53 protein-coding genes and 1 riboswitch (2 of these 54 running past the window's edge) are annotated in these 55,768 nt (G+C 60.0%); of the genes, 36 read left to right on the top strand and 17 right to left on the bottom strand.

Features of this window, described 5'->3' with window-relative positions; translation table 11 throughout:
* The 4 genes from NQL71_RS10305 to gcl all read right to left on the bottom strand — a co-directional run.
* On the bottom strand, nt 1–913 hold the 5' portion of the coding sequence (locus tag NQL71_RS10305; protein WP_166619204.1) for a glycerate kinase type-2 family protein. The gene continues 368 nt to the left of window position 1, outside the view; only the first 913 of its 1,281 coding nucleotides appear in the window; its start codon is at nt 911–913; the stop codon falls past the left edge of the window.
* A 151-nt stretch (nt 914–1,064) separates the two neighbouring features.
* Complete coding sequence (locus NQL71_RS10300) at nt 1,065–1,955, bottom strand: 2-hydroxy-3-oxopropionate reductase (RefSeq protein ID WP_046819363.1); 891 nt, start codon at nt 1,953–1,955, stop codon at nt 1,065–1,067.
* Between the two features lie 147 nt (nt 1,956–2,102).
* Nucleotides 2,103–2,885: a hydroxypyruvate isomerase gene (gene hyi, locus NQL71_RS10295; RefSeq protein ID WP_046819364.1), complete on the bottom strand. Its 783-nt coding sequence runs from the start codon at nt 2,883–2,885 to the stop codon at nt 2,103–2,105.
* A 65-nt stretch (nt 2,886–2,950) separates the two neighbouring features.
* Nucleotides 2,951–4,726, bottom strand: a complete 1,776-nt coding sequence (gene gcl / locus NQL71_RS10290) for a glyoxylate carboligase (protein ID WP_046819365.1) — start codon at nt 4,724–4,726, stop codon at nt 2,951–2,953.
* Nucleotides 4,727–4,994: 268 nt separating this feature from the next.
* On the opposite strand from gcl, the gene NQL71_RS10285 reads away from it, so the two are divergent.
* Nucleotides 4,995–5,435 (top strand): GlcG/HbpS family heme-binding protein, encoded by a 441-nt coding sequence (locus NQL71_RS10285; RefSeq protein WP_274642604.1) that lies wholly within the window; start codon nt 4,995–4,997, stop codon nt 5,433–5,435.
* 187 nt (nt 5,436–5,622) lie between these two features.
* On the top strand, nt 5,623–6,081 hold the full coding sequence (locus NQL71_RS10280) for an REP-associated tyrosine transposase (RefSeq protein ID WP_274642603.1): 459 nt from the start codon (nt 5,623–5,625) through the stop codon (nt 6,079–6,081).
* 96 nt (nt 6,082–6,177) lie between these two features.
* Here NQL71_RS10280 and NQL71_RS10275 read toward each other — a convergent pair whose 3' ends face one another.
* Nucleotides 6,178–6,783 carry a TetR/AcrR family transcriptional regulator gene (locus NQL71_RS10275; RefSeq protein ID WP_020797014.1) on the bottom strand — a complete coding sequence of 202 codons (606 nt, stop codon included), beginning with the start codon at nt 6,781–6,783 and terminating at the stop codon, nt 6,178–6,180.
* 134 nt (nt 6,784–6,917) lie between these two features.
* On the opposite strand from NQL71_RS10275, the gene NQL71_RS10270 reads away from it, so the two are divergent.
* On the top strand, nt 6,918–7,832 hold the full coding sequence (locus NQL71_RS10270) for a DUF808 domain-containing protein (protein ID WP_077184042.1): 915 nt from the start codon (nt 6,918–6,920) through the stop codon (nt 7,830–7,832).
* Between the two features lie 127 nt (nt 7,833–7,959).
* On the opposite strand, the gene NQL71_RS10265 is transcribed toward NQL71_RS10270, so the two are convergent.
* Nucleotides 7,960–8,748 (bottom strand): MlaA family lipoprotein, encoded by a 789-nt coding sequence (locus tag NQL71_RS10265; RefSeq protein ID WP_046819369.1) that lies wholly within the window; start codon nt 8,746–8,748, stop codon nt 7,960–7,962.
* On the bottom strand, nt 8,741–10,039 hold the full coding sequence (gene mlaY, locus NQL71_RS10260) for a lipid asymmetry maintenance lipase MlaY (RefSeq protein WP_046819370.1): 1,299 nt from the start codon (nt 10,037–10,039) through the stop codon (nt 8,741–8,743). The genes NQL71_RS10265 and mlaY overlap by 8 nt, the downstream gene beginning before the upstream one ends.
* A gap of 224 nt (nt 10,040–10,263) precedes the next feature.
* Between mlaY and NQL71_RS10255 the strand changes: the two genes are divergently transcribed.
* Nucleotides 10,264–10,632, top strand: coding sequence for a hypothetical protein (locus NQL71_RS10255; protein WP_046819371.1), 369 nt, complete (start codon nt 10,264–10,266; stop codon nt 10,630–10,632).
* 105 nt (nt 10,633–10,737) lie between these two features.
* Here the strand turns inward: NQL71_RS10255 and NQL71_RS10250 are convergent, their stop codons facing one another.
* Nucleotides 10,738–12,333, bottom strand: coding sequence for a glycoside hydrolase family 17 protein (locus tag NQL71_RS10250; protein WP_248686344.1), 1,596 nt, complete (start codon nt 12,331–12,333; stop codon nt 10,738–10,740).
* A 288-nt stretch (nt 12,334–12,621) separates the two neighbouring features.
* On the opposite strand from NQL71_RS10250, the gene NQL71_RS10245 reads away from it, so the two are divergent.
* The 3 genes from NQL71_RS10245 to NQL71_RS10235 all read left to right on the top strand — a co-directional run bounded on the left by NQL71_RS10245 (nt 12,622) and on the right by NQL71_RS10235 (nt 15,681).
* Nucleotides 12,622–13,473, top strand: a complete 852-nt coding sequence (locus NQL71_RS10245) for a glycine betaine ABC transporter substrate-binding protein (RefSeq protein WP_046819373.1) — start codon at nt 12,622–12,624, stop codon at nt 13,471–13,473.
* 241 nt (nt 13,474–13,714) lie between these two features.
* A complete protein-coding gene (locus NQL71_RS10240) occupies nt 13,715–14,026 on the top strand; it encodes a DUF485 domain-containing protein (protein WP_008061165.1) in 312 nt (103 codons plus the stop codon).
* The gene (locus tag NQL71_RS10235; RefSeq protein ID WP_046819374.1) at nt 14,023–15,681 is read left to right on the top strand and encodes a cation acetate symporter; all 1,659 of its coding nucleotides are present in this window, start codon (nt 14,023–14,025) and stop codon (nt 15,679–15,681) included. Before NQL71_RS10240 ends, NQL71_RS10235 begins: the two co-directional genes overlap by 4 nt.
* Nucleotides 15,682–15,986: 305 nt before the next feature.
* On the opposite strand, the gene gltA is transcribed toward NQL71_RS10235, so the two are convergent.
* Nucleotides 15,987–17,276 carry a citrate synthase gene (gltA, locus tag NQL71_RS10230; protein WP_007977501.1) on the bottom strand — a complete coding sequence of 430 codons (1,290 nt, stop codon included), beginning with the start codon at nt 17,274–17,276 and terminating at the stop codon, nt 15,987–15,989.
* A gap of 363 nt (nt 17,277–17,639) precedes the next feature.
* On the opposite strand from gltA, the gene sdhC reads away from it, so the two are divergent.
* From sdhC to NQL71_RS10170, 12 genes are all read left to right on the top strand, one after another.
* Nucleotides 17,640–18,014: a succinate dehydrogenase, cytochrome b556 subunit gene (gene sdhC, locus NQL71_RS10225; RefSeq protein ID WP_016773673.1), complete on the top strand. Its 375-nt coding sequence runs from the start codon at nt 17,640–17,642 to the stop codon at nt 18,012–18,014.
* A complete protein-coding gene (gene sdhD / locus NQL71_RS10220) occupies nt 18,008–18,376 on the top strand; it encodes a succinate dehydrogenase, hydrophobic membrane anchor protein (protein ID WP_046819375.1) in 369 nt (122 codons plus the stop codon). Before sdhC ends, sdhD begins: the two co-directional genes overlap by 7 nt.
* Nucleotides 18,377–18,379: 3 nt before the next feature.
* Complete coding sequence (sdhA, locus tag NQL71_RS10215; protein WP_046819376.1) at nt 18,380–20,152, top strand: succinate dehydrogenase flavoprotein subunit; 1,773 nt, start codon at nt 18,380–18,382, stop codon at nt 20,150–20,152.
* An 11-nt stretch (nt 20,153–20,163) separates the two neighbouring features.
* Nucleotides 20,164–20,868: a succinate dehydrogenase iron-sulfur subunit gene (locus NQL71_RS10210; RefSeq protein ID WP_008063297.1), complete on the top strand. Its 705-nt coding sequence runs from the start codon at nt 20,164–20,166 to the stop codon at nt 20,866–20,868.
* Nucleotides 20,869–21,129: 261 nt separating this feature from the next.
* Entirely contained in the window at nt 21,130–23,961 is a 2,832-nt protein-coding gene (locus NQL71_RS10205) for a 2-oxoglutarate dehydrogenase E1 component (RefSeq protein WP_046819377.1), read from the top strand.
* Between the two features lie 42 nt (nt 23,962–24,003).
* A complete protein-coding gene (gene odhB, locus NQL71_RS10200; RefSeq protein WP_046819378.1) occupies nt 24,004–25,224 on the top strand; it encodes a 2-oxoglutarate dehydrogenase complex dihydrolipoyllysine-residue succinyltransferase in 1,221 nt (406 codons plus the stop codon).
* A gap of 98 nt (nt 25,225–25,322) precedes the next feature.
* Entirely contained in the window at nt 25,323–26,759 is a 1,437-nt protein-coding gene (gene lpdA, locus NQL71_RS10195; RefSeq protein ID WP_046819379.1) for a dihydrolipoyl dehydrogenase, read from the top strand.
* A gap of 196 nt (nt 26,760–26,955) precedes the next feature.
* Complete coding sequence (gene sucC / locus NQL71_RS10190; protein WP_007919879.1) at nt 26,956–28,122, top strand: ADP-forming succinate--CoA ligase subunit beta; 1,167 nt, start codon at nt 26,956–26,958, stop codon at nt 28,120–28,122.
* Nucleotides 28,122–29,003, top strand: coding sequence for a succinate--CoA ligase subunit alpha (gene sucD, locus NQL71_RS10185; protein ID WP_003223019.1), 882 nt, complete (start codon nt 28,122–28,124; stop codon nt 29,001–29,003). The genes sucC and sucD overlap by 1 nt, the downstream gene beginning before the upstream one ends.
* A gap of 323 nt (nt 29,004–29,326) precedes the next feature.
* The gene (brnQ, locus tag NQL71_RS10180; RefSeq protein ID WP_077184040.1) at nt 29,327–30,640 is read left to right on the top strand and encodes a branched-chain amino acid transport system II carrier protein; all 1,314 of its coding nucleotides are present in this window, start codon (nt 29,327–29,329) and stop codon (nt 30,638–30,640) included.
* 264 nt (nt 30,641–30,904) lie between these two features.
* Complete coding sequence (locus NQL71_RS10175) at nt 30,905–31,642, top strand: DUF599 domain-containing protein (protein WP_077184039.1); 738 nt, start codon at nt 30,905–30,907, stop codon at nt 31,640–31,642.
* Nucleotides 31,642–32,043: an MAPEG family protein gene (locus NQL71_RS10170; protein ID WP_046819382.1), complete on the top strand. Its 402-nt coding sequence runs from the start codon at nt 31,642–31,644 to the stop codon at nt 32,041–32,043. The genes NQL71_RS10175 and NQL71_RS10170 overlap by 1 nt, the downstream gene beginning before the upstream one ends.
* A gap of 79 nt (nt 32,044–32,122) precedes the next feature.
* Here NQL71_RS10170 and NQL71_RS10165 read toward each other — a convergent pair whose 3' ends face one another.
* Complete coding sequence (locus tag NQL71_RS10165; protein WP_046819383.1) at nt 32,123–32,359, bottom strand: hypothetical protein; 237 nt, start codon at nt 32,357–32,359, stop codon at nt 32,123–32,125.
* Between the two features lie 158 nt (nt 32,360–32,517).
* Here NQL71_RS10165 and NQL71_RS10160 point away from each other — a divergent pair, with 158 nt between their 5' ends.
* The 4 genes from NQL71_RS10160 (at nt 32,518) to NQL71_RS10145 (ending at nt 36,226) form a co-directional block, all read left to right on the top strand.
* Complete coding sequence (locus tag NQL71_RS10160) at nt 32,518–32,994, top strand: PaaI family thioesterase (RefSeq protein WP_077184038.1); 477 nt, start codon at nt 32,518–32,520, stop codon at nt 32,992–32,994.
* Entirely contained in the window at nt 32,991–33,443 is a 453-nt protein-coding gene (locus NQL71_RS10155) for a PaaI family thioesterase (RefSeq protein ID WP_046819385.1), read from the top strand. Before NQL71_RS10160 ends, NQL71_RS10155 begins: the two co-directional genes overlap by 4 nt.
* Before the next feature lie 81 nt (nt 33,444–33,524).
* The gene (htpG, locus tag NQL71_RS10150; protein WP_046819413.1) at nt 33,525–35,429 is read left to right on the top strand and encodes a molecular chaperone HtpG; all 1,905 of its coding nucleotides are present in this window, start codon (nt 33,525–33,527) and stop codon (nt 35,427–35,429) included.
* 68 nt (nt 35,430–35,497) lie between these two features.
* On the top strand, nt 35,498–36,226 hold the full coding sequence (locus NQL71_RS10145; RefSeq protein ID WP_274642602.1) for a dienelactone hydrolase family protein: 729 nt from the start codon (nt 35,498–35,500) through the stop codon (nt 36,224–36,226).
* A 108-nt stretch (nt 36,227–36,334) separates the two neighbouring features.
* Here the strand turns inward: NQL71_RS10145 and NQL71_RS10140 are convergent, their stop codons facing one another.
* From NQL71_RS10140 to purM, 5 genes are all read right to left on the bottom strand, one after another.
* Nucleotides 36,335–37,195 (bottom strand): pirin family protein, encoded by an 861-nt coding sequence (locus tag NQL71_RS10140; RefSeq protein ID WP_046819387.1) that lies wholly within the window; start codon nt 37,193–37,195, stop codon nt 36,335–36,337.
* Nucleotides 37,196–37,257: 62 nt separating this feature from the next.
* Complete coding sequence (locus tag NQL71_RS10135) at nt 37,258–37,674, bottom strand: OsmC family protein (protein ID WP_046819388.1); 417 nt, start codon at nt 37,672–37,674, stop codon at nt 37,258–37,260.
* Nucleotides 37,675–37,816: 142 nt separating this feature from the next.
* Complete coding sequence (locus NQL71_RS10130; protein ID WP_248686340.1) at nt 37,817–38,530, bottom strand: DUF3108 domain-containing protein; 714 nt, start codon at nt 38,528–38,530, stop codon at nt 37,817–37,819.
* An 8-nt stretch (nt 38,531–38,538) separates the two neighbouring features.
* A complete protein-coding gene (purN, locus tag NQL71_RS10125; RefSeq protein ID WP_046819390.1) occupies nt 38,539–39,189 on the bottom strand; it encodes a phosphoribosylglycinamide formyltransferase in 651 nt (216 codons plus the stop codon).
* The gene (purM, locus tag NQL71_RS10120; RefSeq protein ID WP_046819391.1) at nt 39,189–40,247 is read right to left on the bottom strand and encodes a phosphoribosylformylglycinamidine cyclo-ligase; all 1,059 of its coding nucleotides are present in this window, start codon (nt 40,245–40,247) and stop codon (nt 39,189–39,191) included. Before purM ends, purN begins: the two co-directional genes overlap by 1 nt.
* A 383-nt stretch (nt 40,248–40,630) precedes the next feature.
* Here purM and NQL71_RS10115 point away from each other — a divergent pair, with 383 nt between their 5' ends.
* From NQL71_RS10115 to NQL71_RS10090, 6 genes are all read left to right on the top strand, one after another.
* The gene (locus tag NQL71_RS10115) at nt 40,631–41,698 is read left to right on the top strand and encodes a DUF2066 domain-containing protein (RefSeq protein WP_248686339.1); all 1,068 of its coding nucleotides are present in this window, start codon (nt 40,631–40,633) and stop codon (nt 41,696–41,698) included.
* Nucleotides 41,699–41,734: 36 nt separating this feature from the next.
* The gene (locus tag NQL71_RS10110; RefSeq protein ID WP_274642601.1) at nt 41,735–42,808 is read left to right on the top strand and encodes an AI-2E family transporter; all 1,074 of its coding nucleotides are present in this window, start codon (nt 41,735–41,737) and stop codon (nt 42,806–42,808) included.
* A 197-nt stretch (nt 42,809–43,005) separates the two neighbouring features.
* The gene (gene hda / locus NQL71_RS10105) at nt 43,006–43,710 is read left to right on the top strand and encodes a DnaA regulatory inactivator Hda (RefSeq protein ID WP_008063324.1); all 705 of its coding nucleotides are present in this window, start codon (nt 43,006–43,008) and stop codon (nt 43,708–43,710) included.
* 226 nt (nt 43,711–43,936) lie between these two features.
* The gene (locus tag NQL71_RS10100; RefSeq protein WP_046819394.1) at nt 43,937–44,584 is read left to right on the top strand and encodes a C40 family peptidase; all 648 of its coding nucleotides are present in this window, start codon (nt 43,937–43,939) and stop codon (nt 44,582–44,584) included.
* Nucleotides 44,585–44,747: 163 nt separating this feature from the next.
* Nucleotides 44,748–45,284 carry a C40 family peptidase gene (locus tag NQL71_RS10095; protein WP_046819395.1) on the top strand — a complete coding sequence of 179 codons (537 nt, stop codon included), beginning with the start codon at nt 44,748–44,750 and terminating at the stop codon, nt 45,282–45,284.
* Between the two features lie 18 nt (nt 45,285–45,302).
* On the top strand, nt 45,303–45,956 hold the full coding sequence (locus NQL71_RS10090; RefSeq protein ID WP_046819396.1) for an O-methyltransferase: 654 nt from the start codon (nt 45,303–45,305) through the stop codon (nt 45,954–45,956).
* A gap of 950 nt (nt 45,957–46,906) precedes the next feature.
* Here NQL71_RS10090 and NQL71_RS10085 read toward each other — a convergent pair.
* Together NQL71_RS10085 and NQL71_RS10080 are read right to left on the bottom strand one after the other, a co-directional pair.
* The gene (locus NQL71_RS10085) at nt 46,907–48,220 is read right to left on the bottom strand and encodes a PQQ-dependent sugar dehydrogenase (protein ID WP_274642600.1); all 1,314 of its coding nucleotides are present in this window, start codon (nt 48,218–48,220) and stop codon (nt 46,907–46,909) included.
* Between the two features lie 67 nt (nt 48,221–48,287).
* Complete coding sequence (locus tag NQL71_RS10080) at nt 48,288–48,872, bottom strand: hypothetical protein (RefSeq protein ID WP_274642599.1); 585 nt, start codon at nt 48,870–48,872, stop codon at nt 48,288–48,290.
* A 151-nt stretch (nt 48,873–49,023) separates the two neighbouring features.
* Nucleotides 49,024–49,259: riboswitch (cobalamin riboswitch) on the top strand.
* Nucleotides 49,260–49,341: 82 nt separating this feature from the next.
* Between NQL71_RS10080 and cobO the strand changes: the two genes are divergently transcribed.
* The 7 genes from cobO to cobU all read left to right on the top strand — a co-directional run.
* A complete protein-coding gene (cobO, locus tag NQL71_RS10075; protein WP_008065287.1) occupies nt 49,342–49,953 on the top strand; it encodes a cob(I)yrinic acid a,c-diamide adenosyltransferase in 612 nt (203 codons plus the stop codon).
* Nucleotides 49,950–51,347: a cobyrinic acid a,c-diamide synthase CobB gene (locus tag NQL71_RS10070; RefSeq protein ID WP_274642598.1), complete on the top strand. Its 1,398-nt coding sequence runs from the start codon at nt 49,950–49,952 to the stop codon at nt 51,345–51,347. Before cobO ends, NQL71_RS10070 begins: the two co-directional genes overlap by 4 nt.
* Complete coding sequence (bluB, locus tag NQL71_RS10065; protein WP_046819400.1) at nt 51,344–51,994, top strand: 5,6-dimethylbenzimidazole synthase; 651 nt, start codon at nt 51,344–51,346, stop codon at nt 51,992–51,994. The genes NQL71_RS10070 and bluB overlap by 4 nt, the downstream gene beginning before the upstream one ends.
* Nucleotides 51,991–52,899: an adenosylcobinamide-phosphate synthase CbiB gene (cbiB, locus tag NQL71_RS10060; RefSeq protein ID WP_046819401.1), complete on the top strand. Its 909-nt coding sequence runs from the start codon at nt 51,991–51,993 to the stop codon at nt 52,897–52,899. The genes bluB and cbiB overlap by 4 nt, the downstream gene beginning before the upstream one ends.
* On the top strand, nt 52,892–53,884 hold the full coding sequence (gene cobD / locus NQL71_RS10055) for a threonine-phosphate decarboxylase CobD (RefSeq protein WP_046819402.1): 993 nt from the start codon (nt 52,892–52,894) through the stop codon (nt 53,882–53,884). Before cbiB ends, cobD begins: the two co-directional genes overlap by 8 nt.
* Nucleotides 53,881–55,332 carry a cobyric acid synthase gene (locus NQL71_RS10050; protein ID WP_274642597.1) on the top strand — a complete coding sequence of 484 codons (1,452 nt, stop codon included), beginning with the start codon at nt 53,881–53,883 and terminating at the stop codon, nt 55,330–55,332. Before cobD ends, NQL71_RS10050 begins: the two co-directional genes overlap by 4 nt.
* Nucleotides 55,333–55,418: 86 nt before the next feature.
* Nucleotides 55,419–55,768, top strand: partial view of a bifunctional adenosylcobinamide kinase/adenosylcobinamide-phosphate guanylyltransferase gene (gene cobU / locus NQL71_RS10045; RefSeq protein WP_046819404.1) — the 5' portion only. 172 nt of this gene lie beyond the right edge of the window; only the first 350 of its 522 coding nucleotides appear in the window; it begins with the start codon at nt 55,419–55,421; its stop codon lies beyond the right edge, outside the window.

Raw genomic sequence — 55,768 nt, 5'->3', positions numbered from 1 at the left:
CGGCCAGCGGTTGACCGTGCTGGACGATCTGTCGGGCGATGCCGGCGTGGACTTTCGCCACTTCCCGGGATTCACCTTCCAGGTCACCCAGGATCAATGGGCTGTAACCGGCCTGGCGGCACTTCACCGCCGCGGCTTCCAGGGATTGCTGTGGACGGGCGATCAACTGGAAGTGGCTGCGGGCCAGGCTTGGATCACCGGGTTTTACCGTTTCCGATTCCGGGCTTTGCAGCCAGCTACGCACGGAGGCCGGCACGTCGATGGCATAGCGCTTGAGGATCGCCAGCGCTTCGGCCGAGGTGCTCGGGTCGGCCACGGTGGGGCCGGAGGCGATGACCGTGGCGAGATCGCCCGGCACATCGGAAATCGCATAGGTGTACACAGTGGCTGGCCAGCAAGCCTTGCCGAGCCGGCCGCCCTTGATCGCCGAGAGGTGTTTGCGTACGCAGTTCATCTCGCCAATGGTGGCGCCGGATTTGAGCAGGGCTTTGTTGATCGATTGCTTGTCGGCCAGGGTGATGCCGGCAGCGGGCAGGGCGAGCAACGCCGAACCACCGCCCGACAGCAGGAAGATGACGCGGTCGGCTTCGCTCAGGTTGCTGACCAGTTCGAATACACGCTTGGCCACCGCCTGGCCGGCTGCGTCCGGAACCGGATGCGCGGCTTCGACCACTTCGATTTTTTCGCAGGGGGCGCCGTGACCGTAACGCGTCACCACCAGACCGGACACTTCACCCTGCCAGCAGCGCTCGACCACCTGGGCCATGGCCGCCGCGGCTTTGCCGGCACCGATGACGATCACCCGACCGCTACGGTCGGCAGGCAGATGGGCTTCGAGGACTTGTTGCGGATGGGCCGCGTCGATGGCTGTGGCGAACAGCTCGCGCAGGAATTGTTGCGGATCGACCGACATGGCGGGCTCCCGGAATTCTTGTTATGGGTTGACGTTGCCGCGGTGATACCTCTGTAGGAGCTGGCTTGCCAGCGATCCAGACGCCTCGGTATGTCAGGCAGACCGTGTCGAGGCAATCGCTGGCAAGCCAGCTCCAACAGGGGGAGTGGCGTTATTTATCGCGAATCGAGAAATTCGCCATGTGTTCCAGGCCCTTGATCAGCGCCGAGTGGTCCCAGTTGCTTCCACCGATGGCGGCGCAGGTGCTGAACACTTGCTGGGCGTTGGCGGTGTTCGGCAGGTTGATGTTCAGCTCCTTGGCGCCTTGCAGGGCCAGGTTCAGGTCCTTCTGGTGCAGGCTGATGCGGAAGCCCGGATCGAAGGTGCCCTTGATCATGCGCTCGCCATGCACTTCGAGGATCTTCGACGAAGCGAAGCCGCCCATCAGCGCTTCACGCACCTTGGCTGGATCGGCACCGTTCTTGGCCGCGAACAGCAGGGCTTCGGCCACCGCCTGGATGTTCAGCGCAACGATGATCTGGTTCGCCACCTTGGCGGTTTGACCGTCACCATTGCCGCCGACCAGGGTGATGTTCTTGCCCATGGCCTGGAACAGCGGCAGTGCGCGTTCGAAGGCATCGGCATCGCCGCCGACCATGATGCTCAGGGTCGCAGCCTTGGCGCCGACTTCACCGCCGGACACTGGCGCGTCGAGGTACTGGGCGCCCTTTTCATTGATTTTGGCGGCGAAGGCCTTGGTGGCGGTCGGCGAGATCGAGCTCATGTCGATCACTACCTTGCCTTTGCCCAGGCCTGCAGCCACGCCGTCGGCGCGGAACAGCACGTCATCGACCTGCGGGGTGTCCGGAACCATGACGATGATGAATTCGGCTTCCTGGGCGACTTCCTTCGGGTTCGCCAGGGCAACGGCACCGGCGGCGACCAGGTCGGCGGGGGCGGCGTCGTGGTGCGCCGACAGGAACAGGCTGTGACCGGCTTTTTGCAGGTTCGCCGCCATTGGGTGGCCCATGATGCCGGTGCCGATAAATCCGATTTTAGCCATGAGAAAATCCTCTTGTCTTTATTGCTGCTTCAAACAAATTGGGAACTGCTTTTGTAGGAGCCTGCTTGCCGGCGAAGGCTGCTGGATGACCAGCGCAAGGCTCAAGGGCGCCTTCGCTGGCAAGCCAGCTCCTACCAGGGAGCTGTGTCAGATTGCGTTATGGGTTTTCAACCAGCCCAGGCCTGCTTCCGTGGTGGTCAGCGGCTTGTATTCGCAACCGACCCAACCCTGGTAACCGATGCGGTCCAGGTGTTCGAACAGGAAGCGGTAGTTGATTTCACCGGTGCCTGGTTCGTTGCGCCCCGGGTTATCCGCGAGCTGCACATGGTTGATCTCGCCCAGGTGCGATTGCAGGGTGCGGGCCAGGTCGCCTTCCATGATTTGCATGTGGTAGATGTCGTATTGCAGGAACAGGTTGGTGCTGCCGACCTGCTCGCGAATCGACAGGGCTTGTGCCGTGTTGTTCAGGTAGAAACCCGGGATGTCGCGGGTGTTGATCGCTTCCATCACCAACTTGATGCCGGCCGCTTGCAACTTGTCGGCGGCGTACTTGAGGTTGGCGACGAAGGTTTTTTCCACGGTGGCATCGTCAACGCCTTGTGGGCGGATACCGGCCAGGCAGTTGATCTGGGTGTTGCCCAGTACTTGTGCGTAGGCAATCGCCAGGTCGACACCGGCGCGGAACTCTTCAACCCGGTCTGGCAAGCAGGCGATACCGCGCTCGCCCTTGGCCCAGTCGCCGGCTGGCAGGTTGAACAGCACTTGTGTCAGGCCGTTGGCGTCGAGCCGGGCCTTGATTTCGGCCGAGCTGAAGTCGTAGGGGAACAGATACTCGACACCACTGAAACCGGCCTTGGCGGCCGCTTCGAAACGGGCGAGAAAGTCTTGTTCGGTGAACAGCATGGACAGGTTGGCTGCGAAACGCGGCATGGTGGTCTCCCGTGTTAGGTTCTCGTTCCCACGCAGTGCGTGGGAACGATCAAGCGATCAGGCTGTTAATCGAGCAACGAAATCGCCGTCGGTGCGTCGTTGCCGACCAGCGCCAGGTCTTCGAATTCGTTGACGGCGTTGATCTCGGTGCCCATGGAAATGTTGGTCACGCGTTCCAGGATGATCTCGACGATGACCGGTACCTTGAACTCTTCGATCAGCTCCTGTGCCTTGCGCAGGGCAGGCTGGATCTGCGCCGGTTCGAACACACGCAGCGCCTTGCAGCCGAGGCCTTCGGCCACCGCGACGTGGTCGACACCGTAGCCGTTGAGTTCCGGCGCGTTCAGGTTGTCGAACGACAGCTGCACGCAGTAATCCATGTCGAAACCGCGCTGCGCCTGGCGGATCAGACCCAGATACGAATTGTTCACCACAACGTGGATGTACGGCAGCTTGAACTGCGCGCCCACTGCCAGTTCTTCGATCATGAACTGGAAGTCATAGTCCCCCGACAGGGCCACAACCTTGCGGTTCGGATCAGCCTTGACCACGCCCAGTGCCGCTGGAATGGTCCAGCCCAGAGGGCCTGCCTGACCGCAGTTGATCCAGTGACGCGGCTTGTAGACGTGCAGGAACTGCGCGCCGGCAATCTGCGACAGACCGATGGTGCTGACGTAGCAAGTGTCCTTGCCGAACACCTGGTTCATCTCTTCGTAAACGCGCTGCGGCTTGACCGGCACGTTGTCGAAGTGAGTCTTGCGCTGCAGGCTGGCCTTGCGCTGCTGGCAGTCTTGCAGCCAGGCGCTGCGGTTTTTCAGCTTGCCGGCGGCTTGCCATTCGCGAGCAACTTCGATGAACACGGTCAGTGCGGCGGCGGCGTCGGACACGATGCCCAGGTCCGGGGTGAACACGCGGCCGATCTGAGTGCCTTCGATGTCGACGTGAATGAACTTGCGGCCTTCGGTGTACACATCGACCGAACCGGTGTGACGGTTGGCCCAACGGTTACCGATGCCCAGCACCACGTCCGACTTCAGCATGGTGGCGTTGCCGTAACGGTGCGAGGTCTGCAAGCCAACCATGCCGACCATCAGCGGGTGATCGTCCGGGATGGTGCCCCAGCCCATCAGGGTCGGGATGACCGGGATACCCGTCAGCTCGGCGAACTCCACCAGCAGGTCGCTGGCGTCGGCGTTGATGATGCCACCACCGGCCACCAGCAACGGGCGTTCGGCCTGGTCCAGCAAGGCCAGAGCCTTCTCGACCTGGACGCGAGTAGCGGTCGGCTTGGCCAGCGGCAATGGCTGGTAAGCGTCGATGTCGAATTCGATTTCAGCCATCTGAACGTCGAACGGCAGGTCGATCAGCACCGGGCCTGGACGGCCGGAGCGCATCTCAAAGAAAGCTTTCTGGAACGCGTAAGGCACCTGGCCCGGTTCGAGAACGGTGGTCGCCCACTTGGTGACTGGCTTGACGATGCTGGTGATGTCGACAGCCTGGAAGTCTTCCTTGTGCATACGGGCGCGGGGTGCCTGGCCGGTAATGCAGAGGATTGGAATCGAGTCGGCCGAGGCGCTGTAGAGCCCGGTGACCATGTCGGTACCGGCAGGGCCGGAAGTGCCGATGCATACGCCGATGTTGCCGGCCTTGGTGCGGGTGTAGCCCTCGGCCATGTGCGAGGCGCCTTCAACGTGGCGAGCGAGTACGTGATCGATGCCGCCGACCTTTTGCAGGGCGGAGTACAGCGGGTTGATGGCGGCACCGGGGATGCCAAAAGCGGTATCAACCCCTTCACGGCGCATCACCAGAACGGCGGCTTCGATTGCTCTCATTTTGCTCATGGTTTTGTGCCTCTTTACGTTTTGTAATTGTATACAAGTGGCTTTGCGCAGAGTGTATTCACGGCGGACGGCGCAGGTCAATCCATTTTCTCAAGCGCTTGTTTCATTCGTCGGAAGCCCGGTCTACTGTGGCTTTTCGTCGCATGTGGCGCTTTTCGATAATTATTGTATACAAAAAAATAACTCATTGTGTTCTATTTGTTGCATCGGGCTGCGGCACATCGAAGCAGTCCACCGCCTTTCCGAAAAACAAAATGAGGACGGCACCATGAGCGCTTTAACCTTGAAAGTCGCAGTCAACCTGCTCAACGAAGCCATCAGCGCAGGGCGGGCCATCTCCGCAGCGCCACTGACCATTGCGGTACTGGATGCCGGCGGGCACCTGATCACCCTGCAGCGCGAAGACGGCGCCAGCCTGCTGCGCCCGCACGTCGCCATTGGCAAAGCCTGGGGCGCCATTGCGCTGGGCAAGGGCTCACGCCTGCTGGCACTGGACGCCCAGCAGCGCCCGGCGTTCATCGCAGCATTGAATAGCCTGGGGCAGGGCAGCGTCGTGCCGGCACCGGGCGGTGTGCTGGTGCGGGATCAGGACGGGAACGTGCTGGGGGCGGTGGGGATCAGCGGGGATTTGTCCGACGTTGATGAGCAGTGTGCGATCAATGCGATCGAGGCGCTGGGGTTGAGGGCGGATGCTGGGGTGGTTGCTTGATCCTTGATTGACTGATCTATCGCTTTCGCGAGCAAGCCCGCACAAATTGTGCAGTCACCACATCCACTGTGGGAGCGAGCCTGCTCGCGAAGGCGTTCTTCCAGACACATCAAGCTAAAAGTCTGCATGACTGCCTGGCAGTTCCATGGCTAACCTTTCATGACTCCTGCATGAAAGAGGCAAAGGAATGCCTGATCCAGCAGCTTCCCATCGATTGAGATCGGGCCGGTATGCCGAACCCAACCGAATTTATTTGCTCACCACCAATACACTTGATAGGGAACCCATTTTTGCGGACTACTGTTCGGGCAGGCTGGTTGTGCATCAATTTCGCCAAGCACACATCTCAGGGCTGGTGAACTCTCTGGCATGGGTAGTCATGCCTGATCACTTTCACTGGCTGATTGACTTGCAGCGGGGGTCTTTGAGTGGGCTGATGCAACGAACCAAGTCGTTAAGTACCAAGGCGCTCAACCGGTCCACTGGGCGACAGGTCAGTGTCTGGCAGCAAGGCTTTCATGATCGAGCACTGCGCCGTGATGAGGATCTGGTAAAGATGGCTCGATATATTGTGGCCAACCCGCTGAGGGCAGGACTGGTCGAGCGGCTAGGCGACTATCCGTTGTGGGATGCAATTTGGGTTTGAGCTGGAACCGAGTTGCCTTCTTCGCGAGCAGGCTCGCTCCCACAATGGATTTTCAGTGTTCTTGTGGGAGCCAGTCTGTTCGCAAATGGCGGTCTATCAATCCGGCTCACACCCCTTGAGCACCAACCGAATAATCGTCTGCGCCGCCGCTTCGTAATCTTCTTCATCCAGCTTGGCCTTGCCGGTGATGGCGGTGATTTGCCAGTCGAAGTCGGCGTAGGTCTGGGTTGCGGCCCAGATGCTGAACATCAGGTGGTTGGGGTCGATGGGCGCTATCTGGCCACGGTCGATCCAGGTCTGGATGCAATCGATGTTGTGCTTGGCCTGGCCGTTGAGCTGTTCGACCAGGTCGGCGCTCAGGTGCGGGGCGCCGTGCATGATTTCGCTGGCGAACACCTTGGAGGCGAAGGGCAGGTCGCGTGAAATGCGGATTTTCGAGCGGATGTAGCCGCTCAGAACTTCACTGGGCACACCGTCGGGGTTGAACGGTGTCGAGGCCTGCAGAATCGGCTCGATGATGCTTTCGAGGACCTCGCGATAGAGGTTTTCCTTGGATTTGAAGTAGTAGTAGACGTTAGGCTTGGGCAGTCCCGCCTTGGCTGCTATATCGCTGGTTTTGGTCGCAGCGAAGCCCTTGTCGGCAAATTCTTCACTGGCGGCACGCAGGATCAGTTGTTTGTTGCGCTCGCGGATGGTGCTCATAAACCAGGGGGTTCCTTGCCTGTACTGGCGGTGGCGCATGGTAGCACCGGCCTTCGGCGACGCTCAAGAATGCGCCGTGCGGTGCTCGGCCGCGCTATGCTGCACGGCATTCACTCAAGAAGGAAAGCCGATTCATGGCAGGAAGCAGTTTGCTCGTGCTGATCGACGACATCGCCGCGGTGCTGGACGATGTGGCGTTGATGACCAAAATGGCCGCCAAGAAGACCGCCGGGGTGCTGGGCGATGACCTGGCGCTCAATGCCCAACAGGTCAGCGGTGTGCGTGCCGAGCGGGAAATCCCGGTGGTCTGGGCGGTCGCCAAGGGCTCGTTCGTCAACAAGCTGATCCTGGTGCCGTCGGCATTGGCCATCAGCGCATTCATCCCGTGGCTGGTCACGCCGTTGTTGATGGTCGGTGGCGCCTACCTGTGTTTCGAAGGGTTTGAAAAGCTCGCCCATAAGTTCCTGCACAGCAAGGCTGAAGACCAGGCCGAACATGCCGAACTGGTCGAGGCGGTGGCGGATCCGGCGGTCGACCTGGTGGCGTTCGAAAAGGACAAGATCAAGGGGGCGATCCGCACCGACTTCATTCTGTCGGCGGAAATCATCGCCATCACCCTTGGCGTGGTGGCCGATTCGGCGCTGACCCAACAGGTCGTCGTGCTCTCGGGTATCGCCATCGTCATGACGATTGGCGTGTACGGGCTGGTGGCGGGCATCGTCAAGCTCGATGACCTGGGCCTGTGGCTGACCCAGAAGCCGGGGCAGATGGCCAGAAGCATCGGCGGCGGCATTCTGCGCGCGGCGCCATACATGATGAAAAGCCTGTCGGTGATCGGTACCGCGGCGATGTTCCTGGTCGGTGGCGGGATTCTGACCCACGGCGTGCCGGTGGTGCATCACTGGATCGAAAGTGTCAGTGCAGGGGCGGGTGGTGCCGGATTTATCGTGCCGACTTTGCTCAATGCGGTGGCGGGGATTGTGGCGGGGGCGCTGGTGTTGGTTGGAGTTTCTATTGTTGGAAAAGTCTGGAAGACGCTGAAAGGCTAAGATCAACCCCTAACAAATGTGGGAGCGAGCCTGCTCGCGATAGCGGTGTAACAGTCAACCTATGTATTGAATGTTATGACCACATCGCGAGCAGGCTCGCTCCCACAGTTTTTTGTGTCGGTCGAAATTACTCGGCAATCTGCAATTTGCGCGACTCGGTGTACACGTAACGCACCTTCTCGTACTCGAACGGCGAGTTCAGCTGGCCGTAGCGGAAGCTGGTCTGATAGCGCCTGTCGATGCCGCGCAGGATCCAGACTTCCGGATGGTTGGAGCTGACTTCGGCTACGTTGAGGAAGTTGATCGCGCTTTCGGCGCTGAAATCCACCACCAGGCCACCGGTGTCACGCAGGTTCGACGGGCCGAGGATCGGCAGTACGAAGTAGGCGCCGCCCGGTACACCATAGAAGCCCAGGGTCTGGCCAAAGTCTTCGTTCTGGCGCGGCAGGCCCATGGCGGTGGCCGGGTCCCACAGGCCGGCGATACCGATGGTGGTGTTGAGCAGCAGCCGGCCGGTGATTTCCATCGAACGCTGGCCCTTGAACTGCAACAGGCTGTTGAGCAGGTTCGGCACGTCGCCAACGTTGTTGAAGAAGTTGCTGACGCCGGTGCGCAGGAAGCTCGGGGTGATGTAGCGATAGCCATCGACCACCGGCAGGAACACCCATTGGTCGAACCGGTAGTTGAAGTGGTAAACGCGGCGGTTCCACTGTTCCAGCGGGTCATAGACGTTCAATGCGCTGAGCGTCGAACGCTCGAACTCGCGCTGGTCCAGGCCCGGGTTGAACTTGAGTTTGCTCAGGGGCTCCTTGAAGCCGTCACTGTCGACGACCACCGGGGCGTTGGCCTTGCTGTTGTCGGCATTGGCAGCGGTTGCACAGAGTAACGCAGCGATAAGCAGGAGGTATTTAGCCACGGAAGAACTCCAGCATGGCGTCGCTGTTGACGCGGTAGTTAAGGTTGCCGCAATGGCCGCCCAGCGGGTAAACGGTCAGGCGATCGCCAAAGGTCTTGCGCAGGAAACCCAGGTCACCAGGGCCGAGAATCACATCGTCGGCGTTGTGCATCACGGCGATTTTCGGGCTGTCGTGCAGGTAGTCCTTCAGTGCATACAGGCTCACCTGGTCGATCAGTTGCAGCAGGCTGCCGCCGTCGGTGCGCGCACGCCACATCGGGATCACCTGTTCGGTGATGTAGCAGTCGAAGTCACACTGCAGCGCACGCTTGAGGTAAGGCGTGAGGCTGGTGCCTTCGGTGATGGGCGTTTTCGGTGGCGTGATCAGGCCGCGACGGTTGATCAGGTCCGAGGTGAAGGCGATGTCGGCCGCGGAAAAACGGAACGAGGTGCCGATCAGCATGGCCATCTGTTCATTGCTCAGGTGCTGCTTGGACTGCTGGAAGTCGTAAAGCAGGGCGTCGTTGAGATCGATGTAGCCCTTCTGCTGGAAGTAACGGGTCAGTTTGTTCAGCACCAGTTCATAGAAGGTGGTGGTGTTGTTGATGCCCTTGACCTCGGTCTGGACCAGTCGGTCCAGGTTGGTGATCGAGGTGTAGAGGTTGACCGGAGGATTGAGCAACAGCACTTTCTTGAAGTTGAAGCTGCGGCGGGTTTCGTCCAGGTGCGCGACGAATGCCGCATCCAGTGCACCCAGGCTGTAGCCCGTCAGGTAGTAATCGGTGACCGGCAGCTTCGGGTTTTGCGCCCGTATGGCCTGCATCACTCGGTACATGTCTTCTGCGTCGTCCTTGGTGACGCCCGGGGTGGCAAAACGCGAGGCGGCGCTCATGAAGTCGAAGCTGGTGGGCGACGACAGTTGCACCACGTGGTAGCCGGCCTTGTAGTAGAGCTTTTTCAGGTATTCGTTGAGGGTGCTGTCGTAACGCGCGCCCGTGCCGGCGATCAGGAAGATCAACGGCGCGGGTTTATCCTGGGTGGCGATGCGATAGGTGAGTTTCTTCACCGCCCAGAAGTTGTCCGGCAGTTCGAATGCACGTTCGGGCCGTAAGGTGACGCTGCGATCCGACTGATCGATGTCGTCATCGAGCGGCAGCTCGGGACGCAGGTCCGGCGGCGTCGTGGCGATGGTCGCCTCGAACGGGTTGGTCAAGGGGTAGCCATAACTGGCGGCGTCGATATCGACCGCCAGTGCGGACGCACTCAAAATAAGGCCGCCAAACAGGGCGGCGAAGCGCAAGGAACGGAGCATGACTAGATCCCTTAGAAAAAGGTGCCGAATGAAGTTCGCAGGGTATGACCACTGGTTTTGCGCCAAAGTGCCACGCATCGGCACCAAACTGGCCTGAATTCCGAGTAATAGTAGCTCGACGATACACTTTGCAGTGATTGAATGACCAGTTATCAGTTGTTATCGCTTGCGTAAGGCTGTCGGGCGATTAAGCTGGCCGCCGTTTTCGCCTATTGGAGTGCTCCATGTCCCGCCGCTTGCCCGTGATTGTGCTGCTTGTTTTGTTGCCGCTGTGGCTGGCTGCCAGCTATGGCGCGCGTTATGGCTTCATGGAAGATGCGCAATGGGTCGGCATCTGCGTGGACGAGACCAGCCGCTGGGAGTGCCAGGTGCGTTCGAACCTGGGCCTGATGATTCACTTCCAGGTATTGGGTTGGGCAGCACTGGCGGCCGCCGTGGTCGGCTTTGTGCTGCCAGGGCGGGCAGGGTGGTGGTTGGCGGTCCTGGCGCTGGTATTCGGCTTTCCGGCGCTGGCGTTGTACAACACGACGATGGCGGTGTTTGCGGTGGTGATTGCGGGGTTGCGGTTGGTCAGGGCGTCCCGTAGCGCCTGATCGATAGCCTTCGCGAGCAGGCTCGCTCCCGCAGTAGATTTGTGAATGACGCAGATCAAATGTGGGAGCGAGCCTGCTCGCGAAGAGGCTGGATGCAGCGCCGAATCAGCCCTTGCGAACCCGCAAGCTGCGCCACAACGCCGCCACCATCAACAGGCTCACCAGCGCCCAGCCCCAGGCCTGCTGGTTCTGCAAACCTTCACGAAACAGCTGCGGCGCGATGCCGGCGCCGATGATGAAGGTCAGCAGGGCAATCTCCCGGCGCGGCACCCTCACCGGGCGGCACAGGTAAACCAGCGCAGGCAGGATGAAGGCGACGCTCGGGAAGCTGCGATAACGCGGGTCGAACACCAGCTCCAGCATCATCACCGCAGCGGCAAAGCCTGCCACTGCCAGTATCCAGCCGGCCCGACGTTCCAGGGCATTGAACGCCCAGCCACGCCAGCCGGTGCGTGGGCTCAACGTCAGCGCGGCATGGGCCAGCACCAACACATTCAAGGCGGTCAGCAGGGCGACCCACAGCCACTCACTGGCAAAACGCGTGGTGACCCGTGCCAGGTCGCCCCAGGCACCCAGTGAACAAGCGGCCAGGGCTCCCAGCAGCGGCAGCACCAGCGCGGCGCGCGTGCTGCGCACACGACCGCCAAGAATCAGCGTGGCAAGGAAGATAAACCCGCCGACCACCAGCCACTGCGACCAGTACGGCACGTTCGACACCGGCCCTGCCAGCACACCCTTGTCCTGCCGGTCCGCATCGAACAGTCCCCAGTAACCACCGACAGCCCCTTCGCTGGCGCGCTTCCATGGCTGGTCGAAGGCTTCGATGAGGTTGTAGTGCCAGCCTTGCTGCTCGGCCATGGCGACAAAACCTCGAATGAATTTGGCCTCGTTGACCCGGCTTGGCAGCGCGGTTTCACGCTGGCGGCCTTCGCTCGGCCAGCCGGTTTCGCCGATCATCACGTCCTTGGGCGCGAATTTGTTGCCGAATACCTGGCGGACCTCGGCTACATGCTGCAGAGCAGCGTCGATGTTCGAAGGATCATCTTCCCAGTACGGCAGCAAGTGGATGGTCAGGAAATCCACGGCTGGCGCGACTTCCGGGTGCTTGAGCCAGAACTCCCAGACATCGGCATAGGTGACGGGTTGCTTGACCTGGCGCTTGACCTTGTTGATCAGTCTCACCAGCTGGGTGCCGGTGACTTCCTTGCGCAGCAGGGTTTCGTTGCCTACGATCACCGCGCTGACCACATCCGCGTTGGCATTGGCCGAGGCGATAAGCAGGTCCACTTCTTTTTCAGTGTCCACCGGATTGCTGTTGATCCAGGCGCCGATCATCAGCTTCAACCCATGCTTGCGCGCTAGATCGGGCAGGGCTTCGAGGCCGGTCATCGAATAGGTGCGGATGCATTGGAAACTTTTGGCCAGCAGCGCAAGGTCGGCGTCCATGCGCTCGGGGCGCAGTTTGAACGGCACATCGAACGGTGACTGGTCTTTGTCGAACGGGGTGTAGGAAGCGCATTGCAGCTTGTGCGTCGCGCTGGCGGCATCCGGCAGGATCACCGGTTTGCCCAGCCCGTACCAGAAGCCGCCGAGGGCAAACAGCCCCAGCAGGCAAGCGAACAGATAGGCAAAAAAAGGAAAGCGGGATGTCGCGGGCATGGTCAGGCCGTCTGGGAGCAAAGCGGCGCATGTTACCTGCATTTGTCGCGTGCTTGGTGGCCTGCATGATTTTGACATGCAAAGTTCGGGCGGACCGACCGCTTCGTTAGCGCGGCTCATGACTCATGGCGTTCTGATGTCGTTTCTCGATGGCTCGAGGTCGCTGGCAGAGAAGGTCACCCTCTGTGTCAGGTTGATTATCGCAGTGTCAGTACTCCGCTGATGTACGAACGAGTTTGCGGGTGGGGCGTGATGGGGGCGCTGTGCACTATAACTATACGTTGACGCGACTCGGCATCCGTCGAGCGCAGCACTTTCGGGGAAGTAACGATGAAGATGCGACGACTTTTAGGCGCAGGTGCCGCTCTGGTGCTTGCGATTGGCTCAACATTCGCCAATGCCGAGAACAAGACCCTGAGCATCGGTTACGTTGACGGCTGGTCCGACAGCGTCGCGACCACGCACGTGGCCGCTGAAGTGATCAAGCAGAAGCTCAATTATGACGTGAAGCTGCAAGCCGTCGCCACCGGGATCATGTGGCAGGGCGTGGCCACCGGCAAACTCGACGCCATGCTGTCGGCCTGGCTGCCAGTGACCCACGGCGACTACTGGACCAAGAACAAGGACCAGGTCGTCGACTACGGGCCGAACTTCAAGGACGCCAAGATCGGCTTGATCGTTCCGGACTACGTCAAGGCCAAGTCACTTGAAGACCTGAAGACCGATGACAGCTTCAAGAAACGCATCGTCGGCATCGACGCCGGTTCAGGCGTGATGCTCAAGACCGAACAGGCAATCAAGGACTACGACCTGACCGGCTATCAACTCAAGGCCAGTTCCGGCGCCGGCATGATTGCCGAGCTGACCCGTGCCGAGAAGAAGAACGAATCCATTGCCGTCACCGGTTGGGTGCCGCACTGGATGTTCGCCAAGTGGAAACTGCGTTTCCTGGAAGACCCGAAAGGCGTGTATGGCGCGGCTGAAACCGTGAACAGCATCGGCAGCAAAGAGCTGGCGACCAAGGCGCCGGAAGTGGCCAAGTTCCTGAAGAACTTCCAGTGGGCGTCGAAAGACGAAATCGGCGAAGTCATGCTGGCGATCCAGGAAGGCGCCAAGCCTGAAGCCGCGGCGAAGGACTGGGTAGCCAAACACCCGGAGCGCGTGGCTGACTGGATCAAGTAATTACATAGAGCACGCTTGACCCTGTGGGAGCGAGCCTGCTCGCGAAGCGGTCTGTCAGTTGACCAACATCTCGACTGACCTGACGCCTTCGCGAGCAGGCTCGCTCCCATATTTATTTATTCTTGCTGGACTTTGGCAAATACGTCACGTGGTTCTAAGACTAAGGTCGTCTGGAACCTGCCCCGCAGCCGCATAGAGTGGATACCGTTCCAACTAAATCTGTGCTGCGAGGATAAAAACAATGAACGACAGCATTTACCTCTCGATTCAAAACAGCCCGCGCTTCAAGGAGCTGGTTAGCAAGAGGGAACGATTCGCCTGGATTCTTTCGGCGATCATGCTAGGGCTTTACTCCGGATTCATCCTTTTGATTGCTTACGGTCCGCATGTACTGGGGGCGAAAATCAGCCCTGAGTCATCGATTACCTGGGGCATACCGATTGGTGTCGGGCTGATTGTTTCGGCTTTCATACTGACCGGTATCTACGTGCGACGCGCCAATGGCGAATTCGACGACCTGAACAATGCGATTCTCAAGGAGGCTCAGCAATGATCCGGCGTCTAATGGCTCTTTTGAGCATCGCAGCCTTCGCACCGGGCGCCTGGGCGGCTGACGCCCTGACCGGCGCTGTGCAAAAACAACCGCTTAACGTGTCGGCGATCCTGATGTTCGTCGCATTCGTTGGTGCGACCCTGTGCATCACCTACTGGGCTTCCAAGAAAAACAAGTCGGCCTCCGACTATTATGCGGCAGGTGGCAAGATCACCGGCTTCCAGAACGGTCTGGCGATTGCCGGTGACTATATGTCCGCGGCATCCTTCCTGGGTATTTCCGCGCTGGTGTTCACCTCCGGCTACGATGGCCTGATCTACTCGATCGGCTTCCTGGTGGGCTGGCCGATCATTCTGTTCCTGATCGCCGAGCGCCTGCGTAACCTGGGCAAGTACACCTTCGCCGATGTGGCGTCCTACCGCCTTGGGCAAACCCAGATTCGCTCGCTGTCCGCTTGCGGTTCGTTGGTGGTGGTGGCGTTCTACCTGATCGCGCAAATGGTCGGGGCCGGCAAGCTGATCCAGTTGCTGTTCGGTCTGGATTACCACGTAGCAGTGATCCTGGTTGGTGTCCTGATGTGCATGTACGTGCTGTTCGGCGGCATGCTGGCGACCACTTGGGTGCAGATCATCAAGGCAGTGCTGTTGCTGTCCGGTGCCTCGTTCATGGCGCTGATGGTAATGAAGCACGTCAACTTTGACTTCAACACGCTGTTCTCCGAGGCGATCAAGGTTCACGCCAAAGGCGAAGCGATCATGAGCCCAGGCGGCCTGGTGAAAGATCCGATCTCGGCGTTCTCCCTTGGCCTGGCACTGATGTTTGGTACCGCGGGCCTACCGCACATCCTGATGCGCTTCTTCACGGTGAGTGACGCGAAAGAAGCGCGCAAGAGCGTTTTGTACGCAACCGGCTTCATTGGCTACTTCTATATCCTGACCTTCATCATCGGCTTCGGCGCGATCCTGCTGGTCAGCACCAACCCGGCGTTCAAGGATGCGGCTGGCGCGCTGTTGGGCGGTAACAACATGGCGGCGGTGCACCTGGCCAATGCGGTGGGCGGCAGTATCTTCCTGGGCTTCATCTCGGCGGTAGCGTTCGCGACCATTCTGGCAGTGGTTGCCGGCCTGACCCTGGCTGGTGCCTCGGCGGTGTCCCACGACCTGTATGCCAGCGTGATCAAGAAGGGCAAGGCCAACGAGAAGGACGAGATCCGCGTTTCGAAAATCACCACCATCGCTCTGGCGGTGCTGGCGATCGGTCTGGGCATCCTGTTCGAAAGCCAGAACATCGCGTTCATGGTGGGCCTGGCGTTCTCCATCGCGGCGAGCTGCAACTTCCCGGTCCTGCTGCTTTCCATGTACTGGAAAAAGCTGACCACTCGCGGTGCGATGATTGGCGGCTGGTTGGGCCTGGTGAGCGCTGTGGGCTTGATGATCCTTGGGCCAACCATCTGGGTGCAGATCCTGCATCACGAGAAGGCGATCTTCCCGTACGAGTACCCGGCGCTGTTCTCCATGATCATTGCCTTTGTCGGGATCTGGTTCTTCTCGATTACCGACAAGTCGACCGCGGCTGATAACGAGCGCGCACTGTTCTTCCCGCAGTTTGTTCGTTCGCAGACTGGGTTGGGTGCGAGTGGGGCGGTTTCGCACTAAGGCTTCGGATTTACTTGTGTAAATTGCGGTAAACAGAAATGCCCCGGTCGAAAGACCGGGGCATTTTTGTTTGTCTGCAGGTTTAGAGGTCTGGTGTCAGGGCTGACGAATTCGCGAGCAGGCTCGCTCCCACAGTAATTGGTGTGTTCACTGGAGTTCAATGTGGGAGCGAGCCTGCTCGCGAAGGCGATAGTGCCGGCACTGCAATACTTGAAGAGGGCGGGAAGGGCGCACAAACAAAAACGGCCTCTATATGGATAGAGGCCGTTTCCGGTACAACTCAACACGCTACAGCAAGACTGATCTTACTTGCGGTCTTCCAGCTTGGTGATGTCACGCGACTCGTAGCCGGTGTACAGCTGGCGCGGACGGCCAATCTTGTACGGGCTGGAGAGCATTTCTTTCCAGTGGGAGATCCAGCCGACGGTCCGCGCCAGGGCGAAGATCACGGTGAACATGCTGGTTGGAATGCCGATCGCCTTGAGGATGATCCCCGAGTAGAAGTCGACGTTCGGGTACAGCGAGCGTTCGATGAAGTACGGGTCGGTCAGGGCGATCTCTTCCAGGCGCATGGCCAGTTCGAGTTGCGGATCGTTCTGGATGCCCAGTTCCTTCAATACTTCGTCGCAGGTCTGCTTCATCACGGTGGCGCGTGGGTCGCGGTTTTTGTAAACGCGGTGACCGAAGCCCATCAGCTTGAACGGATCGTTCTTGTCCTTGGCCTTGGCGATGAACTTGTCGATGTTAGAGACATCGCCGATTTCATCGAGCATGGTCAGGACGGCTTCGTTCGCACCGCCGTGGGCAGGGCCCCACAGTGCAGCGATACCGGCGGCGATACAGGCGAACGGGTTGGCACCCGAAGAGCCGGCCAGGCGTACGGTGGAGGTCGATGCGTTCTGCTCGTGGTCGGCGTGGAGGATGAAGATCCGGTCCATGGCCTTGGCGAGCACCGGGCTGATCGGTTTGATCTCGCACGGGGTGTTGAACATCATGTGCAGGAAGTTTTCCGCGTACGACAGGTCGTTGCGCGGGTACATCATGGGTTGGCCCATGGAGTACTTGTAAACCATCGCTGCCAGGGTCGGCATCTTGGCAACCAGGCGGATCGCGGAGATTTCGCGATGCTGCGGGTTATTGATGTCCAGGGAGTCGTGGTAGAAGGCCGAGAGGGCACCGACTACGCCGCACATGACAGCCATCGGGTGGGCGTCGCGACGGAAGCCGTTGAAGAAGGTCTTCAACTGCTCGTGAACCATGGTGTGGTTCTTCACGGTGCTGACGAACTGGGCCTTCTGCTCTGCGGTCGGCAGTTCGCCGTTGAGCAGCAGGTAGCAGGTTTCCAGGTAGTCCGATTTTTCAGCCAGCTGTTCGATCGGGTAACCGCGGTGCAACAAAATGCCGTTGTCACCGTCAATATAGGTGATCTTCGACTCGCACGAAGCGGTCGACATGAAACCTGGGTCGAAGGTGAAGCGGCCCGTGGCCGTCAGGCCCCGAACATCGATAACATCGGGACCAACGGTGCCGGTTAAAATGGGCAGCTCGACGGGGGCTGCGCCCTCGATGATCAACTGCGCTTTTTTGTCAGCCATGTGGCCTCCTATTTATGCTTGAAATCATCAGACAGACCCCCCACGCAGGGCCCGCACCACTATAGTGAGATAAATCCGAATGTCAATTTGCCTAAAGTCTTGCTCCAGAAGGCTTTAACCGTACTTTTTTCTCGAAATTGCCTGCCATTTACGCCTTTTATGTCCGTTGTGCAATCAGCTGTTTGGGTGAGGTCTTTGCGTTGTCATTAGTAGCCTAACTGTCTATACTCGGCAGCCGACCGCCAAGGGCTTTTGGGCTTGCGTTATTGGGGGTCGCCTCCCTGGGTGGTGGTTACCTGACCAGTGCACTCCCCAACAACTTTGCCCTGATTGTTAGGGGCTCTTCAGTGTGAAAAAAAAGCCGTGAAAAGCCAACGACCTGTAAACCTAGACCTAAGGACCATCAAACTCCCAGTCACTGCTTACACGTCCATTCTTCACCGTATCTCCGGTGTCATCCTCTTCGTGTGCCTTGCCATCATGCTTTATGCATTGGACAAGTCGCTGAGCTCCGAGGAAGGCTTCGGTCAGGTGAAAGCGTGTCTGACCAGTCCGCTAGCCAAGCTAGTGATTTGGGGCATCCTGTCCGCCTTGCTGTATCACCTGGTTGCCGGTGTGCGCCATTTGATCATGGACATGGGCATCGGTGAGACGCTGGAAGGCGGCAAGCTGGGCTCGAAAATCGTTATCGCCGTTTCCGTGGTGGTAATCGTTCTGGCAGGAGTTTGGATATGGTAACTAACGTCACGAACCTGTCGCGTTCGGGCCTCTATGACTGGATGGCGCAACGTGTGTCTGCGGTCGTTCTCGCGGCTTACTTCATTTTCCTGATCGGATACGTCGTGGCCAACCCTGGCCTCGAGTACGCCCAATGGCATGAACTGTTCGCCAATAACTGGATGCGTATTTTCAGCCTGCTGGCCCTTGTTGCTCTGGGCGCTCACGCCTGGGTCGGCATGTGGACCATCGCGACCGACTACCTGACGCCAATGGCGTTCGGCAAGTCCGCGACGGCTATACGTTTCCTGTTCCAGGCAGTATGCGGCGTTGCGATGTTCGCTTACTTCGTCTGGGGCGTGCAGATTCTCTGGGGTATCTGATTCATGGCTAACATTCCAACGATTTCTTTCGACGCCATCATTATTGGTGGTGGCGGTGCCGGCATGCGCGCAGCGCTGCAACTGGCGCAAGGCGGTCACAAGACTGCGGTAATCACCAAGGTTTTCCCGACCCGTTCGCACACTGTATCCGCCCAGGGCGGCATCACCTGCGCCATCGCGTCCGCTGACCCGAACGATGACTGGCGCTGGCACATGTACGATACCGTCAAGGGTTCCGACTACATCGGTGACCAGGACGCTATCGAATACATGTGCCAGGAAGGCCCGGCTGCCGTTTTCGAGCTGGACCACATGGGTCTGCCGTTCTCGCGCACCGAAACCGGCCGTATCTATCAGCGTCCGTTCGGCGGTCAGTCCAAGGACTACGGTAAAGGCGGCCAGGCTGCCCGTACCTGCGCAGCGTCCGACCGTACCGGTCACGCCCTGCTGCACACCCTTTATCAGGGCAACCTGAAAGCTGGCACCACGTTCCTGAACGAGTACTACGCCGTTGACCTGGTGAAGAACGGTCAAGGCGAATTCGTCGGCGTGATCGCCATCTGCATCGAAACCGGCGAAACCACCTACATCCGTGCCAAGGCTACTGTCCTGGCAACCGGCGGTGCAGGCCGTATCTATGCCTCCACCACCAACGCCCTGATCAACACCGGTGACGGCGTTGGCATGGCCCTGCGTGCTGGCGTGCCGGTACAAGACATCGAAATGTGGCAGTTCCACCCGACCGGCATCGCCGGCGCCGGTGTACTGGTAACCGAAGGTTGCCGTGGTGAAGGTGGATACCTGATCAACAAGCACGGCGAGCGTTTCATGGAGCGTTATGCTCCGAACGCCAAAGACCTTGCCGGTCGTGACGTTGTTGCCCGTTCGATGGTTAAAGAGATCATCGCCGGTAACGGCTGTGGCCCGAACGGCGACCACGTAATGCTCAAACTCGACCACCTGGGCGAGGAAGTGTTGCACAGCCGTCTGCCTGGCATCTGCGAACTGTCCAAGACGTTTGCTCACGTTGATCCGGTTGTTGCTCCAGTTCCGGTTGTTCCGACCTGCCACTATATGATGGGCGGCGTAGCCACCAACATTCATGGCCAGGCGATCACCCAGGACGCCGAAGGCGTAGACACCATCATCCCGGGCCTGTTCGCTGTAGGCGAAGTGGCTTGCGTATCGGTTCACGGCGCCAACCGCCTGGGCGGCAACTCGCTGCTCGACCTGGTGGTCTTCGGCCGTGCTGCCGGCCTGCACCTGGAAAAGGCGCTGACCGACGGTATCGAGTACGACGACGCCACCGACGCCGACATCACTGCGGCCCTGGCGCGTCTGTCCGCCCTGAACGAGCGTACCGATGGCGAAGACGTGGCAACCCTGCGTCGCGAGCTGCAAAACTGCATGCAGAACTACTTCGGTGTATTCCGTACCGGCGAATACATGCAGAAGGGTATTGCCCAGCTGGCTGACCTGCGCAAGCGCATCGCCAACGTCAAGATCAACGACAAGTCGCAGGCGTTCAACACTGCGCGTATCGAAGCTCTGGAACTGCAGAACCTGCTGGAAGTGGCCGAAGCTACCGCCATCGCTGCCGAAGTACGTAAAGAGTCCCGCGGCGCTCACGCCCGTGAAGACTTCGAAGATCGTGACGACGAAAACTGGCTGTGCCACACCCTGTACTTCCCGGGTGAGAAGCGCGTTGCCAAGCGTGCCGTGAACTTCTCGCCGAAGACTGTTCCGACTTTTGAACCTAAGATTCGGACTTATTAAGGGTGGCCGCCATGTTGCAAGTCAGTGTTTATCGTTACAACCCTGATCAGGACGCTGCGCCGTTCATGCAGGAATTCCAGGTCGATACCGGTGGTAAAGACCTGATGGTGCTGGACGTACTGGCCCTGATCAAAGAGCAGGACGAAGGTTTCTCCTATCGTCGCTCTTGCCGTGAAGGTGTTTGCGGTTCCGACGGCATGAACATCAACGGCAAAAACGGCCTGGCCTGCGTCACGCCGCTGTCTGCTGTTGTAAAAGGTAACAAGTTGATCGTTCGTCCTCTGCCAGGTTTGCCGGTTATCCGTGACTTGGTCGTCGATATGAGCATCTTCTACAAGCAATACGAAAAGGTTAAGCCTTACCTGCAGAACGACACGCCGGCTCCGGCCATCGAGCGCCTGCAGTCCCCTGAAGAGCGTGAAAAGCTCGATGGTCTGTACGAGTGCATCCTGTGCGCCTGCTGCTCGACCTCGTGCCCGTCCTTCTGGTGGAACCCGGACAAGTTCCTGGGTCCAGCTGCACTGCTGCAAGCGTACCGCTTCCTGGCAGACAGCCGTGATACCAAGACGTCCGAGCGTCTGGCTTCGCTGGATGACCCGTTCAGCGTATTCCGCTGCCGCGGGATCATGAACTGCGTCAACGTATGTCCGAAAGGCCTGAACCCGACTAAGGCCATCGGTCACATCCGTAACATGCTGCTCTCCAGCGGCGTGTGATTCAGCCGTAGTACCCGTAAGACTGTTGTACCCGTAGATGCTGCGGCGCAGGCTTCAACCGGCGCCGTAGTTTTAACCTGAGCAGCAGCCTAAAAGGCTGCGGCTCTTATTTTGAAGAAATGAGACAAGCAGGGGCATCCGGGCTGGTACCCGGACTATCAGTGTGATCCTAGTGGCTTGTTTTGGTCGCTGCATTCGGACTTCTGCAAGTTTGCTCGGTGTCGACACCGGTGGTGTTCCCCTAACCGAGGGTGACCAAGCATGCAAGAAAGCGTGATGCAGCGCATGTGGAACAGCGCCTACCTATCCGGTAGTAACGCTGCCTATGTGGAAGAGCTCTACGAGCTCTACCTGCACGACCCTAACGCTGTGCCAGAAGAGTGGCGCACCTACTTCCAGAAGTTGCCTGCTGACGGCAACTCTGCCACCGATGTTTCGCACTCCACAATTCGCGATCATTTCGTCTTGCTGGCAAAGAACCAGCGCCGCGCCCAACCGGTTTCCGCCGGCAGCGTGAGCAGTGAGCACGAGAAGAAGCAAGTTGAAGTGCTGCGATTGATCCAGGCCTACCGTATGCGTGGCCACCAGGCAGCCCAGCTTGACCCGCTGGGGCTGTGGCAGCGTCCTGCACCTGCAGACCTGTCGATCAATCATTACGGCTTGACCAATGCCGATCTTGATACGACCTTCCGTGCCGGCGACCTGTTCATCGGCAAAGAGGAAGCGAGCCTACGCGAAATTCACGAAGCGTTGCAGCAGACATATTGCCGCACCATCGGCGCTGAGTTCACGCACATCACCGATTCCGAGCAGCGCCAGTGGTTCCAGCAGCGCCTGGAAAGCGTGCGTGGCCGTCCGACGTACTCCGCCGACATCAAGAGCCACCTGCTCGAGCGCGTGACCGCCGGTGAAGGCCTGGAAAAATACCTGGGCACCAAATACCCGGGCACCAAGCGTTTCGGCCTGGAAGGTGGCGAGAGCCTGATTCCGATGCTCGACGAGCTGATCCAGCGTTCCGGTTCCTACGGCACCAAGGAAATCGTCATCGGCATGGCCCACCGTGGCCGTCTGAACGTGCTGGTCAACACCTTCGGCAAGAACCCGCGTGAGCTGTTCGACGAGTTCGAAGGCAAGAAGAAGGTCGAGCTGGGTTCCGGTGACGTCAAGTATCACCAGGGCTTCTCGTCCAACGTAATGACCACCGGCGGTGAAGTTCACCTGGCCATGGCGTTCAACCCGTCCCACCTGGAAATCGTTTCCCCGGTGGTCGAGGGTTCTGTTCGCGCCCGCCAGGACCGTCGCAATGACCTGACCGGCGAGAAGGTCCTGCCGATCTCCATCCACGGTGACGCGGCATTCGCCGGTCAAGGCGTGGTGATGGAAACCTTCCAGATGTCGCAGACCCGCGGTTTCAAGACCGGCGGTACCGTGCACATCGTGATCAACAACCAGGTTGGTTTCACCATCAGCAACCCGCTGGACTCGCGTTCCACCGAGTACGCGACCGACGTTGCGAAAATGATCCAGGCGCCGATCCTCCATGTGAATGGCGATGATCCGGAAGCCGTGTTGTTCGTGACCCAGCTGGCCATCGACTACCGCATGCAGTTCAAGCGTGACGTGGTGATCGACCTGGTCTGCTACCGTCGTCGCGGCCACAACGAGGCCGACGAGCCAAGCGGCACCCAGCCGATCATGTATCAGCAGATCACCAAGCAGCGCACTACCCGTGAGCTGTACGCCGATCGCCTGACCCAGGCCGGTGTGTTGGACGCTGAACGTGTTCAGGCCAAGGTCGACGAATACCGCAACGCGCTGGACAACGGTCTGCACGTAGTGAAAAGCCTGGTCAAAGAGCCGAACAAAGAGTTGTTCGTGGACTGGCGTCCGTATCTGGGCCACGCCTGGACCGCGCGTCACGACACTCGCTTCGATCTGAAGACCTTGCAGGAACTGTCCGCCAAGCTGCTGGAAATCCCGGAAGGCTTCGTGGTTCAGCGCCAGGTTGCGAAGATCTACGAAGACCGTCAGAAGATGCAAGCCGGCGGCCTGCCGATCAACTGGGGTTACGCCGAAACCATGGCGTACGCGACCCTGGCGTTCGAAGGTCACCCGATCCGCATGACTGGCCAGGACATCGGCCGCGGTACGTTCTCGCACCGTCATGCCGTGTTGCACAACCAGAAGGACGCGGGCACCTACATCCCGCTGCAGAACCTGTACGACGGTCAGCCACGTTTTGACCTGTACGACTCGTTCCTGTCCGAAGAAGCGGTGCTGGCGTTCGAGTACGGTTACTCGACCACCACGCCAAATGCCCTGGTTATCTGGGAAGCCCAGTTCGGCGACTTCGCCAACGGCGCCCAGGTTGTAATCGACCAGTTCATCACCAGTGGCGAGCACAAGTGGGGCCGTCTGTGCGGTCTGACCATGCTGCTGCCGCACGGTTATGAAGGTCAGGGGCCGGAGCACTCCTCGGCTCGTCTGGAGCGTTACCTGCAGCTGTGCGCCGAGCACAACATCCAGGTGTGCATGCCGACGACGCCGGCACAGATCTACCACTTGCTGCGCCGTCAGGTGATTCGCCCGCTGCGCAAGCCACTGGTAGTCCTGACTCCGAAGTCGCTGTTGCGCCACAAGCTGGCCATCTCGACCCTGGAAGATCTGGCCGAAGGTTCCTTCCAGACCGTTATCCCGGAAATCGACGCCCAAGACCCGAAAAAGGTCGAGCGCGTTGTCCTGTGTAGCGGCAAGGTCTACTACGACCTGCTGGAAAAACGTCGTGCCGAAGGCCGTGACGATATCGCCATCGTGCGTATCGAGCAGCTGTACCCATTCCCTGAGGACGACTTGAAAGAAGTCCTGGCGCCTTACACCAACGTCAAGCATGCCGTGTGGTGTCAGGAAGAGCCGATGAACCAGGGTGCGTGGTACTGCAGCCAACACCACATGCGTCGCAGCATCAGCAACCTCAACAAGTCCCTCGTACTCGAGTACGCGGGCCGTGAGGCTTCTGCTGCACCGGCATGCGGTTACGCATCGATGCACGCCGAGCAGCAGGAAAAACTGCTGCAAGACGCCTTTACTGTTTAACGCCTTCGCGCACCTGAAACCGAATTTAAGGACCCACAGATAATGGCTATCGAAATCAAAGCCCCCACTTTCCCGGAATCGGTTGCCGACGGCACCGTTGCCACTTGGCACAAACAACCGGGCGACGCGGTCAAGCGCGACGAACTGATCGTCGACATCGAAACCGATAAAGTCGTACTCGAAGTGTTGGCTACCGCTGACGGCGTGCTGGGCGCTATCGTCAAGAACGAAGGCGACACCGTTCTGTCCGACGAAGTCCTGGGCTCCATCGAAGCGGGCGGCGCTGCTGCCGCTCCAGCCGCTGCTGCTCCGGCCGCCGCTGCCCAAGCTGCTGCTCCAGCTGCCGAAGGCGAAGACGATCCTGTTGCTGCACCGGCTGCCCGCAAGCTGGCTGAAGAAAACGGTATCAACATCGCTTCCGTTGCCGGCACCGGCAAAGGCGGCCGTGTGACCAAGGAAGACGTGGTTGCAGCCGTTGCTGCCAAGAAAGCCGCTCCGGCTGCCGCGCCTGCCAAGGCTGCTGCACCTGCCGCTGCTGCTCCAGTATTCGCTGCTGGCGATCGCATCGAGAAGCGCGTTCCGATGACCCGCGTTCGCGCTACCGTGGCCAAGCGCCTGGTAGAAGCCCAGTCGAACATGGCGATGCTGACCACGTTCAACGAAGTCGACATGACCGAAGTCATGGCCCTGCGTTCGAAGTACAAGGATCTGTTCGAGAAGTCCCACAACGGCGTGCGCCTGGGCTTCATGTCGTTCTTCGTGAAAGCGGCCACCGAAGCGCTGAAGCGCTTCCCGGCTGTCAACGCGTCGATCGACGGCGGTGACATCGTTTACCACGGCTACGCTGACGTCGGCGTTGCAGTTTCCAGCGATCGCGGCCTGGTTGTACCGGTTCTGCGTAACGCCGAACTGATGAGCCTGGCTGAAATCGAAGGCGGCATCGCCACCTTCGGCAAGAAAGCCCGCGACGGCAAACTGTCGATGGACGAAATGACCGGTGGTACCTTCACCATCACCAACGGCGGTACCTTCGGTTCGATGATGTCGACCCCGATCGTCAACCCGCCACAAGCAGCCATCCTGGGCATGCACAACATCATCCAGCGTCCGATGGCCATCAACGGCCAGGTCGTTATCCGTCCGATGATGTACCTGGCACTGTCCTACGATCACCGTCTGATCGATGGCAAAGAAGCTGTGACTTTCCTGGTGACCATCAAGAACCTGCTGGAAGATCCGGCTCGTCTGTTGCTGGATATCTGATAGAAGCAGCCATGAGCTGCAAGCTCGAGCTCGCGGAAAACCCGCGGCTTGGCTTGCAGCTTGCGGCTTGAAGCTTTTCGCTAAAGAGGATTTTTTGAATGTCGCAGAAATTTGACGTAGTAGTGATCGGCGCTGGCCCTGGCGGCTATGTGGCTGCCATCAAGGCCGCACAGCTTGGCCTTTCGACCGCCTGCATCGAGAAGTACACCGACAAGGAAGGCAAACTGGCTCTGGGCGGTACCTGCCTGAACGTCGGCTGCATTCCATCCAAGGCCCTGCTGGACAGCTCGTGGAAGTACAAGGAAGCCAAAGAAGGCTTCGCGATCCACGGTATCAACCACGCTGGCGTGACCATGGACGTGCCAGCAATGGTCGGCCGCAAGGCCACCATCGTCAAAGGCCTGACCTCTGGCGTTGCGACCCTGTTCAAAGCCAACGGTGTGACTTCCATTGAAGGTCACGGCAAGCTGCTGGCCGGCAAGCAAGTTGAAGTCACCAAGCCAGACGGTTCGGTAGAAATCATCCAGGCCGAGAACGTCATCCTGGCTCCAGGTTCGCGTCCGATCGACATTCCGCCAGCTCCGGTTGACCAGAATGTGATCGTCGATTCGACTGGCGCACTGGAATTCCAGACCGTGCCTAAGCGTCTGGGCGTGATCGGCGCTGGCGTGATCGGTCTGGAACTGGGTTCGGTCTGGTCGCGTCTGGGTGCAGAAGTGACTGTCCTGGAAGCCCTGGACACCTTCCTGATGGCCGCTGACGCCGCCGTTTCCAAGGAAGCGCTGAAAACCCTGACCAAACAGGGCCTGGACATCAAGCTGGGCGCTCGCGTGACCGGCTCCAAAGTGAACGGCGACGAAGTCGTGGTGAACTACACCGATGCCAAGGGCGAGCAGAACATCACGTTCGACAAGCTGATCGTAGCCGTTGGTCGCCGTCCGGTGACCACTGATCTGCTGGCTGCCGACTGCGGCGTGACCCTGGACGAGCGCGGTTTCGTGCACGTCGATGATCACTGCGCCACCACAGTACCGGGCGTCTACGCCATTGGTGACGTGGTTCGCGGCATGATGCTGGCGCACAAGGCGTCCGAAGAAGGCATCATGGTTGTCGAGCGCATCAAGGGCCACAAGGCCCAGATGAACTATGATTTGATCCCTTCGGTTATTTATACTCACCCGGAAATCGCGTGGGTAGGTAAAACCGAGCAGGCCTTGAAAGCTGAAGGCGTTGAAGTTAACGTCGGCACCTTCCCGTTTGCAGCCTCTGGCCGTGCCATGGCTGCCAACGACACCGGTGGTTTCGTCAAGGTCATCGCAGATGCCAAGACAGACCGCGTACTGGGCGTCCACGTGATCGGCCCAAGCGCCGCAGAACTGGTTCAGCAGGGCGCAATCGGTATGGAATTCGGCACCAGCGCTGAAGACCTGGGCATGATGGTTTTCTCCCATCCGACCCTGTCTGAAGCCTTGCACGAAGCTGCTTTGGCAGTGAATGGCGGCGCCATCCACATCGCCAACCGCAAGAAGCGTTAAGACAATAAGAAACCACGGCGGTTTGGCCCGTCGTGAGCCTTGCATGCAAGACTCACCGCGGAATATCCGCTGGACGCAGTCTTGCGTAGCTGCACCGGTTGTCCGGAAAGGCTACGCAAGCAGCAGTCACAGGTGGTGCGGCACTTGAACAAGTGCAGCACCGAATGCGCAGTACCTAACGAAGACGGTAAAAAGCATGAATCTTCACGAGTATCAGGGTAAGCAGCTGTTCGCTGAATACGGCCTGCCAGTTTCCACTGGTTATGCAGTAGACACCCCGGAAGCAGCAGCAGAAGCTTGCGACAAGATCGGCGGCAGCGAGTGGGTTGTCAAAGCCCAGGTCCACGCCGGTGGTCGCGGTAAAGCGGGCGGCGTAAAGCTGGTTCGCAGCAAAGAAGACGCCAAGGCCTTCGCACAGCAGTGGCTGGGCAAGCGTCTGGTGACTTACCAGACTGACGCCAATGGCCAGCCAGTCACCAAGATCCTGGTTGAATCGTGCACTGATATCGCTAAAGAGCTGTACCTGGGCGCTGTCGTTGACCGTTCGAGCCGTCGTATCGTGTTCATGGCTTCCACCGAAGGTGGCGTGGACATCGAGAAAATCGCTCACGACACTCCAGAAAAAATTCTGAAGGCCACTATCGATCCACTGGTTGGCGCTCAGCCATTCCAGGGTCGCGAGCTGGCATTCCAGTTGGGTCTGGAAGGCAAGCAAGTTGCCCAGTTCGCCAAGATCTTCGTAGGTCTGGCCAAACTGTTCAAGGATCACGACCTGGCCCTGCTGGAAGTGAACCCGCTGGTGATCAAGGCTGACGGCGATCTGCACTGCCTGGACGCCAAGATCAACATCGACGCCAACGCCATGTACCGTCAGCCTAAGCTGAAGACTTTCCACGATCCGTCGCAAGACGATCCGCGCGAAGCGCACGCTGCCAAGTTCGAACTGAACTACGTAGCGCTGGAAGGCAACATCGGTTGCATGGTCAACGGTGCTGGCCTGGCCATGGGTACCATGGACATCGTCAACCTGCATGGCGGCAAGCCAGCCAACTTCCTCGACGTGGGCGGCGGTGCTACCAAGGAACGCGTAACTGAAGCGTTCAAGATCATCCTGTCCGACACCAACGTCGCTGCAGTACTGGTCAACATCTTCGGCGGCATCGTTCGCTGCGACATGATTGCCGAAGGCATCATCGGCGCCGTGAAAGAAGTCGGCGTGAAAATCCCGGTTGTTGTTCGCCTTGAAGGCAACAACGCTGAGCTGGGCGCTAAAGTACTGGCAGAAAGCGGTTTGAACATCATCGCTGCTACCAGCCTGACCGACGCTGCTCAACAAGTTGTCAAAGCTGCGGAGGGCAAATAATGAGCGTCCTGATCAATAAAGACACCAAAGTTATCTGCCAGGGTATTACCGGTTCGCAAGGTAGTTTCCACACCCAGCAAGCCATCGAATACGGCACCAAGATGGTGGGTGGCGTAACTCCGGGCAAAGGCGGCACCGAGCACCTGGGCCTGCCAGTGTTCAACACCGTGAAAGACGCTGTAGCTGCCACTGGCGCCACCGCCAGCGTGATCTACGTTCCAGCTCCTTTCTGCAAAGACTCGATCCTGGAAGCTGCTTTCGGCGGCATCAAGCTGATCGTCTGCATCACCGAAGGCATTCCTACCCTGGACATGCTGGACGCTAAAGTTAAGTGCGACGAACTGGGTGTTACCCTGATCGGCCCTAACTGCCCAGGCGTGATCACCCCAGGCGAATGCAAGATCGGCATCATGCCAGGTCACATTCACTTGCCAGGCAAGGTCGGTATCGTTTCCCGTTCCGGCACCCTGACCTACGAAGCTGTGAAGCAAACTACTGACGCCGGTTTCGGTCAGTCGACTTGCGTCGGCATCGGTGGTGACCCGATCCCGGGTTCGAACTTCATCGACATCCTGAAGCTGTTCCAGGAAGACCCGAAGACCGAAGCGATCGTAATGATCGGTGAGATCGGCGGTTCGGCTGAAGAAGAAGCGGCTGCCTACATCAAGGCACACGTGACCAAGCCAGTTGTTTCCTACATCGCTGGTGTGACTGCTCCTCCGGGCAAGCGCATGGGCCATGCTGGCGCAATCATCTCTGGCGGCAAAGGCACTGCAGACGAGAAATTCGCTGCTCTGCAAGACGCAGGCGTTAAAACCGTGCGTTCGCTGGCAGACATCGGCAAGGCCCTGGCCGAGCTGACGGGTTGGGCTGTCAAGTAAGCCTCGCGCTTAGCTGACGCTTCACCAAACAAAGGCCACCTTCGGGTGGCCTTTGTCGTTTCCGGGTGATCGTTCCCACGATCTGTGCCAAGGTAGAAAATTAGGTATGTAAACGCGACATTGAAGTGTCGCGTATCGGATAGATCGCACCCTAACAGTGCGTTTGGCGTGCAAATTCGTTAGGATACGCGCCATTTTTGCGTCCGCAGCCCACAAGGCCGCAACGCGCTAAAAGGGTTGGTCCCATACGGACCGACAGCATTTCCCTCACCCATAGGGAAATCCCTCTCTAAATTCCGATTCAGTAGTGTGGTATTTCCTTAATGAAAGTGTTGAAAGGCCAGGACATCCTGGCACTTGGTTTTATGACGTTTGCCCTGTTCGTCGGGGCTGGCAACATCATCTTCCCGCCTATCGTCGGTTTGCAGTCCGGGCCTCACGTCTGGATGGCGGCGCTGGGCTTCCTGATCACTGCAGTCGGCCTGCCCGTGGTCACCGTCGTGGCCCTGGCCAAAGTGGGGGGCGCCATGGATGCCCTGAGCAGCCCGATCGGCAAGATCGCCGGTGGCCTGCTCGCGGCGGCGTGCTACCTCGCTGTCGGCCCACTGTTCGCCACGCCGCGCACCGCAACCGTGTCGTTCGAAGTCGGCCTGGCGCCCCTGACCGGCGAAAGCCCACTGGCGCTGTTCCTCTACAGTTCCGTGTACTTCCTGGTGGTGTTCTTCATCTCGCTGTACCCGGGTCGTTTGCTCGATACCGTCGGACGTTTCCTCGCACCGCTGAAAATCATCGCCCTGGCTGCGCTCGGTATTGCCGCGTTCGCCTTGCCAGCGGGTGACATAGGCCATGCAACGCCTGAATACGTGGCGGCACCGTTCTCCCAGGGCTTCATCAACGGTTACCTGACCATGGATACCCTCGGTGCACTGGTGTTCGGCATCGTTATCGTCAACGCCATCCGCTCTCGCGGTGTCGAGTCGCCGGCGTTGATCACCCGTTACGCGATCATTGCCGGCCTGATTGCCGGCGTGGGCCTGGCACTGGTCTACATCAGCCTGTTCCGTCTGGGTGCGGGCAGCCATGAAGTCGCCGCCGGTGCCACCAATGGCGCGGCCGTACTGCACGCCTACGTGCAGCACACCTTCGGCTCCCTGGGCAGCGGTTTCCTTGCCGTGCTGATCTCGCTGGCCTGCCTGGTCACCGCAGTTGGCCTGACCTGTGCCTGCGCCGAGTACTTCAGCCGGGTGCTGCCACTGTCCTACAAGACCCTGGTGATCATCCTCGCAGCGTTCTCCCTGCTGGTGTCCAACCTGGGCCTGACCAAGCTGATCGCGTTCTCGATCCCGGTACTGACCGCGATCTACCCGCCGTGCATCGCCCTGGTGGCCCTGAGCTTCTGCAAGGACTTCTGGCATGAACAAGGCCGCATCGTTGGTCCGGTGATGCTGGTGTCGTTCATCTTTGGCCTGATCGACGCCCTCAAGGGTGCCGGCCTGGCGGACTGGATGCCGACTCAACTGTCGCACCTGCCGCTCAGCGAGCAAGGCCTGGCGTGGCTGGTGCCTTCGGTGATGACCCTGGTGGTCGCCGTGGTGTGCGACCGTCTGCTGGGCAAGCGCGAAGAAGCGCTGGCTTAAGCGTTACCGGCCCGTCACGAGCGGGCCGGTGAGCAAAAACAGAAATGCCCCGTATCAATCGATACGGGGCATTTTTTTTACCAGGAGTGCGGTGTCTTTTGCGTTGCGCTAACGTCGAAAGACTGCTGGGACCTCATGTGGGAGCGAGCCTGCTCGCGAAGGCGTCGGCATGTTCGACGCACATGTTGATTGATCTTGCGCTTTCGCGAGCAGGCTCGCTCCCACAAGTTCTCAGTGTTTTGTCATCACATCAAAAGGACTCGCATGTCGTTCATCCAAGCCAACCTGATCCACATACTCGCTGCCATCTGGTTCGTGATCTGCTGGGGCGGTTACACCCGCTATGCGACCTGGAAGGGCCGTGACACCGCTTGCCTGGCCAGCGTGCTGCATCTGTATCGCGAAGACTGGATGCGCCGCATGCTGCTGCGCGACAACCGCATCGCCGATGCCAGCGTGATCGGCAACCTGGAGCGCAATGCGTCGTTCTTTGCCTCCAGCACCCTGATTATCCTGGCCGGTATCCTCACGGTGCTCGGGGCGTCCGAAAGGGCGGTGTCGTTGCTGGCCGATATCCCGATGGTGCAGCAGGCGTCCCAGGGGATGTCGGAGATCAAGTTGTTATGCCTGGCGCTGGTATTCGTCTATGCGTTCTTTACCTTCAGCTGGTGCATGCGCCAGTACAACTTCGCCGCCATCCTGGTGGGCTCGGCCCCCATGGTCGGTGAGCGCCATGTGTCGGAGCAGGAGCGCAAGGCCTTTGCCAATCGCGCGGCCCGGGTTATTTCCATGGCGGCCAACCAGTTCAACTTCGGCCTGCGTTCCTATTACTTCGGCATGACCATGCTGGCCTGGTTCGTCAGCCCCTGGTTGTTCATGTTGATGAGTGCCGGCGTGGTGTTTGTGTTGTACCGCCGCGAGTTTCACTCCGACGTTCTCGATGTCATGGTCTATACCCCTACAGAGGCGCCTTTGCCCGAGGTAAATAAAGAGGTCGCTTGATGAGTATTCCATTCTGGTGCGTGTTCATCAGTGCTGTACTGATTTACGTGGCGCGCATGCCCGTGACCACGGCCATGAAAGAGCAGGGCGGCTACAATAATCACTTGCCACGCCAGCAGCAGGCGCAACTCACGGGACTGGGTGCGCGTGCGCTGGCAGCGCATCAGAACAGTTTCGAAGCTTTCATATTGTTTGCAGTGGGGGTGTTGATGGCCCACACCACCCAAACGGCGGGATGGTTGATCGACTCGTTGGCGATCATCTTTGTCATCGCGCGAGTCCTCTACCTGCTGTGTTACTGGAAAGATCTGGCCTGGCAACGCAGCCTGGTCTGGCTGGTGGGATTAATCTGTTCGTTGTTGCTGATGATTAGTCCGACTTTTCGAACGATTTTGCTCTAGCGCTGACGTTCGGACAAAAGCTGCACGCAAAAGAAAACCCGCACTTGGCGGGTTTTCTTTTATCACGCTAAAAACCGATTTAGTTTTTAGGCGCGGCTTCTTTTGCCGCAGCTTCGTTCGATTCAGCCTGAGCTTTGGCGGCTTCGGCGTTTTCTTTCGCTGCGTCGTTCACTTTATCCTGAGCTTTGTTCATGTCTTGCTGTGCTTGCTCAGCATGTTCGGCGGCATCTTGAGCTTTGTCCTCGGATTTTTTATCGCAAGCAGCGAGACCGAGGGAAGCGGTCAACATCAAGGCAATAGCAAAAGTCTTACGCATGGGGTGTTTCTCCTTGTGGAAAAGATCTATCTGGCCTTAAGAGCCTTGGTGTCATGGTTAAGTTCCTCAAATTATTTCAGATATAAAAGTTTGTTCTAATGCGGAACTTTTACCTGGCTCTCTACTTCACTGCCAACTAAACAAGAGTCTTTATCAACATGGCTGAAAACCCCGTTTTTGAGCGTGCGACACGATTCCTGTCGGCGCTGCGACATTGTCAGGTGCTCGGGTTGCGCGTTCACAGCGCCAGTGCCGAAGGGCTCACCGTGGTGCTGCCATACGGCCCGCAGATCGTCGGCAACCCCCAGAGCGGCGTGATTCACGGCGGTGCCTTGACCACCTTGATGGACACCGCTTGTGGCATGTCGACCCTCTGCGTGCTGCCGGAATTCGAAGTCTGCCCGACACTCGACCTGCGTATCGACTACATGCACGCAGCCGAACCGCATAAAGATGTCTACGGCTTCGCCCAGTGCTATCGGGTGACCACCGACGTGATATTCGCCCGTGGTTTTGCCTATCAGGATGACCCCAAGCAGCCCATTGCCCACGTGGTAGGCACTTTCATGCGCATGGGCAAGGGCATCAAGGGGACCAAGGGTTTTGCAGGTGCCATCGCCGGAGGTGCGAAGTGAGCGAGTCATTCAAGGAGCAACTGCAACGGGCCCATGAGCAGGGGGATTACGCGCCGCTGTTGAAGCTGATTCCCTACGCCGGATTGATCGGCGTGGAATGCTCGCGGGTCGGCGATGAACTGCTGTTTCGTCTGCCGGCCAACAAGGACAACATCGGCAACCCGTTATTGCCGGCCATTCATGGCGGCGTGATCGCCGGCTTCATGGAACTCTCCGCCGCGTTGCACTTGCTGGTGGCGACCGGTTCGCCGGGCGTGCCGAAGATCATCGACTTCTCCCTCGATTACCTGCGCGCCGGGCAGTTTCGCGATACCTGGGCCCGTTGCCAGGTGTGTCGCCAGGGGCGCCGCGTCGCCAACGTGGCGATTACCGCCTGGCAAAGTACTGAAGCTGAACCCATCGCCACGGCCCGAGCGCATTTCAAACTCGATGAGCCCTTGAAATCCTGAACACAGCCCCCAACTCTGATGACAACCCGCCGCCGACCCTCAAGGTCGCGGCCACTGCCATCTGATTGGAGTTTGATGACCATGAGTGTGGAAACTCAAAAGGAAACCCTGGGCTTCCAGACCGAGGTGAAGCAACTGCTGCACCTCATGATCCATTCGCTGTATTCCAACAAGGAAATTTTCCTTCGCGAACTGATCTCGAACGCCTCTGACGCTGTAGACAAATTACGTTTCGAAGCGCTGTCCAAGCCACAATTGCTGGAAGGTGGCGCTGAACTGAAAATCCGTGTGAGCTTCGACAAGGACGCCAAGACCGTCACCCTCGAAGACAACGGCATCGGCATGAGCCGCGAAGACGCGATCACCCACCTGGGCACCATTGCCAAGTCCGGTACCGCCGACTTCATGAAGCACCTGACGGGCGACCAGAAGAAAGACTCGCACCTGATCGGTCAGTTCGGTGTCGGTTTCTATTCGGCCTTCATCGTCGCCGACAAAGTCGACGTATTCAGCCGTCGAGCCGGCAGCGATGCCAGCGAAGGCGTTCATTGGTCGTCCAAAGGTGAGGGCGATTTCGAAGTCGCCACCATCGAGAAGGCTGAGCGTGGCACGCGTATTGTCCTGCACCTGAAAGCCGGTGAAGACGAGTTCGCCGATGGCTGGCGCCTGCGCAACATCATCAAGAAATACTCCGATCACATTGCTCTGCCGATCGAGTTGCCGAAAGAAGTGGCAGCCGCTGAAGGCGAAGAGAAGCCGGCCGTTGAGTGGGAAACCGTCAACCGCGCCAGCGCCCTGTGGACCCGTCCGCGTACCGACATCAAGGACGAGGAATACCAGGAGTTCTACAAGCACATCGCCCACGACTTCGAGAATCCGCTGAGCTGGAGCCACAACAAGGTCGAAGGCAAGCTGGAATACAGCTCGCTGCTGTACGTGCCGGCCCGTGCGCCATTCGACCTGTACCAGCGTGAAGCGCCAAAAGGCCTGAAGCTGTACGTGCAGCGCGTGTTCGTCATGGACCAGGCTGAGTCCTTCCTGCCGCTGTACCTGCGCTTCATCAAGGGTGTGGTCGACTCCAACGACTTGTCGCTGAACGTGTCGCGGGAAATCCTGCAGAAAGACCCGATCATCGACTCGATGAAGTCGGCGCTGACCAAGCGCGTGCTGGATATGCTGGAAAAACTGGCGAAGAACGAGCCAGAGCAATACAAAGGCTTCTGGAAAAACTTCGGCCAGGTCATGAAAGAAGGCCCGGCAGAAGATTTCGCCAACAAAGAGAAAATCGCTGGACTGTTGCGTTTCGCATCGACCAACGGTGATGACGGCGAGCAGGTTGTCGGCCTGGCCGAGTACCTGGCACGTGCCAAGGAAGGTCAGGACAAGATCTACTACCTGACCGGCGAAACCTACGCCCAGGTCAAGAACAGCCCGCACCTGGAAGTCTTCCGCAAGAAAGGCATCGAAGTGCTGCTGCTGACCGACCGTATCGACGAGTGGCTGATGAGCTACCTGAGCGATTTCGACGGCAAGAGCTTTGTCGACGTGGCGCGCGGTGACCTGGACCTCGGCAACCTGGACTCGGAAGAGGACAAGAAGGCCGCGGAAGAAGTCGCCAAGTCCAAGGAAGGCCTGGTTGAGCGTCTGAAGACCGCGCTGGGCGAATCCGTGGCTGAAGTACGGGTATCCCATCGCCTGACCGATTCCCCGGCGATCCTGGCCATCGGCGAGCAGGACCTGGGCCTGCAGATGCGTCAGATCCTCGAAGCCAGCGGGCAGAAGGTTCCGGATTCGAAGCCGATCTTCGAATTCAACCCTGCTCACCCTCTGATCGAGAAGCTCGACAACGAGCAGAGCGACGAGCGCTTTGGCGACCTGTCGCACATCCTCTTCGATCAGGCGGCCCTGGCGGCCGGCGACAGCTTGAAGGACCCGGCGGCCTACGTGCGCCGCCTGAACAAGCTGCTGGTTGAACTGTCGGCTTGACAAGGTTGTAGAAAAACCCGCTTCGGCGGGTTTTTTTCATTCTGGTGTAAAAAAATCAGGAGTCATAAATGAGCCAAATCACTGTACGTTCTGTTGCCTACCAGATTGATGGCCAATCCTACGAAAGCCGCCTGGCTTTCGACGCCGACCACAAAGGCCCGCGTCCGGGTCTGTTGATGGCGCCGAACTGGATGGGTGTTGGCGCCGGGGCCGAGGAGATCGCCAAGTCGGTCGCGGCCAAGGGTTACGTGGTGTTGATCGCGGATCTCTATGGCCAATCGGTTCGTCCGCAGAACAACGATGAGGCAGGCGCGGCAATGACGCCGTTGAAGAACGACCGGCCGTTGCTGCGCAAGCGCATGCAGGTGGCGTTCGAGCAGCTGCAAAGCCAGGGTGAGGCGGTTGTCGATACCTCGAAGCTGGCGACCTTCGGTTTCTGTTTTGGCGGTTGCTGCGCACTGGAATTCACCCGCACGGGGGCGCCAGTGAAGGCGGCTGTGTCGTTCCACGGCACGCTGGATACCCCGGATGTCAATGATGCGAAAAACATCAAGGGCTCGGTATTGGTGCTTCACGGCGCTTCCGATCCGTTGGTGCCTAAGGAGCAACTGCCGGCTTTCGAGGATGAAATGAATGCCGCTGGCGTGGATTGGCAGCTGCTGAGCTACGGCGGCGCGTTCCACTCGTTCACCGATCCCCATGCGAACGTGCCGGGGATGATGATGTACGACGCCAAGGTCGCTGCTCGGGCCTTCACGTCGATGCACAATCTACTGGATGAAGTGTTCAAGGGCTGATTGCGATAGTGCCGGCCTCTTCGCGAGCAAGCCCGCTCCCACATTGGAATGCGGTCAACTGTGGGAGCGGGCTTGCTCGCGAAGGCGATGTGAAATTCACAATAAGTCTTAAGGAAGTTCGATCCGCTCAACTTCCCCCGGCACCGTCGGCCAATCCCCGGCCGCCCAGCGCCGACGCGCTTCATCGATGGCTGCCGGATCGCTCGCCACGAAATTCCAGTTGATCCGTCGCGGCCCATCCAGCGGCGCACCACCGAACAACACCGCATGACTGTCGCTCTCGGCGAACAAGGTCATTTCTTCCCCGGGTGGCAACACCACCAGTGAATGCGGCTCTAACGGCTCGCCATCGAGCTGCACGTCCCCGCTCAACACATACAGCGCGCGCTCTTCATGCTCGGTGGGAATCAGCAGGGTCGTCGCCGTTTGCAGGTTCACTTCGGCATACAGCGTCGGCGAAAGCACTGGCACTGGCGATTCCAGGCAAAAGCCCGAGCCTGCGATCATGCGGATCGTCACCCCGAGGTTTTCGCTGACCGGCAGTGTGGCGGCGGGGTGGTGGCTGTAGTGTCCTGGCCCCTGTTCCTTGTCTTTGGGAGAAGCCAGCCAGATCTGCAAACCGTGCATCGTAAAGCCGCTGTCTTTTAGCGCTTCGGGTGTGCGCTCGACATGGGCGATGGCGCTGCCAGCGGTCATCCAGCTGACATCGCCGGCATTGACCACCTGGTCCGACCCGAGGCTGTCCTTGTGCTGCAACTGGCCTTCAAAAAGGTAGGTGAGCGTGGAGAGACCAATATGCGGATGCTGGCGGATGTTCATGCCGGTACCCGCTGCATAACGGGTTTCGAGCATATGGTCGAAAAACACGAAGGGCCCGACATTGCGGCATTTGGCTGATGGCAACGGGCGAAGAATCGGCTGGCCTTCGACATCTTCGGCGCGGGGGCGGATCACGAGCGGAGTGTTCATGGTGCGTTCCAGGCTGAGCGGGTGATGCGGTCGAGCATAACCCGCTTGCGCAGCCCTTGCCGCTATTGGCTGAACGCGCCTTCGGCCAGATGGGTTTCGATGCTGACTTCAGAAGTGGTCATCAGCTTGTGCACCGGGCAGCGATCGGCCACCCGGTGCAGCTCTTCGCGCTGGGCGTCGGTGAGCACGCCCTTGAGGGTCAGCTTGACGTGGAGTACGTATTTGCCTTTTTGCTCCTGGCTGTTGTCGCGCTTGACCTCCACGCCAACGCCCGTCAGCGGAATGTCCTTTTTCTTCGCATACATCTTCAAGGTCAGGGCCTTGCAGGCGCCCAGCGCGGCATCGAAGTAGTCGTGCGGCTCTGGCGCCGAACCTTCGCCGCCTGCCGATGGCGGGGCATCGGCATAGAGTTCGTGGTCATCGATCTGGACGGTATGACGCAAGCCTTCGGCAGAAACGGTGTTGACGGTGACAGTCATGTGAAACCTCGCAGGCAGCAGGGAAAGTCATTCGATCAAAAAAGACCTTGAAGGTATAGAGCATTGCGCCTGTCGTGCGTTCCTGCTTTTTCAATCTTCAAAAAAAACCCCGCAAGTGCGGGGCTTCTTCAAGAGGTGCGGATCAGCTGCCTTTAACCGGCTTGCCGTTCACTGTGCCGTCCAGGAGCATGATGTTGTACTCCTTGCCGTCGGTCTCGACCTGTTGCAGGCGAACCAGCAGGTAATCCCAATCCTTGGCGAACCAGAGCACGGTGATGCGCTTGCTTTGTGTCGGGTCGCGCACGCGCTCGACCTTGATCGCGTCGATCTGGCCAGCCTTGGTCTCAACTTTTTCCGAACCCAGCACGCGGAAGTCATAGGTATCGACTTCGCCATCATCGACAACCTGATAGCTCATGCTTTTCTTGCCGGCGGCTACGTCATGCTGCAGTGCCAGCTGGTAGGTGGATTTGTCGAGCATGCCGCGGTTGAGGGCAATATTGACCGGATCGCCACGATCGGTGCCGGTAACCTTCTTGGCAGTCCAGTCGAAGTCCAGGTCAGCCTTCTTGGCTTTACCCAGGCCACCCCGTTCGAAATGGTAGGACTGTGGCAGCAGGGTGTCCTTGTCGACGGTCAGGGTGCTTTCTTCGGACAGGCTGGCGATCATCATCGAAGCCTTGAAGTTGAGCTTCCAGACGCCATTGGCTTGCTTGGTCAGGCTGCGCTCGGCCGTGCCGCTCATGGGCAGCTGCTTCCAGTCGGCGGTGTAGCTGGCGGAGAAAGGTTGAAGGTCTGCAGCCTGTGCGAAGGGCAGGGCGAGCAGAGCGCAAGCGAAGAGCAGGGCGCGACGCATAAAATCTCCTAGGGTCGAATCAAGTGGCCGCTGGCCGCGAGTAACTGTCCATCCAGTAAAGCACCTTGTTCGCCGAGGGATAACCGGCCTTCGGCAAACCAGCGCACGGCCATGGGGTAGATCAGGTGTTCCTGCACATGGACCCGCTGCGCCAGACTCTGCGGCGAGTCGTGCAACTCTACCGGTATTACTGCTTGTACGACCAGTGGTCCGCCATCGAGTTCCTCGGTGACGAAGTGCACGGAGCAGCCATGTTCGGCGTCACCGGCTTCCAGCGCGCGCTGATGAGTGTGTAACCCTTTGTATTTGGGTAGCAGCGAGGGATGGATATTGAGCAGGCGGCCCGCGTAGTGGCGTACGAAGTCAGCGCTGAGAATGCGCATGAAGCCGGCCAGGACCACGAGTTTGGGATTGAAGGCGTCGATCAGTTCGATCAGCGCGGCGTCGAAGGCCTCGCGGCCCTCGAAAGCCTTGTGATCCAGGGTGCGGGTGTCGATACCCGCGTCCCTGGCGCGTTGCAGGCCATAAGCGTCGGCGCGGTTGGAAATCACCGCAGCGATGCGGACCGGGCTGTCGCCGGTCCGCGTGCTGTCGATCAAGGCCTGCAAGTTACTGCCGGTGCCGGAGAGCAGCACCACAACATCACAGGTGTTAGGCATTAGTGAGCCTTGAGGTTCTTCAGTTCAACCTGGGCAGCGCCTTCGGCAGCGGTGGCGATCTGACCGATGACCCACGGTTGCTCGCCGGCTTCACGCAGGACGTTCAGCGCGGTTTCCACGTGCTCTTGAGCCACGCAGATGACCATGCCTACGCCGCAGTTCAGCACGCGGTGCATTTCGTTTTCGTCGACGTTGCCTTTTTCCTGCAGCCAGTCAAACACCGCAGGGCGGGTCCAGCTTGCTACGTCAACCACCGCTTGTGCGCCTTTTGGCAGGACGCGCGGGATGTTGTCCAGCAGGCCGCCACCGGTGATGTGAGCCATGGCTTTCACGGCGCCGGTTTCCTTGATCAGCTTGAGCAGCGGCTTCACGTAGATACGGGTCGGGGCCATCAGCAGGTCGGTCAGCGGCTTGCCGTCGAGCTGGATGTTTTCGATGTCGGCACCGGACACTTCGATGATCTTGCGGATCAGCGAGTAGCCGTTGGAGTGCGGACCGGAAGACGGCAGGGCGAGCAGGGCATCGCCGGCAGCGACTTTGGAACCGTCGATGATTTCGGCCTTTTCCACGACGCCGACGCAGAAGCCGGCCAGGTCGTAGTCTTCGCCTTCGTACATGCCAGGCATTTCAGCGGTTTCGCCGCCCACCAGGGAGCAGCCGGACAGTTCGCAGCCAGCGCCGATGCCGGTCACGACCTGGGTCGCGGTCTCGACGTTGAGTTTGCCGGTGGCGTAGTAGTCGAGGAAGAACAACGGCTCGGCGCCGCAGACCACCAGGTCGTTCACGCACATGGCGACCAGGTCGATGCCGATGCTGTCGTGCTTGTTCAGGTTCAATGCCAGGCGCAGCTTGGTGCCGACGCCGTCAGTACCGGAAACCAGCACGGGCTGCTTGTAGCCGGCCGGGATTTCGCAGAGGGCGCCGAAACCGCCCAGGCCGCCCATGACTTCCGGGCGCGCAGTGCGCTTGGCGACGCTCTTGATGCGTTCGACCAATGCTTCACCGGCGTCGATGTCTACACCGGCGTCCTTGTAGCTCAGGGAGGGTTGCTTGCTCATGATCCAGGCCTTTAGGGGGGATTTCTGTAACGACCGAGTCCAGCGGGACCGCCAAATTCGACGAAGGTGATTGCCTCACGCGATATTCGAGGGTACCCGGCTGTTGCCGGTCTGCGAAGGCGCGCGATTTTATCAGGCTTGACGGTCAGCGGCCATCCTCAGGCCGACGGCAGGGGGCATATCGGCCGAAAAAAAACGCCAGGGCCTCCCGTGGATGACATCCTGCTCGCCTGCACAAGTTGTCGTCATTAACCGTCTATCGTTACCACAGTGCGAAAACTTACCCAGGGCGTGTGAATGTTTTGCGTCGGGCGATGGTCACAGCCTTGCTCGTTCGTGTTCACGCGGTCTGTTCCAGCCGCTTTTGTCCTCAGGAATCTTCCATGGGTTTTTGTAAATTCTTTTTTGTGGGCTGCTTGTCAGTGGTCGGCCTGGCCAGCCAGGTAAGCCAGGCTGAAACCGTCAAAGGCCTTTATCAAGTGCGCGAGCCGGTCAGCGGCCAGTCACCGCAAGAGCGTGACGAAGCGACACAGCGGGCGCTCGATACGCTGGTCTTGCGCCTGACCGGCGATCCCAAGGCGCCACAGAATCCGGGGCTGGCGGCGATTCGCAAAGACCCGCAGCAAATCATCAGCCAGTACGGCTTCGAGGCCGGCCCGCCGGAAGTGTTGAAAGTCGACTTTGACCCTGGCACCACCGACCAGGCCTTGCGCCGGGCCGGGCTGGCAATGTGGGGTGCCAATCGGCCGTCGATATTGGGCTGGTGGTTGAACGACTACACCGAGGGTGCAAGCCTGGTGGGCGATGGCCAGGCCGGTGCGACACCCTTGCGCCGCGCCGCGCAGCACCGTGGTTTGCCCCTGCGTCTGCCATTGGCGGACCTGAACGAACAAATCGTCGCCACCGCGCCGAATCTGGAAAGTGCTGATCCGTCGGCCCTGCGCAGCGCATCCCAGCGTTACAATGCCGACGCCCTGCTGGCGGTGCATGCCCGGGAAGAGGGTGGCCAGTGGCAGGCCAAGTGGCAGTTGTGGCTGGGTGACCAGAAAGAGGCCGGCAGTGCCCAGGGAGCCGATCAGGCTGCTTTGGCAGACGCGGTGATGCTGGCGGTGAACCAGCGACTGGCGCCGCGATTCGTCGCCAAGCCAGGGGCCTCGTCCGCGCAGCTGCTGGAAGTCCAAGGTATGAACCTGGAGCGTTATGCGACCCTTGGGCGCTTGCTGGAGCCTTTCGGCGGACGCCCGCAAAGTGTCGACGGCGACCGGATCCTTTATCGGGTCAATGGCAGTACCGATCAATTGCGCGCGCAGTTGTCGCTGGCCAGGTTGCAGGAGGTCGCGGCGGAGCCAGCGCCGGCGCCAGCGGCACCCGTTCAGCCTGTAGCTGGCGGTTCGGCCCCTGCAGTCGCGCCTGCGCCTGCACCGACGCCGCAATTGCGTTTCCGCTGGTAGGATTTTCTTTCTTATATAGAAGCAATGGAGTGGTTCATGGCCGATACGCGGCGTTGGTTCTGGTTGGGTGGAGTGATTCTGCTCTGCGCGTTTGTCTGGCTGTTGCACCCGATCCTCACGCCGTTCCTGGTGGCGTTGTTGTTGGCCTATCTGTTTGACCCTTTGGTGGATCGGCTGGAAAAAGCCGGCCTGTCACGGACCTGGGGGGGGATTGCGGTATTTGCCCTGTTCACCCTGATCTTCACCGCGCTGTTGCTGGTGTTGGTGCCGATGCTCGCCAAGCAACTGTTTCGCTTGTATGAGCTGGCGCCGCAGATGCTTGATTGGCTGCAGCACACGGCATTGCCTTGGGCGCAGTCGAAGTTTGGCTTGTCGGAGGGCTTCTGGAAGTTCGACAAGCTCAAGGCGGCGATCAGCGAACACATGGGCCAGACCACCGACATCGTCGGCGTGGTGCTGAGCCAGGCGACCGCCTCGGGCTTGGCGTTGATTGGCTGGCTGGCCAATCTGGTGCTGATTCCGGTGGTGAGTTTCTACCTGCTGCGCGACTGGGACCTGATGGTGGCCAAAGTCCGCAGTCTGTTGCCGCGCGATCGCGAAGAGCAGGCGGTGTCACTGGCCGGAGAGTGCCATGAAGTGCTCGGCGCCTTCGTCCGCGGGCAATTGCTGGTGATGGTCGCCTTGGGCGTGATCTATGCTGCGGGCTTGATGCTGGTGGGTCTGGAGTTGGGCCTGTTGATCGGCATGATTGCCGGGCTGGCGGCGATCGTGCCGTACATGGGCTTCATCATTGGCATTGGCGCGGCGCTGATTGCCGGCCTGTTCCAGTTTGGCGGCGAGTTGTATCCGATGATGGGCATCGTCGCGGTGTTCATGGTCGGTCAGGCGCTGGAGGGCATGGTGCTGACGCCATTGCTGGTGGGCGACCGCATCGGACTGCACCCGGTGGCGGTGATCTTCGCGATTCTGGCCGGCGGCGAGCTGTTCGGGTTTACGGGTGTATTGCTGGCGTTGCCCGTGGCGGCGGTGATCATGGTGCTGCTGCGCCATGTGCATGATTTGTATAAGGATTCTGGTATGTACAGTGGTGTTGACGATCCCGAGCTTTAGAGGGGGCCGCGGGCAGCCCGATTCGACCCCGGCCGGCTGCCCGCAGCGCCAAAGAATCTGTCATAAAACCGGTGCGCTAACGCAAACCTTTGATTTTGCTTGTGGTCTGTCGCATTGTGCGGTCGGCCTCACGGGTATAAACTTCGCAAACTTTACACAGAGGCCACTAACGGTTCCTTTGGAACTGTTCAGTCAGCATGAAACCGATTCAGCTGCCCCTAGGTGTGCGTCTGCGTGACGACGCCACCTTCATCAACTACTACCCAGGCGCCAATGCCGCTGCACTCGGCTATGTCGAACGTCTGTGCGAAGCCGACGCCGGCTGGACCGAAAGCCTGATTTACCTGTGGGGCAAGCACGGGGTAGGGCGCACGCATCTGTTGCAGGCCGCGTGCCTGCGTTTCGAACAGATGGGCGAACCGGCGGTTTACCTGCCGCTGGCCGAGTTGATGGATCGTGGCATCGAAATTCTCGACAACCTCGAGCAATACGAACTGGTCTGTCTGGATGATCTGCAGGCGGTGGCCGGCAAGGCTGACTGGGAGGAGGCGTTGTTCCACCTGTTCAACCGGCTGCGTGACAGTGGTCGGCGTCTGCTGATCGCCGCATCGACTTCGCCGCGCGAGCTGCCGGTAAAACTGGCCGACCTCAAGTCGCGCCTGACCCTGGCGCTGATATTCCAGATGCGCCCACTCTCTGACGAAGACAAATTGCGCGCCCTGCAACTGCGAGCGTCACGTCGCGGCCTGCACCTGACCGACGAAGTCGGGCACTTTATCCTCACCCGTGGTACACGCAGCATGAGCGCACTGTTCGAACTGCTTGAGCAACTCGACCAGGCCTCTCTTCAAGCTCAGCGCAAGCTGACCATCCCGTTTCTCAAAGAGACGCTGGGCTGGTAGCCAACCCTGGTAAATTCGAGGCTTGCATCGATTTTCGGCATATTTTGGGCGCCAGAAAATCCGCTTTCCTGCGGTGTGCAGGTTGCGTAAGTGTCTAGAATGGGCTTTAGCGCTTAGATGTTATCGAGAAACCAAGAAGTCACAAAAAGTTCGATTGAATTTGCAAATGAGGATGATAGCGGGCATAGTCTCGGCTTCTTGACACTAATCAGCCACGGTCGTGCCCATGCTAAATCGCTTTGCACCCCTCGTGCCCCTCGCACTCGTTACCCTGTTGTTCGGTTGCGCTGCCCACACGCCAGTGTCCGAGCAAGCGCAACAACAGCAGGTTAAAAATTCCGTTACCGCCCAGTCTTCCGCGCTTTATCAGCAAGCGCTTGAACAGGAAGAAGCGGCCACCGAGAAAGAACTGGCCAGCTTCGCCAACGGCAAGGCGTACCAGCTTCCGGTTCTGGCCGACAGCATCCTCGAGCGCGGCATGTCCCTGATCGGTACCCGTTACCGTTTCGGCGGTACCTCTGAAGCCGGCTTCGATTGCAGCGGTTTCATCGGTTATCTGTTCCGTGAAGAAGCGGGCATGAACCTGCCACGCTCCACTCGCGAAATGATCAACGTGGATGCACCGCTGGTCTCGCGCAGCAAACTTGAGCCAGGTGACCTGCTGTTCTTCGCCACCAATGGTCGCCGCGGTCGCGTCAGTCACGCCGGTATCTACCTGGGTGACAACCAGTTCATCCACTCCAGCAGCCGCCGTAGCGGTGGTGTGCGCATCGACAGCCTGGGCGACAGCTACTGGAGCAAGACCTTCATCGAAGCCAAGCGCGCACTCGCCATGGCGCCTGCAGCGGCTCCAATCGTAACCGCTCGCAAGTAAGCGTACTTTTCGTAAGGCGAACTTAAAGTCTTACTTGAAGTTTGCCATATAAGCGCTAAAATTCTGATCCATGAATGATGGCAAACCGCCTGCGTACTCCGCAGGCGGTTTTCTTTTCTGCACTCGCGCAGAAAAAGCCGCAGCCTGATCAGGATGCTCTGCTATGACGATGTCGGCCCGCCTCACAATCATGCTGTTCGCAGCGCTGCTCAGTGCTTGCGCCAGCCGAACGCCGCCACCTGCGCCGGTGGTTCGCGCACCCATCGTGTTCGGTCCCTCCCAGGCTTTTTCTCCGGAAGCGGAAGATGTGCTGTTTCGCGCGTTGGGGCTGGTCGGCACGCCTTATCGTTGGGGCGGCAATACGCCGGACTCCGGATTCGACTGCAGTGGGCTGATTGGCTACGTTTACCGGGATGTAGCCGGTATTTCCCTGCCGCGCACCACGCGCGAAATGATTTCCATGCAGGCGGCCAGCGTCGGCAAGGAAGGCCTGCAAACCGGTGACCTGATCTTCTTCGCCACCAATGGCGGTTCCCAGGTCAGCCATGCCGGTATCTACGTCGGTGAAGGGCGTTTCGTCCACGCGCCGGCTACCGGTGGCACGGTCAAGCTCGACAGCTTGTCCAAGGCTTATTGGCAGAGAGCCTACCTGAGTGCCAAGCGCGTTTTGCAACCCGAGCATCTGGCGCGCAATCCGTAACCGCCAGGGGGTATTGTCATGACAGCCCGCACGCTCAACCTCGACGATTCGCTGTATCAATACCTGCTTGATGTTTCCTTGCGCGAAACGCCAGTACTCAAGCGCTTGCGTGACGAAACCCAGGCGCTGCCCATGGCCCGCTGGCAAGTGGCGCCGGAACAGGGGCAGTTTCTCGCCTTGCTGGTAAAACTCACCGGCGCCCGACGCGTTTTGGAAGTCGGCACGTTTACAGGCTACAGCGCCCTGTGCATGGCGGCGGCCTTGCCGGATGACGGTTTGCTGATCTGCTGTGACATTCCCGGCGACTACAACGCCACCGCGCGCCGCTATTGGCAGGAGGCTGGTGTATCCGGGCGAATCGATCTGCGTTTGGCTCCCGCACTGGAAACCCTTGGCAAGCTGGATGAGCCAGGCCAGTTCGACCTGGTGTTCATCGATGCCGACAAAGCCAATTACCCGGTCTATCTGGAGCATGCGCTACGGCTGTTGCGTATCGGCGGCCTGGCGGTGTTCGATAACACGCTGTGGAGTGGTCGGGTGCTTGAGAAAAATCCCGAAAGCGAGGATACCCGCGCGATCCAGGCGCTCAATCGCGCCTTGAAGGATGACGCGCGGGTGGATCTGTCGCTGTTGCCGTTGGGAGATGGGCTGACGCTTTGCCGTAAACGCTGATCTCTCGCGGTTGTACCCGATCCAAACTGTAGGAGCTGGCTTGCCGGCGATGGCGGCCTAGCAGCCAACCTGGATTTTGTTGACCGCGTACATATCCATTCCTGCGGTAACGGCCTCTAATGGTTTCGCCCTTACGGCGAGTCACTTGGAAAAGCCCCAAGTAACCAAGGGCTCTTGCCCCTGGCGTTCGGTGCCTCGCTAAGGCTCGGCATGCCCTCGCTCCGGTCCTGCTCCGTGGGTCGCCGCGATGGGCCATCCATGGCCCAGCGCGGCTAAACCGGCATCCATGCCGGTTTACCCACTGCGCAGAACCTCCACTCGGCCTCTCGAGGGGGCAAGAAAATCAAAAGCCATATCAAGATCAAACGCGAAAGCGAGGCGGCCTGACAGCCGACCTGATTGCAGGTTTGTCCGCTATCCCATTGTGGGAGCGAGCCTGCTCGCGATGGACTTCCAGGCAACGCGTTCATCCAGGCAGGGCGCGTTATCGTTGACGTCCATCGCCAGCAGGCTGGCTCCCACAGGGGATTGGAGGTATCTGCAAAAGTCAGGTCGGCTGTCAGGCCGCCTCGCTTTGGTTTTTGATCTGGGTGCCCCGTTAACCACGATGGCCGGAGAGAGGGCATGCCGAGCCCTAGCGAGGCACCAAGTGGGTGAGTCATACCGGCAAAGCCTTTTGCTTACTGTTCGGCGTTTGAAAAAGTGAGTCGCCGTAAGGGCGAAACCATAAGTAGCCGTTACCGCAGCAACGGATATGTACTCAGAAAACAATCTCCCACAACAAGCTTCGATGCGGCATGGATCAACGTTGGTAGAGGCTCCGATGGAGGTCGTCACAGGTTGACGGACAGGCTCAGGGTGTGAGGGGGCAAGAAAATCAAGATCAAAAGCCCCGCAAACGCAAAAGTGAAAGAAAAAGCCGACCGGTCGGCCTGTTTTTCAAGTGCGGGTTATGGCGCGGCCGACACCCGCCATACCTTGTTCCCCACATCATCGGCCACCAGCAGATCCCCCTGCTGATCAATCACCACACCCACCGGCCGGCCCATGGCTTTTTCCTCGTCATTGAGAAAACCGGTGAGCACATCCACCGGCTGCCCGCTTGGTTTACCGCCGCTAAAAGGCACGAAAATCACTTTGTATCCGCTGTGCGGCTTGCGGTTCCAGGAGCCATGCTGGCCGATGAAAGCGCCTTCCTTGAACGGCGGCGGTAGCGTGTTGCCTTCGGCAAACGTCAGGCCCAGTGAGGCGGTGTGCGGACCGACCGCGTAGTCCGGGGCAATCGCCTTGGCCACCAGGTCAGGGTTTTGCGGCTCGACGCGCACATCGACGTGCTGGCCGTAATAGCTGAATGGCCAGCCATAGAAGGCGCCATCTTTCACCGAGGTAATGTAGTCCGGCACCAGGTCGCTGCCGATTTCGTCGCGCTCGTTGACCGCTGTCCACAGTGCGCCACTATTTGGCTCCCAGGCCATGCCGTTAGGGTTGCGCAGGCCCGAGGCGAAGATCCGATGGTTGCCGGTGGCACGATCCACTTCCCAGATTGCCGCGCGGCCTTGCTCCTGGTCCAGGCCGTTTTCGCCGACGTTGCTGTTGGAGCCTACCGTGACGTACAGCTTGCTGCCGTCCTTGCTGGCGATGACATTTTTGGTCCAGTGGTGATTCAGGGTGCCCCCCGGCAGGTCGACGACTTTGATCGGTTGTGACTTGATGGCCGTGTCACCGTTTTCATAGCGAAAGCGCAACAGCCGGTCGGTGTCGGCGACGTACAGGTCATTGCCGACCAGGGTCATGCCAAAGGGCGAGTTGAGGTTTTCCAGGAACACCGTGCGGGTTTCGGCGACGCCATCGTGGTCGCTGTCGCGCAGCAGCGTGATGCGGTTTGGGCTCGGTACGGCGGCACCGGCGCGCCCCATGACTTTCTTGGTGATCCAGCCCTTGATGCCTTTGTTGTCATCGGGCTTGGGCGGGGCGTTGGTTTCGGCGACCAGCACGTCGCCATTGGGCAGCACGTAAAGCCAGCGCGGATGATCGAGGTTCTCGGCAAATGCGCCGACCTGAGTGCCGCTGGCCGCCACGGGTTTTGCGCCATCCGCCCAGCCGATGGCCGGGGCGATGTTCATTGTCGGGAACAGCGTCTTGTTGGGTTCCGGTAGCCGGGGTGACGGCCCGATGCCGTCGGTGACTTGCAAGCGGGCGGATTCGCCACAGGCGGCGAGCCCTCCCGCTAACACAACAACGAAAAGCAGCTCAGACGTACGCATTACTGACCTTCCCTATGAATGCAGTGACTTAATTCATAGAGAAGCGCGGCAGCCCGATGGTTCAACCTCAGCCGCGAGCTTCCTTGAGCAGCACAGCGATGCCGGGGTGATAGTGACCGGTTTCGTTGCGTAATTTGCGATAGGCATAGGGGAAATACCAGGCCACGGCGCAGCTGTGCTCCTTTTGCAGGTCATCGACCGTGTCCTGGAGTTCTTCGGGGGTAGCGCCTTGCTGGCTCTTGTGCGGTGCGACGAACAGGCAGCCGATTTTCAGGTCGCTGGCGAAGCTGATTTTCTTCGCATCGCTGGTGATATCCAGCAGGGCCTGGGTCAGGTTCAGGCTATTGAGCCTGGGCCAGCGTTGCGTGGTCTGCAGCCAGGCGCGGGCTTCGGGCGTGGCGATAAACAGATCGGCGCGGCCGTTGCGTTCGCCTTCTTCGATCTGTTTGCGGGTGGGCGATTGTTGCAGCGTAATCATCTCGGCCATCCAGGCGGCGGCGGAAAACAGGCCGAGGTTGGCCTTTTCGTCGAGCCAGTAGGGCGTTTCGTTGTCGCCGCGCACGGCGTTATAGCGATCTATACAGTCGAACCAGCGTTCCAGGGCCGGGCGCAGGAATTCCAGATTCGGATTGCTGATGATGATGCCTTGCATGGGGTTCACCCTTGTTATTGTGCCGTGGCTTATGGCTATTTGATATCACTGCTGGGCGTGTGGCACAAGATTGACGTCACTTTATTGGTGGGTGGCAGTTATTCGCGACAGCGCCGCGTCTTCAATTGACGCTCCACCCCCAACCCTCTAACCTTCGCCGCTTGTTTCAGGTGCTCTGTGGCTTTGGGTCGACAGAGTGAAACAGGGAAGCCGGTGAGTTGAGCGCTTCAGTCGATGAAGCCCTGCGATCCCGGCGCTGCCCCCGCAACGGTAAATGAGTGAAAACTGCGTCTGGAGCCACTGTGTCGATCGTTGATGCGGGAAGGCGCGCAGTCCGGCATCACGCCGCTCATGAGCCCGGAGACCGGCCTGATCCATCCAAGCGGCATCACGGTGGGCGATGCCAGGCTTCTTGCCGTCTATTCTTGTGCCTGCCCGCCGTTAATCCTGCCTCAACGGAGAGCTCCCCATGTCTGATACCCCTGATCGTGACGAACGTCATCTGGCGCGCATGCTGCGCAAAAAGGCCGTGATCGACGAACGCATCGCCAATTCCCCGAACGAATGCGGCCTGCTGCTGGTGCTGACCGGCAACGGCAAAGGCAAGAGCAGCTCGGCGTTCGGCATGCTTGCCCGTGCCATGGGGCATGGCATGCAGTGCGGTGTGGTGCAGTTCATCAAGGGGCGCAACAGCACCGGTGAAGAGCTGTTCTTCCGGCGTTTCCCCGAGCAGGTGCGTTTTCATGTGATGGGCGAGGGCTTCACCTGGGAGACCCAGGATCGCCAGCGCGACATCGCGGCGGCCGAAGCGGCCTGGGCGGTATCGCAGCAATTGTTGCGCGATCCATCGATCGGCCTGGTGGTGCTGGACGAACTGAACATCGCCCTCAAGCACGGCTACCTCGATCTCGATCAGGTGCTCAGCGATCTGCAGGCGCGCCCGCCCATGCAGCATGTGGTGGTCACCGGTCGTGGCGCCAAGCCGGAAATGGTCGAGCTGGCGGACACCGTCACTGAAATGGGCATGATCAAGCACGCCTTCCAGGCCGGTATCAAAGCGCAAAAAGGCGTCGAGCTGTGAATCAATCTCGTCATTGCCCGGCGGTATTGATTGCCGCACCGGCCTCCGGCCAGGGCAAGACCACCGTGACCGCCGCGTTGGCCCGTTTGCATCGCAACCAGGGCCGCAAGGTGCGGGTGTTCAAGTGTGGCCCGGATTTTCTCGACCCGATGATCCTCGAGCGCGCCAGCGGTGCGCCGGTGTATCAACTGGATATGTGGATGGTCGGCGAGCAGGAAAGCCGTCGCCTGCTGTGGGAGGCCGCCGCTGAGGCTGACCTGATCCTGATCGAAGGCGTCATGGGGCTGTTCGACGGTACGCCGTCCAGTGCCGACCTGGCGCGGCATTTTGGCGTGCCGGTGCTCGGCGTGATCGACGGCACCGCCATGGCCCAGACCTTTGGCGCCCTGGCCCTGGGCCTGGCGCGCTATCAGCCGGACTTGCCGTTTGCCGGCGTGCTGGCCAACCGCGTAGGCACTCTGCGCCATGCGCAACTGCTCGAAGGCAGCCTGACCGAAGGCCTGCGCTGGTACGGCGCCTTGTCCCGGGAGACCGGCATCGAATTGCCCAGTCGCCACCTTGGCCTGGTACAGGCCAGCGAGTTGAATGACCTGGACGTGCGCCTCGATGCGGCGGCGGATGCCCTGGCCAGCAGCTGTGAAGTCGCGCTGCCACCAGCGGTGGAATTCGCCGCGCCGGATGTGATCGCGGCCGAACCGTTATTGGCTGGTGTGCGTATCGCCGTGGCCCGTGACGAAGCCTTTGCCTTTACCTACGGTGCCAGCCTGGATGTGTTGCGGGCGATGGGTGCCGAGTTGCTATTTTTCTCGCCGATCCGTGACGCGGGTTTGCCCGAGGCGGACAGCCTGTACCTGCCGGGCGGCTATCCGGAGTTGCACCATGTGGCGCTGTCGCAGAATACCGCGATGTTGGCGGCGATCCGCGCGCACCACTCGGCGGGCAAACCCTTGCTGGCGGAATGTGGCGGGATGCTTTACCTGCTCGATTCGCTGACCGATGTCGAGGGTACGCGCGCGGAACTGGTCGGCTTGTTGAAGGGCGATGCGGTGATGCAGAAGCGCCTCGCTGCATTGGCCCTGCAAGCGGTGGAGCTGCCGGAAGGTTCGCTGCGTGGACACACCTATCATCACTCCTTGACCACCACCGAACTGGCACCGATTGCCCGGGGCTTGAGTCCTAACGGCGGGCGTGGCGCTGAAGCTGTTTATCGTGAGGGGCGGATGACGGCCTCTTACGTGCATTTTTATTTTCCGTCCAATCCGCAAGCGGTTGCCGCGTTGTTTGCGCCAGACCTTGAGGCCGCCTTCGCTGGCAAGCCAGCGCCTACAGTTGATCACCTAACCCCGGTAGGCGCTGGCTTGTCGGGGCGCCGCATCGCAGCGAAGAGGCCATGACTGACAACACCTTCAGCCAGGCCGAACGCGATGCGGTCTACCGCGCCATCGCCGAGCGTCGCGACATGCGCCACTTCGCCGGCGGCACGGTCGAGCCCGAGTTGCTGCGGCGCCTGCTCGAAGCCGCGCATCAGGCCCCAAGTGTCGGCCTGATGCAGCCCTGGCGCTTCATCCGCATCAGCGACCGTGCCTTGCGCAGCCAGATCCAGGTCCTGGTGGAGCAGGAACGCGTGCGCACCGCCGAGGCCCTCGGTGAGCGCACCGACGAATTCATGCAACTCAAGGTCGAGGGCATCAACGATTGCGCGGAGGTGCTGGTCGCCGCGCTGATGGACGATCGCGAACGGCATATCTTCGGTCGTCGTACCCTGCCGGAGATGGACCTGGCCTCGTTGTCCTGCGCGATCCAGAACCTCTGGCTGGCGTCCCGTGCCGAAGGGTTGGGCATGGGCTGGGTCTCGCTGTTCGAACCGCAAGCCCTGGCGGACCTGCTGGGTCTGCCGGCGGGTGCCAAGCCCTTGGCAATTCTCTGCCTGGGACCGGTCAAGGCGTTTTATCCGGCACCGATGCTGGCACTCGAAGGCTGGGCGCAGGCGCGTCCGCTGAGTGAGCTGTTGTATGAAAATTATTGGGGAGTGAGTCAATGAGTGTGGCGTTGTTGAGTGTCGCCGCAGTGGCGCTGGATGCGCTGCTGGGTGAACCCAAACGCTGGCATCCGCTGGTGGCGTTCGGTCGATTTGCCGAGCGCATCGAGCAACGTTTCAATGGCGGCGGTCGCGGCTGGCGCAGCCATGGGGTCACCGCTTGGGTGATCGCCGTCCTGCCGCTGACCCTGTTGGCCACGGCATTTTCCTGGGCGCCCTACGTCGGCTGGGTCGTCGAGATCCTCGCCCTCTATTGCGCCTTGGGCATGCGCAGCCTTGGTGAACATGTAGAGCCTGTGGCCAAGGCCTTGCGCAGCAATAATCTTGAAGAAGCGCGCCAACGGGTGAGTTATCTGGTCAGCCGTAAAACCAGTGATCTGGATGAAACCGCCGTCGCCCGTGCCGCCACCGAATCGGTGCTGGAAAATGGCAGCGACGCAGTGTTTGCCGCGTTGTTCTGGTTCGCCGTGGCCGGGGCGCCGGGCGTGGTGCTCTATCGTTTGAGCAACACCCTGGACGCCATGTGGGGTTATCGCAACGAACGCTTCGAGCGGTTCGGCTGGGCGGCGGCGAAGATCGACGACGTGCTCAACTACATTCCTGCGCGCCTGGTGGCGTTGACCTATGCGCTGCTGGGCAAGACTCGCCTGGCGTTGAAATGCTGGCGCACCCAGGGACCGACTTGGGACAGCCCGAATGCCGGCCCGGTGATGGCGGCGGGTGCCGGTGCGTTGGGCGTCGAGTTGGGCGGGCCAGCGATTTATCACGGTGAATTGCATCAGCGGCCTCAGTTGGGCGAGGGCGTGCCGGCCGATGCCGACGCCATCGACCGCGGCTGGCAACTGGTCCAGCGCGGGGTATGGTTGTGGCTGCTGATTTTGTGTGTGGGGGCTGAATTTTATGCTTGAGCACGGCGGACGACTGCGCAAGGCGGCGCACGATTACGGCATTGACGAAGCCGATTGGCTCGACCTGTCCAGCGGCCTGGCGCCCTGGCCATTTCCCGTGCCGGACATTCCGCTGCGCGCCTGGGCGCGATTGCCGGAAACCGATGACGGCCTGGAGCAGGCGGCCTGCGACTATTACGGCACCCTGCAGGCATTGCCGGTGGCCGGCTCGCAGATGGCCATCCAGTTGCTGCCGCGCCTGCGCCGGGCGGGCAAGGTCGGCGTGCTGTCGCCCTGTTATGCCGAGCATGCCGAGGCGTGGCGGCGCAACGGATACATTGTGCGCGAGGTGCTGGAGCAGGAAGTCGACTTCTTCGTCGATAGCCTCGACGTGCTGGTGGTGGTCAACCCGAACAACCCGACCGGGCTGAACCTGACGCCCGCGCGTCTGCTCGACTGGCATTCGCGCCTCGCTCCGCGCGGTGGCTGGCTGGTGGTGGACGAGGCCTTCATGGACAACACGCCGCACCTGAGCGTGGCGCCGTTTGCCCATCAGGTCGGTCTGATCGTGCTGCGCTCCTTTGGCAAGTTTTTCGGCCTGGCCGGGGTGCGCCTGGGGTTTGTCCTGGCGGAGCGCAGGCTGCTCAAGTTGCTCGCCGAGCAGGTCGGGCCCTGGGCGGTCAGCGGGCCGACCCGTGTGCTGGGCCAGGCGTGCCTGCGCGACACCGAAGGGCACACGCGCCAGCGGGTGCGCGCCGAAGAGGCCAGCGCGCGGCTGGCCACTCTGTTGACTCAATACGGCTTCGAACCCCAGGGCGGTTGCGCCTTGTTCCAGTGGCTGATCACCGAGCGCGCCGAGCTGTTGCACGACTTCATGGCCCGGCGCGGCATTCTGCTGCGCCTGTTCATCCACAACAGCAGCCTGCGTTTCGGCCTGCCTGGCGATGAAGCCGACTGGGCACGCCTCGAATCGGCGCTGGACGCCTTCGCCAAGGAACACCCATGACCACGCTGATGGTGCAAGGCACCACCTCCGACGCCGGTAAAAGCACCCTGGTGACGGCCCTGTGCCGCTGGGCGACACGCCAGGGTGTCAGCGTGGTGCCGTTCAAGCCGCAGAACATGGCGCTCAACAGCGCGGTGACCGCCGACGGTGGCGAGATCGGGCGGGCCCAGGCTGTGCAAGCCCAGGCTGCCTTTCTCGAGCCCCACACCGACATGAACCCGGTGCTGCTCAAGCCCAACAGCGATACCGGCGCCCAGGTGATCATCCATGGACGTGCGGTCACGACCATGAACGCCGTGGCCTATCACGACTACAAAGCGATCGCCATGCAGGCGGTGTTGGCCTCCCATGAGCGCTTGAGCGCGGCCTATCCGCTGGTGATGGTCGAAGGCGCGGGCTCGCCGGCCGAGATCAATCTGCGCGCGGGCGACATCGCCAACATGGGTTTTGCCGAAGCGGTGGATTGCCCGGTGGTACTGATCGCCGACATCAATCGCGGGGGTGTTTTCGCCCATCTGGTGGGCACCCTGGAACTGCTGTCACCGAGCGAACAGGCGCGGGTCAAAGGTTTCATCATCAACCGTTTTCGCGGCGACATCGCGCTGCTGCAACCTGGTCTCGACTGGCTTGAGGCACGCACCGGCAAACCGGTGATCGGCGTGCTGCCGTACGTGATGGACTTGCACCTGGAGGCCGAGGACGGCATCGATCAGCGCCAGGCCGACAAGGCCGGGCACGTGTTGAAAGTGGTGGTGCCGGTACTGCCGCGCATCAGCAACCACACCGATTTCGATCCGCTGCGCCTGCACCCGCAAGTGGACCTGCAATTCATCGGCCCCGGCCAGGTGATTCCGCCAGCCGACCTGATCATCCTGCCGGGCTCGAAAAGCGTGCGCAGCGACCTTGCGTACCTGCGCGCCAACGCCTGGGATACCGCGATCTCCCGGCATTTGCGCTACGGTGGAAAAGTCCTGGGCATTTGCGGTGGCCTGCAAATGCTCGGTGAGCAAGTGCATGATCCGCTGGGCCTTGAAGGCGCGCCGGGTTCGAGTGCGGGGCTGGGGTTGCTGGCGTTTGAAACGCAGTTGGAAGAAGAGAAGCAGCTGCGCAATGTACGCGGACGCCTGGCGCTGGAGAATGCTGAAGTCAGCGGTTATGAAATCCACGCTGGCGTCACCACCGGCCCGGCCCTGGAAAACGCTGCCGTGCAGCTGGACGATGGCCGCTGCGATGGCGCGCAGAGTGTTGACGGGCAGATTATCGGCACCTACCTGCATGGCCTGTTCGAGTCTGCGGCGGCGTGCAGTGCGCTGTTGCGTTGGGCGGGACTGCAGGATGTGCAGGACGTGGATTACCACGGGTTGCGCGAACGGGATATCGAGCGGTTGGCGGATCTGGTGGAGAAGCATCTGGATACCGGGCTGCTGCGTGAGCTTTGCGGGATTTGAGTTGGCAGTTGACCGCGTTCCATTGTGGGAGCGAGCCTGCTCGCGAAGACTGCAGTGGCCTCACTGCACATTTACAGGAATGAACCATGCTCCAACTGATCCTCGGCGGCGCCCGCTCCGGCAAGAGTCGCCTGGCTGAAAAACTGGCAACCGACAGTCGGCTCCAGGTGACCTACATCGCCACCAGCCAACCCCTGGACGGCGAAATGAATGAGCGCGTGGCCCATCATCGCGCCCGCCGTCCGGCCGAATGGGCGCTGATCGAAGAGCCGCTGGAACTGGCCCGCGTCCTGCGTGAAACCGCCAGCGCTGAGCGCTGCCTGCTGGTGGACTGCCTGACGCTGTGGCTGACCAACCTGCTGATGCTTGACGATGCCGAACGCCTGAACGCCGAGCGCGAAGCCTTGCTCGAATGCCTGGCGTCGTTGCCGGGTGA

The organism is Pseudomonas serbica (assembly GCF_028823535.1).
In the GTDB taxonomy this organism is placed as follows: domain Bacteria; phylum Pseudomonadota; class Gammaproteobacteria; order Pseudomonadales; family Pseudomonadaceae; genus Aquipseudomonas; species Aquipseudomonas serbica.
The sequence above is the reverse complement of the archived record's forward strand: the minus strand, read 5'-3'. Positions and strand labels throughout refer to the sequence as shown.

Excerpts from the sequence above, each read along its gene's own strand:
- NQL71_RS10100 (WP_046819394.1), top strand. The coding sequence starts at position 43,937 with ATGCTAAATCGCTTTGCACCCCTCGTGCCCCTCGCACTCGTTACCCTG.
- sdhA (WP_046819376.1), top strand. The coding sequence starts at position 18,380 with ATGGCTAACATTCCAACGATTTCTTTCGACGCCATCATTATTGGTGGT.
- NQL71_RS10085 (WP_274642600.1), bottom strand. The coding sequence starts at position 48,220 with ATGCGTACGTCTGAGCTGCTTTTCGTTGTTGTGTTAGCGGGAGGGCTC.
- cbiB (WP_046819401.1), top strand. The coding sequence starts at position 51,991 with ATGAGTGTGGCGTTGTTGAGTGTCGCCGCAGTGGCGCTGGATGCGCTG.
- NQL71_RS10270 (WP_077184042.1), top strand. The coding sequence starts at position 6,918 with ATGGCAGGAAGCAGTTTGCTCGTGCTGATCGACGACATCGCCGCGGTG.
- NQL71_RS10240 (WP_008061165.1), top strand. The coding sequence starts at position 13,715 with ATGAACGACAGCATTTACCTCTCGATTCAAAACAGCCCGCGCTTCAAG.
- odhB (WP_046819378.1), top strand. The coding sequence starts at position 24,004 with ATGGCTATCGAAATCAAAGCCCCCACTTTCCCGGAATCGGTTGCCGAC.
- NQL71_RS10130 (WP_248686340.1), bottom strand. The coding sequence starts at position 38,530 with ATGCGTCGCGCCCTGCTCTTCGCTTGCGCTCTGCTCGCCCTGCCCTTC.
- NQL71_RS10250 (WP_248686344.1), bottom strand. The coding sequence starts at position 12,333 with ATGCAGGTAACATGCGCCGCTTTGCTCCCAGACGGCCTGACCATGCCC.
- NQL71_RS10170 (WP_046819382.1), top strand. The coding sequence starts at position 31,642 with ATGAGTATTCCATTCTGGTGCGTGTTCATCAGTGCTGTACTGATTTAC.
- NQL71_RS10165 (WP_046819383.1), bottom strand. The coding sequence starts at position 32,359 with ATGCGTAAGACTTTTGCTATTGCCTTGATGTTGACCGCTTCCCTCGGT.
- mlaY (WP_046819370.1), bottom strand. The coding sequence starts at position 10,039 with ATGCTCCGTTCCTTGCGCTTCGCCGCCCTGTTTGGCGGCCTTATTTTG.
- NQL71_RS10145 (WP_274642602.1), top strand. The coding sequence starts at position 35,498 with ATGAGCCAAATCACTGTACGTTCTGTTGCCTACCAGATTGATGGCCAA.
- NQL71_RS10205 (WP_046819377.1), top strand. The coding sequence starts at position 21,130 with ATGCAAGAAAGCGTGATGCAGCGCATGTGGAACAGCGCCTACCTATCC.
- NQL71_RS10280 (WP_274642603.1), top strand. The coding sequence starts at position 5,623 with ATGCCTGATCCAGCAGCTTCCCATCGATTGAGATCGGGCCGGTATGCC.
- purN (WP_046819390.1), bottom strand. The coding sequence starts at position 39,189 with ATGCCTAACACCTGTGATGTTGTGGTGCTGCTCTCCGGCACCGGCAGT.
- htpG (WP_046819413.1), top strand. The coding sequence starts at position 33,525 with ATGAGTGTGGAAACTCAAAAGGAAACCCTGGGCTTCCAGACCGAGGTG.
- gcl (WP_046819365.1), bottom strand. The coding sequence starts at position 4,726 with ATGAGCAAAATGAGAGCAATCGAAGCCGCCGTTCTGGTGATGCGCCGT.
- NQL71_RS10050 (WP_274642597.1), top strand. The coding sequence starts at position 53,881 with ATGACCACGCTGATGGTGCAAGGCACCACCTCCGACGCCGGTAAAAGC.
- bluB (WP_046819400.1), top strand. The coding sequence starts at position 51,344 with ATGACTGACAACACCTTCAGCCAGGCCGAACGCGATGCGGTCTACCGC.
- NQL71_RS10275 (WP_020797014.1), bottom strand. The coding sequence starts at position 6,783 with ATGAGCACCATCCGCGAGCGCAACAAACAACTGATCCTGCGTGCCGCC.
- sucD (WP_003223019.1), top strand. The coding sequence starts at position 28,122 with ATGAGCGTCCTGATCAATAAAGACACCAAAGTTATCTGCCAGGGTATT.
- cobO (WP_008065287.1), top strand. The coding sequence starts at position 49,342 with ATGTCTGATACCCCTGATCGTGACGAACGTCATCTGGCGCGCATGCTG.
- NQL71_RS10285 (WP_274642604.1), top strand. The coding sequence starts at position 4,995 with ATGAGCGCTTTAACCTTGAAAGTCGCAGTCAACCTGCTCAACGAAGCC.
- NQL71_RS10160 (WP_077184038.1), top strand. The coding sequence starts at position 32,518 with ATGGCTGAAAACCCCGTTTTTGAGCGTGCGACACGATTCCTGTCGGCG.
- NQL71_RS10090 (WP_046819396.1), top strand. The coding sequence starts at position 45,303 with ATGACAGCCCGCACGCTCAACCTCGACGATTCGCTGTATCAATACCTG.
- cobD (WP_046819402.1), top strand. The coding sequence starts at position 52,892 with ATGCTTGAGCACGGCGGACGACTGCGCAAGGCGGCGCACGATTACGGC.
- hyi (WP_046819364.1), bottom strand. The coding sequence starts at position 2,885 with ATGCCGCGTTTCGCAGCCAACCTGTCCATGCTGTTCACCGAACAAGAC.
- NQL71_RS10095 (WP_046819395.1), top strand. The coding sequence starts at position 44,748 with ATGACGATGTCGGCCCGCCTCACAATCATGCTGTTCGCAGCGCTGCTC.
- NQL71_RS10080 (WP_274642599.1), bottom strand. The coding sequence starts at position 48,872 with ATGCAAGGCATCATCATCAGCAATCCGAATCTGGAATTCCTGCGCCCG.
- NQL71_RS10115 (WP_248686339.1), top strand. The coding sequence starts at position 40,631 with ATGGGTTTTTGTAAATTCTTTTTTGTGGGCTGCTTGTCAGTGGTCGGC.
- NQL71_RS10135 (WP_046819388.1), bottom strand. The coding sequence starts at position 37,674 with ATGACTGTCACCGTCAACACCGTTTCTGCCGAAGGCTTGCGTCATACC.
- NQL71_RS10255 (WP_046819371.1), top strand. The coding sequence starts at position 10,264 with ATGTCCCGCCGCTTGCCCGTGATTGTGCTGCTTGTTTTGTTGCCGCTG.
- hda (WP_008063324.1), top strand. The coding sequence starts at position 43,006 with ATGAAACCGATTCAGCTGCCCCTAGGTGTGCGTCTGCGTGACGACGCC.
- NQL71_RS10300 (WP_046819363.1), bottom strand. The coding sequence starts at position 1,955 with ATGGCTAAAATCGGATTTATCGGCACCGGCATCATGGGCCACCCAATG.
- NQL71_RS10140 (WP_046819387.1), bottom strand. The coding sequence starts at position 37,195 with ATGAACACTCCGCTCGTGATCCGCCCCCGCGCCGAAGATGTCGAAGGC.
- NQL71_RS10245 (WP_046819373.1), top strand. The coding sequence starts at position 12,622 with ATGAAGATGCGACGACTTTTAGGCGCAGGTGCCGCTCTGGTGCTTGCG.
- NQL71_RS10110 (WP_274642601.1), top strand. The coding sequence starts at position 41,735 with ATGGCCGATACGCGGCGTTGGTTCTGGTTGGGTGGAGTGATTCTGCTC.
- sdhD (WP_046819375.1), top strand. The coding sequence starts at position 18,008 with ATGGTAACTAACGTCACGAACCTGTCGCGTTCGGGCCTCTATGACTGG.
- purM (WP_046819391.1), bottom strand. The coding sequence starts at position 40,247 with ATGAGCAAGCAACCCTCCCTGAGCTACAAGGACGCCGGTGTAGACATC.
- brnQ (WP_077184040.1), top strand. The coding sequence starts at position 29,327 with ATGAAAGTGTTGAAAGGCCAGGACATCCTGGCACTTGGTTTTATGACG.
- NQL71_RS10210 (WP_008063297.1), top strand. The coding sequence starts at position 20,164 with ATGTTGCAAGTCAGTGTTTATCGTTACAACCCTGATCAGGACGCTGCG.
- gltA (WP_007977501.1), bottom strand. The coding sequence starts at position 17,276 with ATGGCTGACAAAAAAGCGCAGTTGATCATCGAGGGCGCAGCCCCCGTC.
- NQL71_RS10175 (WP_077184039.1), top strand. The coding sequence starts at position 30,905 with ATGTCGTTCATCCAAGCCAACCTGATCCACATACTCGCTGCCATCTGG.
- NQL71_RS10235 (WP_046819374.1), top strand. The coding sequence starts at position 14,023 with ATGATCCGGCGTCTAATGGCTCTTTTGAGCATCGCAGCCTTCGCACCG.
- sucC (WP_007919879.1), top strand. The coding sequence starts at position 26,956 with ATGAATCTTCACGAGTATCAGGGTAAGCAGCTGTTCGCTGAATACGGC.
- lpdA (WP_046819379.1), top strand. The coding sequence starts at position 25,323 with ATGTCGCAGAAATTTGACGTAGTAGTGATCGGCGCTGGCCCTGGCGGC.